This is a genomic window from Bradyrhizobium sp. SZCCHNR1043 (assembly GCF_032489675.1).
Classification (GTDB): Bacteria; Pseudomonadota; Alphaproteobacteria; order Rhizobiales; family Xanthobacteraceae; genus Bradyrhizobium.
In genome coordinates, this window is sequence record NZ_JAUEYN010000015.1 from 230,687 (window position 1) to 275,800 (window position 45,114).

41 protein-coding genes and 1 pseudogene (1 of these 42 running past the window's edge) are annotated in these 45,114 nt (G+C 65.5%); 16 read left to right on the forward strand and 26 right to left on the reverse strand.

The genetic code is table 11. The annotated features are described in order from the left end of the window. On the reverse strand, nucleotides 1-494 hold the 5' portion of the coding sequence (locus QX039_RS26050; protein ID WP_315772490.1) for a crotonase/enoyl-CoA hydratase family protein. The gene continues 316 nt to the left of window position 1, outside the view; the window shows 494 of its 810 coding nt (coding positions 1-494); it begins with the start codon at nucleotides 492-494; the stop codon falls past the left edge of the window. A 102-nt stretch (nucleotides 495-596) separates the two neighbouring features. Here QX039_RS26050 and QX039_RS26055 point away from each other — a divergent pair, with 102 nt between their 5' ends. Continuing rightward, nucleotides 597-1,472, forward strand: coding sequence for an SDR family oxidoreductase (locus QX039_RS26055; protein WP_006613814.1), 876 nt, complete (start codon nucleotides 597-599; stop codon nucleotides 1,470-1,472). Nucleotides 1,473-1,604: 132 nt separating this feature from the next. Then, nucleotides 1,605-3,185: a fatty acid--CoA ligase gene (locus QX039_RS26060; protein WP_315772488.1), complete on the forward strand. Its 1,581-nt coding sequence runs from the start codon at nucleotides 1,605-1,607 to the stop codon at nucleotides 3,183-3,185. A gap of 181 nt (nucleotides 3,186-3,366) precedes the next feature. On the opposite strand, the gene QX039_RS26065 is transcribed toward QX039_RS26060, so the two are convergent. After that, complete coding sequence (locus QX039_RS26065; protein WP_315737259.1) at nucleotides 3,367-4,641, reverse strand: acyl-CoA dehydrogenase family protein; 1,275 nt, start codon at nucleotides 4,639-4,641, stop codon at nucleotides 3,367-3,369. 166 nt (nucleotides 4,642-4,807) lie between these two features. Between QX039_RS26065 and QX039_RS26070 the strand changes: the two genes are divergently transcribed. After that, nucleotides 4,808-5,587: an enoyl-CoA hydratase-related protein gene (locus QX039_RS26070; RefSeq protein WP_315737258.1), complete on the forward strand. Its 780-nt coding sequence runs from the start codon at nucleotides 4,808-4,810 to the stop codon at nucleotides 5,585-5,587. Nucleotides 5,588-5,735: 148 nt separating this feature from the next. Here QX039_RS26070 and QX039_RS26075 read toward each other — a convergent pair whose 3' ends face one another. The 3 genes from QX039_RS26075 to QX039_RS26085 are packed head-to-tail and all read right to left on the reverse strand — an operon-like array spanning nucleotide 5,736 to nucleotide 7,902. Then, the gene (locus tag QX039_RS26075) at nucleotides 5,736-6,122 is read right to left on the reverse strand and encodes a DUF6285 domain-containing protein (protein ID WP_315772486.1); all 387 of its coding nucleotides are present in this window, start codon (nucleotides 6,120-6,122) and stop codon (nucleotides 5,736-5,738) included. Continuing rightward, the gene (locus QX039_RS26080; protein WP_315772484.1) at nucleotides 6,122-7,111 is read right to left on the reverse strand and encodes a phosphotransferase family protein; all 990 of its coding nucleotides are present in this window, start codon (nucleotides 7,109-7,111) and stop codon (nucleotides 6,122-6,124) included. The genes QX039_RS26075 and QX039_RS26080 overlap by 1 nt, the downstream gene beginning before the upstream one ends. Next, the gene (locus tag QX039_RS26085; protein ID WP_315737255.1) at nucleotides 7,108-7,902 is read right to left on the reverse strand and encodes an enoyl-CoA hydratase/isomerase; all 795 of its coding nucleotides are present in this window, start codon (nucleotides 7,900-7,902) and stop codon (nucleotides 7,108-7,110) included. Before QX039_RS26085 ends, QX039_RS26080 begins: the two co-directional genes overlap by 4 nt. A gap of 178 nt (nucleotides 7,903-8,080) precedes the next feature. On the opposite strand from QX039_RS26085, the gene QX039_RS26090 reads away from it, so the two are divergent. Both QX039_RS26090 and QX039_RS26095 read left to right on the forward strand, forming a co-directional pair. Further along, nucleotides 8,081-8,860: an SDR family oxidoreductase gene (locus QX039_RS26090; RefSeq protein ID WP_315737254.1), complete on the forward strand. Its 780-nt coding sequence runs from the start codon at nucleotides 8,081-8,083 to the stop codon at nucleotides 8,858-8,860. Nucleotides 8,861-9,025: 165 nt separating this feature from the next. Then, entirely contained in the window at nucleotides 9,026-9,859 is an 834-nt protein-coding gene (locus QX039_RS26095) for an alpha/beta hydrolase (protein WP_315737253.1), read from the forward strand. A gap of 77 nt (nucleotides 9,860-9,936) precedes the next feature. Here QX039_RS26095 and QX039_RS26100 read toward each other — a convergent pair whose 3' ends face one another. After that, a complete protein-coding gene (locus QX039_RS26100) occupies nucleotides 9,937-10,227 on the reverse strand; it encodes a hypothetical protein (protein WP_315772483.1) in 291 nt (96 codons plus the stop codon). A gap of 183 nt (nucleotides 10,228-10,410) precedes the next feature. Between QX039_RS26100 and QX039_RS26105 the strand changes: the two genes are divergently transcribed. After that, the gene (locus QX039_RS26105; RefSeq protein WP_315772482.1) at nucleotides 10,411-11,022 is read left to right on the forward strand and encodes a flavin reductase family protein; all 612 of its coding nucleotides are present in this window, start codon (nucleotides 10,411-10,413) and stop codon (nucleotides 11,020-11,022) included. Between the two features lie 26 nt (nucleotides 11,023-11,048). On the opposite strand, the gene QX039_RS26110 is transcribed toward QX039_RS26105, so the two are convergent. The 3 genes from QX039_RS26110 to yghU form a co-directional block, all read right to left on the reverse strand. After that, on the reverse strand, nucleotides 11,049-11,372 hold the full coding sequence (locus QX039_RS26110; RefSeq protein WP_315737250.1) for a cytochrome c: 324 nt from the start codon (nucleotides 11,370-11,372) through the stop codon (nucleotides 11,049-11,051). Between the two features lie 11 nt (nucleotides 11,373-11,383). Further along, on the reverse strand, nucleotides 11,384-12,583 hold the full coding sequence (locus QX039_RS26115) for a molybdopterin-dependent oxidoreductase (RefSeq protein WP_315737249.1): 1,200 nt from the start codon (nucleotides 12,581-12,583) through the stop codon (nucleotides 11,384-11,386). Between the two features lie 344 nt (nucleotides 12,584-12,927). Continuing rightward, complete coding sequence (gene yghU, locus QX039_RS26120; protein ID WP_315737248.1) at nucleotides 12,928-13,803, reverse strand: glutathione-dependent disulfide-bond oxidoreductase; 876 nt, start codon at nucleotides 13,801-13,803, stop codon at nucleotides 12,928-12,930. Nucleotides 13,804-13,982: 179 nt separating this feature from the next. On the opposite strand from yghU, the gene QX039_RS26125 reads away from it, so the two are divergent. Then, nucleotides 13,983-15,494 (forward strand): acetyl-CoA acetyltransferase, encoded by a 1,512-nt coding sequence (locus QX039_RS26125; RefSeq protein ID WP_315737247.1) that lies wholly within the window; start codon nucleotides 13,983-13,985, stop codon nucleotides 15,492-15,494. A gap of 15 nt (nucleotides 15,495-15,509) precedes the next feature. On the opposite strand, the gene QX039_RS26130 is transcribed toward QX039_RS26125, so the two are convergent. The 11 genes and pseudogenes from QX039_RS26130 to ltnD form a co-directional block, all read right to left on the reverse strand. Beyond that, complete coding sequence (locus QX039_RS26130; RefSeq protein WP_315737246.1) at nucleotides 15,510-15,854, reverse strand: antibiotic biosynthesis monooxygenase; 345 nt, start codon at nucleotides 15,852-15,854, stop codon at nucleotides 15,510-15,512. Between the two features lie 113 nt (nucleotides 15,855-15,967). Further along, the gene (locus QX039_RS26135) at nucleotides 15,968-17,074 is read right to left on the reverse strand and encodes a J domain-containing protein (protein WP_315737245.1); all 1,107 of its coding nucleotides are present in this window, start codon (nucleotides 17,072-17,074) and stop codon (nucleotides 15,968-15,970) included. Nucleotides 17,075-17,113: 39 nt separating this feature from the next. After that, nucleotides 17,114-18,079, reverse strand: coding sequence for an MBL fold metallo-hydrolase (locus tag QX039_RS26140; protein WP_315737244.1), 966 nt, complete (start codon nucleotides 18,077-18,079; stop codon nucleotides 17,114-17,116). A 350-nt stretch (nucleotides 18,080-18,429) separates the two neighbouring features. Then, nucleotides 18,430-20,121 carry a methyl-accepting chemotaxis protein gene (locus tag QX039_RS26145; protein WP_315737243.1) on the reverse strand — a complete coding sequence of 564 codons (1,692 nt, stop codon included), beginning with the start codon at nucleotides 20,119-20,121 and terminating at the stop codon, nucleotides 18,430-18,432. 218 nt (nucleotides 20,122-20,339) lie between these two features. Next, nucleotides 20,340-20,996: pseudogene (locus QX039_RS26150) on the reverse strand (methyl-accepting chemotaxis protein); the annotation flags it as partial. 185 nt (nucleotides 20,997-21,181) lie between these two features. After that, the gene (locus tag QX039_RS26155) at nucleotides 21,182-22,786 is read right to left on the reverse strand and encodes an ABC transporter substrate-binding protein (RefSeq protein ID WP_315737242.1); all 1,605 of its coding nucleotides are present in this window, start codon (nucleotides 22,784-22,786) and stop codon (nucleotides 21,182-21,184) included. Between the two features lie 72 nt (nucleotides 22,787-22,858). Then, nucleotides 22,859-24,562, reverse strand: coding sequence for a methyl-accepting chemotaxis protein (locus tag QX039_RS26160; RefSeq protein WP_315737241.1), 1,704 nt, complete (start codon nucleotides 24,560-24,562; stop codon nucleotides 22,859-22,861). 525 nt (nucleotides 24,563-25,087) lie between these two features. Further along, a complete protein-coding gene (locus tag QX039_RS26165; RefSeq protein WP_315772481.1) occupies nucleotides 25,088-27,115 on the reverse strand; it encodes a methyl-accepting chemotaxis protein in 2,028 nt (675 codons plus the stop codon). Nucleotides 27,116-27,393: 278 nt separating this feature from the next. After that, on the reverse strand, nucleotides 27,394-28,671 hold the full coding sequence (gene otnK / locus QX039_RS26170; protein WP_315737239.1) for a 3-oxo-tetronate kinase: 1,278 nt from the start codon (nucleotides 28,669-28,671) through the stop codon (nucleotides 27,394-27,396). Beyond that, nucleotides 28,668-29,450 carry a 2-oxo-tetronate isomerase gene (gene otnI, locus QX039_RS26175; protein ID WP_315737238.1) on the reverse strand — a complete coding sequence of 261 codons (783 nt, stop codon included), beginning with the start codon at nucleotides 29,448-29,450 and terminating at the stop codon, nucleotides 28,668-28,670. Before otnI ends, otnK begins: the two co-directional genes overlap by 4 nt. Before the next feature lie 26 nt (nucleotides 29,451-29,476). After that, a complete protein-coding gene (ltnD, locus tag QX039_RS26180; RefSeq protein WP_409997724.1) occupies nucleotides 29,477-30,400 on the reverse strand; it encodes an L-threonate dehydrogenase in 924 nt (307 codons plus the stop codon). Between the two features lie 120 nt (nucleotides 30,401-30,520). Between ltnD and QX039_RS26185 the strand changes: the two genes are divergently transcribed. From QX039_RS26185 to QX039_RS26215, 7 genes are all read left to right on the forward strand, one after another. After that, nucleotides 30,521-31,183: an aldolase gene (locus QX039_RS26185; RefSeq protein ID WP_315737236.1), complete on the forward strand. Its 663-nt coding sequence runs from the start codon at nucleotides 30,521-30,523 to the stop codon at nucleotides 31,181-31,183. 24 nt (nucleotides 31,184-31,207) lie between these two features. After that, on the forward strand, nucleotides 31,208-31,420 hold the full coding sequence (locus tag QX039_RS26190; RefSeq protein WP_315737235.1) for a hypothetical protein: 213 nt from the start codon (nucleotides 31,208-31,210) through the stop codon (nucleotides 31,418-31,420). Nucleotides 31,421-31,933: 513 nt separating this feature from the next. Continuing rightward, entirely contained in the window at nucleotides 31,934-32,971 is a 1,038-nt protein-coding gene (locus tag QX039_RS26195) for an ABC transporter ATP-binding protein (RefSeq protein WP_315737715.1), read from the forward strand. Nucleotides 32,972-33,003: 32 nt separating this feature from the next. After that, nucleotides 33,004-34,293, forward strand: coding sequence for a PotD/PotF family extracellular solute-binding protein (locus tag QX039_RS26200; protein ID WP_315737234.1), 1,290 nt, complete (start codon nucleotides 33,004-33,006; stop codon nucleotides 34,291-34,293). Between the two features lie 91 nt (nucleotides 34,294-34,384). Next, entirely contained in the window at nucleotides 34,385-35,320 is a 936-nt protein-coding gene (locus QX039_RS26205) for an ABC transporter permease (RefSeq protein ID WP_315737233.1), read from the forward strand. A 3-nt stretch (nucleotides 35,321-35,323) separates the two neighbouring features. Further along, nucleotides 35,324-36,226 carry an ABC transporter permease gene (locus QX039_RS26210; RefSeq protein WP_315737232.1) on the forward strand — a complete coding sequence of 301 codons (903 nt, stop codon included), beginning with the start codon at nucleotides 35,324-35,326 and terminating at the stop codon, nucleotides 36,224-36,226. A gap of 244 nt (nucleotides 36,227-36,470) precedes the next feature. Further along, complete coding sequence (locus QX039_RS26215; protein ID WP_315737231.1) at nucleotides 36,471-36,758, forward strand: GIY-YIG nuclease family protein; 288 nt, start codon at nucleotides 36,471-36,473, stop codon at nucleotides 36,756-36,758. A gap of 222 nt (nucleotides 36,759-36,980) precedes the next feature. On the opposite strand, the gene QX039_RS26220 is transcribed toward QX039_RS26215, so the two are convergent. The 6 genes from QX039_RS26220 to QX039_RS26245 all read right to left on the reverse strand — a co-directional run bounded on the left by QX039_RS26220 (nucleotide 36,981) and on the right by QX039_RS26245 (nucleotide 42,618). Beyond that, nucleotides 36,981-37,685, reverse strand: a complete 705-nt coding sequence (locus tag QX039_RS26220) for an ABC transporter ATP-binding protein (RefSeq protein ID WP_315737230.1) — start codon at nucleotides 37,683-37,685, stop codon at nucleotides 36,981-36,983. Then, nucleotides 37,669-38,400 carry an ABC transporter ATP-binding protein gene (locus QX039_RS26225; RefSeq protein ID WP_315737229.1) on the reverse strand — a complete coding sequence of 244 codons (732 nt, stop codon included), beginning with the start codon at nucleotides 38,398-38,400 and terminating at the stop codon, nucleotides 37,669-37,671. The genes QX039_RS26220 and QX039_RS26225 overlap by 17 nt, the downstream gene beginning before the upstream one ends. Then, on the reverse strand, nucleotides 38,397-39,401 hold the full coding sequence (locus QX039_RS26230) for a branched-chain amino acid ABC transporter permease (RefSeq protein ID WP_315737228.1): 1,005 nt from the start codon (nucleotides 39,399-39,401) through the stop codon (nucleotides 38,397-38,399). Before QX039_RS26230 ends, QX039_RS26225 begins: the two co-directional genes overlap by 4 nt. Then, a complete protein-coding gene (locus QX039_RS26235; protein ID WP_315737227.1) occupies nucleotides 39,401-40,279 on the reverse strand; it encodes a branched-chain amino acid ABC transporter permease in 879 nt (292 codons plus the stop codon). The genes QX039_RS26230 and QX039_RS26235 overlap by 1 nt, the downstream gene beginning before the upstream one ends. 193 nt (nucleotides 40,280-40,472) lie before the next feature. Next, nucleotides 40,473-41,717 carry an ABC transporter substrate-binding protein gene (locus QX039_RS26240; RefSeq protein WP_315737226.1) on the reverse strand — a complete coding sequence of 415 codons (1,245 nt, stop codon included), beginning with the start codon at nucleotides 41,715-41,717 and terminating at the stop codon, nucleotides 40,473-40,475. Between the two features lie 82 nt (nucleotides 41,718-41,799). Next, a complete protein-coding gene (locus QX039_RS26245; RefSeq protein ID WP_315737225.1) occupies nucleotides 41,800-42,618 on the reverse strand; it encodes a putative hydro-lyase in 819 nt (272 codons plus the stop codon). A 113-nt stretch (nucleotides 42,619-42,731) separates the two neighbouring features. Between QX039_RS26245 and QX039_RS26250 the strand changes: the two genes are divergently transcribed. Continuing rightward, nucleotides 42,732-43,694, forward strand: a complete 963-nt coding sequence (locus tag QX039_RS26250; protein WP_315737224.1) for a LysR family transcriptional regulator — start codon at nucleotides 42,732-42,734, stop codon at nucleotides 43,692-43,694. After that, nucleotides 43,691-44,941 carry a Zn-dependent hydrolase gene (locus tag QX039_RS26255; protein ID WP_315737223.1) on the forward strand — a complete coding sequence of 417 codons (1,251 nt, stop codon included), beginning with the start codon at nucleotides 43,691-43,693 and terminating at the stop codon, nucleotides 44,939-44,941. Before QX039_RS26250 ends, QX039_RS26255 begins: the two co-directional genes overlap by 4 nt. Nucleotides 44,942-45,114: the final 173 nt, after the last annotated feature.

Here is a 45,114-nt window from a genome sequence, read left to right on the forward strand (position 1 = left end):
AGGGTGGCCAGGATCGGCGTGCCCGCCATGTCGGGCACGAGACCCCATTTGATCTCCATGATCGACATCTTGGTGTCGGGCGCGACGTAGCGCATGTCCGCGCCGAGCGCGAGCTGGAAGCCGCCGCCATAGGCGACGCCATGCACTGCAGCAATCACCGGCACCGGCAGCTGCCGCCAGCCCCAGACAGCCTGCTGGGCGAAATTCGCCTTGCCGTGGGTGCGAATGGTGAGATCGCGCGTCTCGCCGCCGGGTATGCCATTGCCGCCGGACTCCTTCATCGCGGCGAAGCGGCCCATGTCGAGGCCGGCGCAGAAGGCACGCCCCTCGCCGGACAGCACCACCGCCCGCAGTCCCTTCTCCTTCGACAGCCGGTCGGTCGCCGCGACCAGCGCCTCGAACATCTCCATGTCCAACGCATTCATCTTGTCGGCGCGAACCAGGCGAACGTCGGCGACGCCGTCCTTGATCTCGATCGCGAGGCGGTTGTCCATCGAGCGGTCTCCCTACGGATGTCTTTGTGACTTTACAGAAGGCTGTCGGAGCGATTTAGTCAATCGACCAATTAACTCACAACATGTCAGGCGGAAACTCCCATGTTCAAGGACAATCTCCTCGAAGGTCGACGCATTCTGGTGACCGGCGGCGGCACGGGCCTTGGCAAAGCGATGGCTGCACGCTTCCTGCAACTCGGCGCCGAAGTGCATATTTGCGGCCGGCGGAAAATCGTCTGCGACGAGACCGCGACCGAACTCATGGACCTCTACGGCGGCCGCGTGACCAGCCATGGCGTCGACATCCGCAATGCCATGGCGGTGGAGGAAATGATCGAGGCCATCTTCCAGGAAGGCGGCCTCACCGATCTGATCAACAACGCGGCCGGCAACTTCATCTCCCGCACCGAGGAATTGAGCCCGCGCGGTTTTGACGCGGTCGCCAACATCGTGATGCACGGCACGTTCTACGTGACGCATGCCGTCGGCAAGCGCTGGATCGCCGCGAAGCAGCCGGGCAACGTCGTGTCGATCACGGTAACCTGGGTGCGCAACGGCTCGCCTTACGTGGTGCCATCGGCGATGAGCAAGTCGGCGATCCACGCCATGACGATGTCGCTTGCGACCGAATGGGGCCGCTATGGCATCCGCCTCAACACCATCGCACCCGGCGAAATCCCGACCGAAGGCATGAGCAAGCGCATCAAGCCCGGCGACGAGGCCGGCGCGCGGACCAAGGCGATGAACCCGATGGGTCGCGTCGGCACCATGGAGGAGCTGCAGAACCTCGCGGTGTTCCTGATCTCCGGCGGCTGCAACTGGATCAACGGCGAGACCATCGCGATGGACGGCGCCCAGGCGCTGGCGATGGGCGGCAACTTCTATCAGTTGCGCGACTGGAGCGACGACGATTGGACCAAGGCCAAGGAGTCGATCAAGGCGCAGAATGAGAAGGACCGCGCGACGCGCACGAGCTGATGGTCCAATCACCCGGTTGATCGGCGACGTGCGCCCTGTAGACTGATCGAGAGATGCTTGCTCCGGCGCGATCCGGGGCGAGGACCACGACAAGACATCAAACAAAGAACAAGACGCAATCGGAGGGGAAACATGTCCGTCTCGACGGCATCGTCGACGCTCGTCGACGTCGTGCGCGACAGAGCGCAAACGCTGGGCTCCGCCACCGCCTATGAGTTCGAGGGGCGCATCACCAGCTTCGCCGCGTTCGACCGCAAGACCAACCAGGTCGCCAACGCGCTGAAGGCGCTCGGCATCAAGCCGCACGAGCGGATCGCCTATTTCGGCAAGAACAGCGACATCTATTTCGAGCTGCTCGTCGGCGCCATGAAGGCCAACGTCGTCATGGCGCCGGTGAACTGGCGCCTCGCCGGTCCCGAGGTCGCCTTCATCGTCGAGGATTGCAGGGCTCCTGCCCTCTTCGTCGGGCCGGAATTCATCACGATGATCCGAAACATCCGCGACCAGATTCCAAGCGTGCGGCACATCATCACCACCGAGGGCGGCGCACCGGAATGGCAGGACTACACGGCTTGGCGCGACGCGCAGAGCGCGGATGATCCGGGCGTTCCGATCACGCCGCAGGACATCGCGCTGCAGCTCTACACCTCCGGCACCACCGGCAAGCCGAAGGGCGCGATGCTGTCGCACGCCAACTTCCTCAACCTCGTCAACACCGGCAATCCCGAGGAGAAACCGGACTGGAACAAATGGTCGACCGACGACGTCTCGCTGATCGCGATGCCGATCTTCCACATCGGCGGCTCCGGCTGGGGCCTGATGAGCCTCTATCGCGGCGCCCGCGGCGTGATCGCCCGTGAGTTCGATCCGACCAGGATCCTCGACTTCTTCGAGCAGTCCGGCATCACCAAGCTGTTCATGGTGCCGGCGGCGATGCAGTTCGTGGTGCGGCAGCCGCGCGCGCGGCAGGTCGATTTCTCCCGCCTGAAATACATGCTCTACGGCGCCTCGCCAATCCCGGCCGCGCTGCTCAAGGAATGCATCGACGTGTTCAAATGCGGCTTCGTGCAGATGTATGGCATGACCGAGACCACGGGCACCATCATCGCGCTGCCGCCCGAGGACCATGTCGAGGGACTGGAGCGCATGCGCTCCGCCGGCAAGCCGCTGCCCGGCGTCGAGGTCGCGATCATCGATATCAACGGCAACCCGCTGCCGCCGCGCCAGGTCGGCGAGATCGCCACCCGCTCCGGCACCAACATGACCGGCTACTGGAACCTGCCGGAGGCGACCGCACGCACGCTCGGCAAGGACGGCTGGCTGCGCACGGGTGATGCCGGCTACATGGACGAGGACGGCTACGTCTACATTCACGACCGCATCAAGGACATGATCATCTCCGGCGGCGAGAACATCTATCCGGCCGAGGTCGAGAGCGCGATCTGCGATCATCCCGATGTCGCCGAGGCCGCGGTGATCGGGATTCCCGACGACAAATGGGGCGAGGCCGTCAAGGCGATCGTCGTGATGAAGCCTGGCACGCGCGCCACCGAGACCGACATCATCAATTTCACCCGCACGCGCATCGCCGGTTTCAAGACGCCGAAGAGCGTCGACTTCCTCGACGCCCTGCCGCGCAACCCCTCCGGCAAGATCCTGCGGCGTAATCTGCGCGACCCGTATTGGGCGGGCAAGGACCGGCAGGTCAATTGAGTGCACGCACCGCCATCCTGGATCGCTTCGCTTGCGCTCGCGATGACGCCGTGGAGAGAGTGCGCGCTCCCTCTCCGCCGTCATTGCGAGGCGCCTTGCGCCGAAGCAATCCAGGGCTCCGGAGACGACGCTCGATTGCATCAATTGCGCTTGCGACAGGGCCCTGCCGCTCAACAGCGTGTCACCGCTTGTTCACCCCCATGTAGCCGAACAGGAAGCCGGCGACCTTGCGCATCTGGATCTCCTCGCTGCCCTCGGTGATGCGGTAGCGGCGGTGGTGGCGGTAGATGTGCTCGAACGGCTTGTGGCGCGAATAGCCCATGCCGCCATGGACCTGGATGGCGCGGTCGGCCGCCTCGCAGCACAGACGGTTAGCCCAGTAGTTGCACATCGAGACCTTGTCCGAGAGTGTGTGCTCGACCTGGGCCTGGGTGAGCTGGTCCATCTCCCAGGCCGTCTTGCGGATCAGCAGCCGCAGCATCTCGGCCTGGGTCGCCAGCTCGACCAGCGGCCACTGAATCGCCTGGTTCTCGGCCAGCGCCTTGCCGAACGGTTTGCGCTCACGCGCGTAATTCACACTCTCATTGATGCAGTAGACGGCCGCGCCGAGCGAGCTCGCCGCCTGGCGGATGCGGTTCTCATGGACGAAGCATTGCGCCAGCGACAGCCCGCGCCCGACCTCGCCGAACTGCGCATCCTCCGGCACGAACACGTCGGTGAAGCTGACGCGCGGATGGTCGGTCGGCATGTTGAAGGTCCAGAGATACTCCTCGACCTTCACACCCTCGGTCTTGGCCGGCACCAGAAAGCAGGTGATGCCGCGCGCGTCACCATCATTGCCCGAGGTGCGCGCGAACAGTGCACAGTGGGTGGCGACGTGCATGCCCGTCGTCCACATCTTCTCGCCGTTGATCAGCCAGCCCTTGATGTTGTCGCGGGTGGCCGGAACGGCCTTGGTTTCCATGTGGGTCGCGTCCGAGCCGTGATGCGGCTCGGTGAGACCGAACGTGATGCGGTACTTGCCGGTGATCGAGCCGTCGATCATCGCCTTCTGGTCGTCGCGGCCGTAGCGGTCGAGCATGGTGACGATCGGCAGATTGCCGACGATCGAGTGCTCGTTCTGCAGGTCGTTGTGCAGGCCGAGGCCCTTGGAGGCGAAATGCTCGCGGATCACGGCCATCCAGAGGTTGGACCCGTCCTTGCCGCCATAGCGCTTCGGAATTGCAAAGCGCAGATGGCCGGCCGCATCGGCACGATCCTTGGCCTTGCGCAGCAGTTGCTCCCATTCATGCCGCGGCAGGCCGCCATTCTCGAAATCGGTGCGCGCCCATTCGCGGCGATGATCGAAGAAGCGGATGTTGTCGTCGGCCTGCTCCAGCGGCTTGATCTCGGCGGCGATGAAGCGATCGAGCTCGTCGAGATAGGCGACCAATTCCTTCGGCAAGGAAAAATCCACGGCGTGTCTCCCTGTGCGGTTCGTTGTTGTTCTTGGTCCTGGTCGGCGCGACCTGCCGTCGCGCGCTTGTGGCGCGCAGCGCCGTTGCGTATTTGGATGACTGCAACACCTGCGCAGGCGCTAAGCTGATGCGCGACGGCCAATCAGAAAACAGGAGGAACAGCCGATGGAGCTGAAGTTTTCGAGAGTGACGCGCAAGGGGCCGATCACGATCGTCACCCTGGCACGCCCCGAGGTCTACAACGCCCTGCACATCGAGGCCCATCATGAACTCGAGCGCGTGTTCGACGCCTTCGCCGCCGATCCCGAGCAATGGGTGGCAATTGTCACCGGCGAGGGTGACAAGGCGTTCTGCGCCGGCAACGATCTGAAATGGCAGGCGGCCGGCGGCGCGCGCGGCTGGGGTAAGAGCGGCTTCGCGGGGCTCACCTCCCGCTTCGATTGCGACAAGCCGATCATCGCCGCCGTCAACGGCGTCGCAATGGGCGGCGGCTTCGAGATCGCGCTCGCCTGCGACCTGATCATCGCTTCCGAGAATGCGACCTTCGCGTTGCCCGAGCCGCGCGTCGGCCTCGCCGCGCTCGCCGGCGGCCTGCAGCGGCTGCCGCGCCAGATCGGCATGAAGCGCGCGATGGGCATGATCCTCACCGGTCGACATGTCGGCGCCCGCGAAGGCCATGAGCTCGGCTTCGTCAATGAGGTGGTGCCGCAAGGCGAGGCGCTGGCGGCGGCGGAGCGATGGGCCGAGACGATCGCCAAGAACTCGCCGATGTCGATCCGCGCCTCCAAGCAGGCGATCGAGAAGGGCCTTGCGGTCTCGCTGGAGCAGGCCATCACCGAGCAGCGCGACTACCCGGCGGTGCAGGCGATGATCCATTCGCAGGACTACATCGAGGGACCGAAGGCGTTCTCGGAGAAGCGGCCGCCGAGGTGGCTCGGGCGGTGAGTTATCCGATACTTCGCATGCTCTGGGCCTGATCGCGCCGGGTTGTCTCCGCTCCGTCATGGCCGGGCTTGACCCGGCCATCCACGTCTCGCAGCAGACTCGTGAAGAGATGGATGCCCGGGTCAAGCCCGGGCATGACGCCGGTGGGTTAGGAGCCATCGGTGCTCCTCCCAGCTTCGCGCTTGTAGGACGCGTAGTTCGGCTGATCGACGGCGAGCTTGGCGAGAGTGGTCCGCCAGAGGTGCTGCTTCAGGCCCGGTGTCTGGAGACCAACGGCGCCGCTGGCGATCTGAGCCGTGAGCGCTCGATTGAGTTCGAGTAAATCACCATCCTGTCCCAGCAATTCTCTCAACCGCGCATGCTCCGCCTCATCTGCCGCAGCCGCCTGTGTCAGCTGTCGCACCACGAGATCGAGCGCGTTGATGCCCACGCGCAGCTTGAACGCCTGGTGCCCCGAGATCAGCGGCGCGATGTCGTTGCGCAGGAAGTCGGCGACGGATTGCACCAGCTCGGTCGGCGTCGGCTCGTCCTGCATCAGCCCTCTCCCCTCGGCGCAAGCAGTCGCAACAGATCGATCTCGGTCTCCGACGCGCGGCGGCCGATCACGGCGCGCTCCATCGAATGGTCGGGACCGATGCGAAAACGCTGCATCATGCCGCAGCACATCACGCCCCAGCGCAACGTGCCCATCACTTCCCAGAATTTCACCCTGTCAGGATCGACCTTGCGCCCTGCGGACTCATAACCGGCGAACAGCTCCTCGCGGGAGCCGAAGCCACCGACGGGCTTGTCGATTTCGCCGAAGCGCCAGGAGTTGACGCAGATCCAGCCGAGATCCTCCATGGGATCGCCGAGATGGGCGAGCTCCCAGTCGAGCACGGCGCGCACGCCATCGCGGCCGATGATGAGATTGCCGTTGCGGAAATCACCGTGCACCAGCGTGATCTCGGCCGGGGGACCGGGATCGTTCTGCGACAGCCAGCGCAGGGCCAGATCGAACACCGGGCGCGGCCAGTCGAAGCTTTGATATTCCCGTGCGAGCTCCGCGATCTCCTTGGTCGCGGTCATCCCGCGCAACGCGGGCAGCGTCTCGCGTCGAATCCCGTGGATGCCGGCGGCGATGCCGCCCAGCTGGCGCGCGAGGCGCGGCCGCGCCTCGGCGAATTCGGCATCACGCAGGATCTTGCGCGCGATGGTCTCGCCCTCGACGCGGCGCATGATGAAACCGGCGCCGAGATCGTCCTCCGGCCGCAGCACGTGCAGGACCTCGGGCGACGGCACGCCGGCGGCATAAGCGAGCCGCATCAGCGCCGCCTCGTTGTCGAGCCCGGCGGCACGCCCGGGCGCGGCGCCGTAGCCTTTCGGCGAGCGGCGCAGGATGGCGCCGACATCACCACCGGGATGGACGATGTCGAAGCGCCACGTCTCCTGGCTGGCGCCGCCGGAGAGTTTCGCGGCGCCGCTCACACCGGTCGCCCCCGGCATGAACGAGGCGACGCAGCGGGACAGCTCGGTCTCGATCATTGGCCCTTGAACTTGGCCGGGCGCTTTTCGAGGAACGCGGTGACGCCTTCCTTGAAATCCGAAGTGCTGCCTGCGACGCGCTGCGACTGAAATTCCGCGTTGAGCTGCTCCTCGAAAGAGTTCTCCGGGCTGTCCCAGTACAGCTGGCGGATCTGCGCCAGCGCCACCGTCGGCCCGTTGGCGAGCTCGTGCGCGAGCTTCATCGTCTCCTCCTTCAGGACCGCATCGTCATAGACGCGGTTGACGAGGCCCCATTGCAGCGCCGTCTCGGCCGGCAGCTTCTCGCCCAGCAGCGACAGCTCGATCGCGCGGGCCTTGCCGACGAGGCGCGGCAACAGCCAGGTCGAGCCGCAATCAGGCACCAGTCCGATGCGGCGGAAGGCCTGCAGAAAGTAGGCGGACTTCGCGCACAGGATCATGTCGCCCATCAGTGCGAAGCTCATGCCGGCGCCGGCGGCCGGGCCATTCACCGAGGTCACGATCGGGCAATGCAGATTGCGCAAGCGGCGCAGGAACGGATGGAAGGCGGTCTCGAGCGCGGCGCCGGCATTGCTGCGGCCGGGCTTGGCCTGCGCATTGCGGCCCTGCAGGTTGGCGCCGGTGCAGAACGCGCGGCCGGCGCCCGTCACGACGAGGCAGCGCACCGCAGCCTTCTTCTCCTCGATCTCGTCGAGCGCTTCGGCCAACCCGCCGAGCATGTCGATCGAGACCGCGTTCATCACCTCCTGATGATCGAGCGTGAGGATGGCGACGGGCCCGTCGAAATCGAGCGTGACGTGCTTGTACTGCATGGTTTCCTCTCAAGAGCTTTTCGGTCGCTGCATTCTTCGCGGCGGAAATTCGAAGCGCAGCCCGGTTCGTGCGGCATATTTGATTTTTGCGCTTCGCTTGTCCATGGTTGCATCATCCAAATAACCGAAGCGACGCGTAGCGCGCTCACATCATCACGGAAACGCCCGAGAGAACCCCATGACCATGTTCGACCTCACCGGCCGTGTGGCCGTCGTCACCGGCGGCAATGGAGGCATAGGCCTCGGTATTGCCCAGGCACTTGCGTCCAGTGGCTGTAACGTCTCGATCTGGGGCCGCAACGCCGAGAAGAACAAGGCTGCGGCGGCGTCGATGGCCGCCGGGCCCGGCAAGGTCGACACCCGTATCTGCGACGTGACCAGCGCCGCTTCCGTCAACGAGGCGATGAAGGCCACGCTCGACACGTTCGGTCGGGTCGACGGCTGCTTTGCCAATGCCGGCATCGGCGGCGGTGGCCGCAAGCCGTTCATCGAGCGCAGCGAGGAGGAATGGCGCACGATGTTCGCAACCAATCTCGACGGCGTGTTCCATGCGTTCCAGGCTGCCGCGAGGCACATGACCGCGCGCGCCGAAGCCGGTGACGCGTTCGGCCGGCTGGTTGCCACCTCGAGCCTGGCCTCGCTGTTCGGCACCGCGCGCAACGAGCATTATGCAGGGACCAAAGCCGCGCTGAATGCGCTGTGCCGCGCGCTCGCGGTGGAGCTGGCGCGCTATGGCGTCACCGCGAATGCCATCCTGCCCGGCTGGATCAAGAGCGACATGACCGCGGGCATCATGGGCAACGAGAAGTTCGTCGCCAACGTCATGCCGCGTATCCCGGTGCGCCGCTTCGGCGAGCCGTCGGATTTCGGCGGCATCGCCGTCTACCTCATGAGCAAGGCGTCGTCCTATCACACCGCCGACTGCTTCGTGATCGACGGCGGCTATACCGCATTCTGATCCCTCGCAGCGGGTGGTGAGCCGGTGCGCCGGCTCACCAGACGGGGATCGTTCCGTGCTGCGCTCCAAGATTTCCGAAATTTAATCCGCCTCTGGCTGCCACGCCCCCGTGACGCCGGCGTTGTTACCCATCACATAACGGAGAGAATTTCCAGGAAGGATGCCATGAAGCGCGGTGTGACGGTTTTGGCCTGTGTGTCTGCCCTGGCTGTGGCCGGCTACTTTGCGATGGCAAAGTGGGGCATCCAGCACGAGAGCCGCGAGTTCTTCGATGCCGCGCGGCAGCGGTCGATCAATGTCGATGTCGCGGTGCGCAAGGACTACGAGATGAAGGCCAATGCCGGGCTGTGGCGGCTGCCCGTGGCCATCATCAGCAACGGCAACACCGTCAAGAACACCGAGTACTCGTTCCTCGCGAACGTGTTCGCCGCGCGCGGCTACCTCGTCGCCAGCGTCCAGCAGGACCTGCCGACCGATCCGCCGCTCGTCACCAAGGTCGGGATGCCATATGTCGGCCGGCTCGACGTCTACCAGAAGGGCGAGGCCAACATCCTCTGCGTGCTGAACGAGATGAAGAAGCGTCATCCGAATGCCGACTACGATCACCTGACCCTGGTCGGCCACTCCAATGGCGGCGACACCGCGATGTATTTCGCCAAGGAGCATCCGAACATCGTCTCGCAGGTGGTGACGCTCGACAATCTGCGCGTGCCTTTCGTCATCAGGGACAAGCTCAAGATCCTGTCGTTCCGCTCGGATGATCCGCAGTTCAAGACCGACCCCGGCGTGGTGCCGACGCATGTCGACAGGAAGAGCGGCATCGACATCATCAAGACCGAGTTCCAGCACACCTGGATGAGCGACCGTGGCCCCTACACAGCGCGGGAACGGATCCAGGCGACGCTCGACAAATATCTCGGCGGCGATGCGACGAGCGAGCTGGCCCCGGCAGATACCGACAATCTGATCGTGACCAACGGGGCAGCCGCCCTTCCCTGATCTGGCAATCAGCGCGACGGCACGACCGGCGAAATGCGAAGGGCGGCCGCGCAATCGCGCAGCCGCCATCGCAGACGTCAGTCCTGCGGTTTCTTGGCCGGCGGGCCGCTCTTGTTCCCCGGCATGCCCTTGATGTTCGACGGGTCCTGCGCGCTGACGTCCGGATTATGGCGGTTGATCGTGGACGAGCCCACCGTGCCGCTTCCCGTCTCAGTGCCCGGTCCGTTCTTGTTGCCTGGCGCGCCCTGGATGCCCGCTCCGGAATTCTGCGCACTCGGCGGCGGCGTGGTCTGTGGGCTGCCCTGCGCCAGCGCGGACGTGGCCGAGACGACGAATGCGCAAGCAATCAGACTGATCATTGGTTTCATGGCGCGACCTCCATTTGTCGTTGCCGTGTGCTGTCCGAACGTAGCGCTGGCGGAGCCGTTCCCGGGAACATCGAATTTCCGCGAAGACAGCGCTGATGTGCGCAACCCCTGCCCGCTTTATTGGCTTCCGCATCGCGTCACAGCCCACTACGGTCGGGGAACCGACGCACCAGAGGCCTCTAGATGGAATACCTCTCCACCGATCTCAGCCCGCGCGAGCGCTACAAGATTCTGACCTCCTTCGTGCTGCCGCGGCCGATCGCCTGGGTGACGACGAGAAGCGAGACCGGGATCGTCAACGCCGCGCCATTCTCGTTCTTCAACGTGCTCGGCGAGGACCCGCCGCTGTGCGTGTTCGCGATCAACCTGCGGCCCGATGGGCGGGTCAAGGACACCCTCGTCAACATCCGCCGCGGCGGCGAGTTCGTCGTCCACATCACCGACGAGCCGCTGGCGCAGGCGATGCACGAGACCGGCGGCGACTTTCCACCTGAGATCGGCGAGCCGGATCACCTCGGGCTCAAGCTTACACCGTCGCGGATGATCGGCGTTCCGCGGTTGGCGGAGGCACCGTTCGCGATGGAGTGCAAGACCTGGCAGCTCATCGACGTCAATGGCGATCGCGTGCTGGTGCTCGGCGAAGGCCTCGCTTTCCACATCCGCGACGAATTGTGGGACACCGAGAAGATGCGGGTCGAGATGGAGCTGTTCCATCCTGTCGGGCGCATGTTCGCCGACCGCTATTGCCGCACCAATGACCGGATGGATTTCCCGCCGGCGAAGGGCGCCGCCTGAGCGCTCCCGGCCGCCGGCACGGGCAGTCAGTAGGTCGCGGCGAGATAGTCGACGATCTTGCCGACATCGGCCGCGTCGATCGGGGCGCCATAGACCTTGATCATCTTGGTGACTTCGGCCTGCCAGAACTCCTTCCTGTTCTGCATCGGCGGCTGGGTCCTGATGTAGTCGGAGGAGTGACAGGCCGTGCAATTGCCCTGCACGACGGCGAGATCGGGCCCCGGCTTGAAGGCCGCCGTCTCCTGCGGAACCTGATAGTTGACCGGGGCTGCCGTGAGCGAGATGGGGCGGCCCGCCAGGCAGCCAAGTCCGACGGCCAGCGTGGCGATGAGGAAAGGCGTCCGACGCATGGTGATGCTCCTCAGGCCGCCGTGACGCGGACGGTTTCAACGACGTTGCGCAGATAGCCGGCCGGATTCCAGCGCGGCGTCTCCGGCTGGGTCTCGCCGGAATTGCTCGTGGCACGCACCTTGAGATCGTGGGCCCCCGCGGCCAGCTTCACCGGCAGCTTCCACTCGCGGAAGGAATATTTCCCGAGATCCTTGCCGAGCTTGGCGTCGGTCCAGGTCTTGCCGCCGTCGGTCGAGACCGCGACCTGCTTGATTCCCGTTCCGCCGTCGAATGCGAGGCCGCGCAGCATTGCCCTGCCCGCCTTGAGCTTTGCGCCATCGGCCAGGCTGGTGATGAACGAGCGGACCGTGAAGCGGTTGATCGGGATCGTCGCTTTCGGCGTGGTTCCGGGCTCGACGGCATTGTTCGGCGTGTCCGGAATTCGATAGGCCGATTTCATCCAGAAGCCGTCAAAGACGTTGTCGATGACAGTGATCTCGTTGAGGTGCTTGACCCAGTAGGTGCCGTAGTAGCCGGGCACGATCAGGCGCAGCGGAAAGCCGTTCAGGAACGGCAGATCCTCGCCGTTCATGCCGTAGGCCAGCATCACCTCGCCATCCATGGCGTGATCGAGGTCGAGCGCCTTGACGAAATCCGGCGTCTTGTCGATCACCGGTCCGTCCATGCCGCCGAAGGTGACCTGCCTGGCGCCGGCCTGAACACCCGCCATGTCGAGCACGGTCTTGAGCGGCACGCCACGCCAGCGCGCATTGCCCATCGCGCCGTTGCCAAGCTGGCCGCCTGCGACGCGCGGCTCGAAGAAGCCGCGGCTGTTGCCGGAGCATTGGTTGACGGCGACGATCTCGGTCGCCTTCATCTTGCGGATGTCCTTGAGCGACAGCTTGAGCGGCTTGTCGACCTTTCCCTTGATCGCGAGCGTGAACTTGTCCGGATCGAGATCGTAAGGCAGGCCCGCCAGATGATAGCGGACGAAGAAGGCATTGTTCGGCGTGATCACGCCGTCATTGAACACCCCGAATGGCGTTTCGAGTTGCGGCGGCCGGCTGGTCAGACCGATCATCGGTCGCTTCTGCGGATATTTCACCAGCGGGCGCTCGCCATTGGCGAAGGGCAACGTCACCGTCTCCTCGGCCAGCGCACGGGTCGTGTCGAAGCTGCCCAGCAAAGCAGCCATCCCCGCTCCCTTGAGCAGATCACGTCTGTCGATCATGCAACTCCCTCCGGAGTGGTCGTTTTGAACCCGCGGTCATCACCGCCGACTCTCATCAATCTGGCGGCATGCACGGCCGCTGCGAATTGATCGTTGCACATTCTCTCACTGCGAGAAAAGCCGTGAACGTCCGCAATCATGGCATCGCAGCGCGGCAACGGACGAGACTTCGCACGTGCAACAAGAGCAATCGTGCATCGAACCGCAGGGTGGGCGAGCGGGGCCGTCAGTCGGCGCGTGCCCACCGACGGCGCCGGCGAGGGACGACGTTGGGCACGGCGCACTCCACAGTCGTTGCACGCCGCGATGAGCTCGCCGCGCCTTTGTGCACCCTACACGCGCAACTACGTGCCCTGCCCGATCTTGTCCTGTGTCTTGGTGTCGAAGTCGCTGGCGTCGTGGCGCTCGTGGAGCTGGCTCTTTGGATCGCCGGAGACGCGGTTGACCATGCGGCCACGCTTCACAGGGGGGCGCTGCGCGATCTGGTCGGTCCAGCGCTGAACATTCCTGTAGTCCTGCACCGAGAGGAACTCGCCGCCTTCGTAGAGCAGGCCCTTGGCGAGCGCGCCGTACCACGGCCACACCGCGATGTCGGCGATGGTGTAGTCGGGGCCGGCGAGATACTCGCTTTCGGCGAGACGACGGTCGAGTACGTCGAGCTGGCGCTTCACCTCCATCGCGAAGCGGTCGATGGCATACTCGATCTTGGTCGGCGCATAGGCATAGAAGTGGCCGAAGCCGCCGCCGAGATAGGGCGCAGCTCCCATCTGCCAGAACAGCCAGGACAGGCATTCGGCTCGCTTGGCCGGCTCGGTCGGCAGGAAGGCGCCGAACTTCTCGGCCAGATACACCAGGATCGCACCGGACTCGAATACGCGGATCGGTTCGGTCCCGCTGCGATCCAGCAGCGCCGGGATCTTGGAATTGGGATTGATGGCGACGAAGCCCGAACCGAACTGATCGCCCTCGCCGATCCGGATCAGCCAGGCGTCGTATTCGGCGCCGCTGTGGCCGAGCGCCAGCAGCTCCTCGAGCATCACTGTGACCTTCACACCGTTGGGCGTTCCCAGAGAATAAAGCTGCAAGGGATGACGGCCGACAGGCAATTCCTTCTCGTGCGTCGGACCTGCGATCGGCCGGTTGATGTTGGCGAAGCGGCCGCCGCTGGCCTTGTTCCAGGTCCAGACCTTGGGCGGCACATAGCTGTTCTGTTCAGACACGGCAGACTCCGGCGTGAGCGTCAGGAGCGAGCGTTTTAGGCGCATCTGCCGTGAAGCGGAAGCCATGCTGCGCGCGGGCGCCATCAGCATTTTCTGCATTGCGCGGTCGAACCTGCGATGACAGAACGGAGACAAGACAACAATGACGGTCCGTCACGGGCCGGCTCTTGGAAACGCCGATGACTGCAAGTACCCTGCCCCCCGACCGCATTCCCGTGATCGTCGGCGTGGGCGAGATCGTCGATCGTCCCAAGGATATCGGCGACGGTCTCGAGCCGCTGACGCTGCTCGAACAGGCGATCCGCCGTGCGGAAAATGACGCGGGCGCCAAGCTCATCCACGACATCGGCTCGCTCGACGTCGTCAACTTCCTGAGCTGGCGCTACCGCGATCCCGAGCAGCTTCTCGCGCAGCGGCTCGGCGTGACGCCGGCGCACTGCCACTATGGTCCGGTCGGCGGCGAGAGCCCGATCCGCTTTCTGCACGAGGCCGCCTTGCGCATCGCGCGCGGCGAATGCGAGGTCGCGGTGGTCTGCGGCGCCGAGGCGCAATCGACCGCGACCAAGGCCGAACGCGCCGGCGTGCCCCTGCGGTGGACGCCGTTCGCCCACGACGTCGAGGAGCCGAAGCGCGGCGCCGCGTTCCAGAAGCCGCTGGCGGTGAAGCTCGGCGTATTCCGCCCGGTCTCGGTCTATCCGTTCTACGAGGTCGCGAGCGCGCCCAAATGGGGCCAGACGCCGCGGCAGGCGCTCGCGGAATCCGGCGAGCTGTGGTCGCGCTTTTCCGCGGTCGCCGCCTACAATCCCAACGCCTGGCTGAAGCGGCACTTCGCGCCCGAGGAGATCACGACGCCGTCAGCCGACAACCGCCCGATCGCCTGGCCCTACACCAAGCTGATGGTCGCCAATCCCATGGTCAACATGGGCGCGGCGCTGATCCTGACCAGCCTGGCCAAGGCGCGTGCGGCGGGCATTGCCGACAGCCGCATGATCTATCCGCTCGGTGGCGCAGCGGCGGAGGATCCGCGCGACTACCTCACGCGCGATCAGTTCGCCGAGAGTCATCCGCAGAACGCCGTGTTGCGGGCCGCAATGAAACTCGTAGGCGGCAACGGCGCGGCGTTCGACGTCATCGAGCTCTACAGCTGCTTTCCCTGCGTGCCGAAGATGGCACGGCGGATCCTCGGCCTCGGCGCCGACGTGGAGCCGACCGTCACCGGCGGGCTGACCTTCTTCGGCGCGCCGCTCAACACCTACATGACGCACGCCGCCTGCGCGATGGTGCGGCGGCTGCGCGGCGGCGCCAGGCGCGGCCTGCTGTACGGCCAGGGCGGCTTCGTCACCAAGCATCATGCGCTGGTGATCTCGCGCGAGCCGCCGTCGTCCCTGTCGCAGGAGGTGAGCGTGCAGGCCGAGGCCGATCGGCATCGCGCCGCCGCGCCGGCGTTCGTCAGCGAAGCCGGCGGCGGCGGCCGGGTCGAAAGCTTCACCGCGCTGTTTGATCGCAACGGCGAGGTCGAGCATGGCGTTGCGATGCTGCGCACCGAGCAGGACACGCGCACGTTGGCGCGCGTTCCGGCGCAGGACGCAGCCACGCTGGCGCGGCTGATGGATCAGGACAGGACGCCGGTCGGCGCGCTCGGCACGATCACGATGGCCGCCGATGGTGTGCCGGAGTGGCGGACGAATTAGTTCGCTTCCGTCGCCTCACACCTCCCGGGCGTCACGCTGCCAGCGCGCATAGGCCGTGTCCCAATCAGGATCAGGATCGCTGTCCGCCACGAAGCCGAGCGTCCTGCCGCCGCCGAGGTCGCGGAAGCCGATCATGGCGCGGCGGTGCGCGCCGCTTCTGACATAGGCGCGCATGCTGGCTTCGTCGGTCCAGACCGTCAGCGTATGATAGATGCCATTCACCGGACGAAGCTCGACGCGCAGATTCCCGGGAGCCGCACGCGCCTGGCGGACGGCGCGCAACGTGTGCCACCAGAATCGCGCCAGCCGATTGAGGCCGCGATGCGGGCGGAAGCCGGTGACGGAAACGTAAACGCTCATGGCGCGCTCCTGGATCGCAGACCGCCGCGCAATGGAACGGTCGCGCCGACGGGTGTGAGCACAACGCTGCTCGCCGTCTCCCGGATGTCGGAGCGCAGATCACGGTCCGGCGCTCAGCGCCCGCTACGCCTGGGCTTCGCGTCGGCAGGCACCGTGCCCGTGGTCTCCGCCGCCGCCGGAGGCGCGCTGTCGTCGCCGGCCAATTGCCGGTCGCGCCTGCGCGCGAGGGCCTCATCCCGCCGTGCGGCCGCGATCGCCAATTCCGGATCCAGCTTGAGGGCCTGGTTGAAGTCGGCGAGCGCGCGGTCGTAGCGCCCCTTCGCCAGCCACACCGCGCCACGGTCGCTGTACATTCCGGCATCGCTGAAGCCCATGCGCACGGCGTGGTCGAGATCGACGAGGGCCTCGTCGAGATCGCCCTTGCGCTGAAGCGCGAGGCCACGATCGTGAAACAGCACCGGGTCGTTCGGATCCAGCCGGATCGCCCGCTCAAAATCGCCAAGCGCGCGGTCGATGCGGCCCATGCGGACCAGATCCCTGGCGCGATAGTGATAGAGATCGGCATTGCGGGGCGCGAGCCGGATCGCTTCGTCGAAATCAGCGACAGCGCGCTCGAGATCGCCCTGCCGGCTGCGGTCCATCCCCCGCTTCAGGAAGGATGCGGCGGTCGTCGGTGCAGCCGGGACGACCTGCTCTGCGGCTCTAGGCTCTGCCGGCGGAGACAGCGCGGGGGCCTCCGCCTCCGGAGGCGGCACCGGCAGCACGGCTCCGGTCGCGTCCTGGACGGCAGGCGCCGGGACGGTCTCACCTGCGACCTTGCGCTGCGGCCCCGATCGGGCCTGCGGCGACGGTGTCACGATCGAGCGCGTCGCCGGCCTGCTCATCCAATCACCGGAGGAGGGCAAGAGCAGAATCTCGAGGCCGATCAGGATCGCGCTGAGCACGGCGGTCGCCGCTGTGAACTGCAGGATGGCGTCCCAGCGTTCGCGGCGGACGCGGTCGCGCTCAGAAGCAAGATGGGCGTCGTATTCGGCGCGCAGGTCAGGGTCGCGCAGCACGTTGTAGGCGACGATGATCAACTTGAGCTGGTGCTCCGACGCCGGATCGGCGCCGCCCCGGAGGTCGGGATGGTGCGCCTTGGCGGCCTGGCGGAACGCCCGCTTGATCGTGTCGAGATCGGCCCGCGGCGATACGCCGAGCACCTCATAATGCGTCGTCATGGCGCGATCCCGAGCCTCTCTTCCGAGGCCGGTTCGGGATCACGCGGGGAGCAGGTCGAGCGCATAATGGGCGCCATCGCGGGTGAGCCGACCGAACGCGGCCCACGGAAAATGAGATCCACAAACCAACATCTTTTCTGCAACGATACGATCGAGCAATCTGCGCCGGCTGACCTCGGCAGCCGCGCCGTCCTGGTCATAGGCGCCGTGCCATTCGGGATGGCGCAGGCACAACGCCGGCACATAGGCGGTGTCGCCCGAGATCATCAGTTGCTCCGCTCCGGAGCTGAGATGAAACGCGGTGTGCCCCGGCGTATGACCGGGGACGCTGACGAAGCGGATGCCGGGCACCACCTCGTCCTCGCCCTCGACCGGCAGCACGTTCTTCCAGCCCGGGATCACGCTCTGGATGCGGCGCGCCAGCGACTGCCGCCACGGCGGCAGCCGGCTGGTCAGAGATGCATCGGTCCAGAATTTGTATTCGGCCGCAGCCACGATGATCTCGGCGGAGGGAAACACCGGCGCGTTGGTGTCCTCGCCGAGCAGTCCGAAAATATGATCGGGATGGAAGTGCGAGATCAGGATGGTGTCGATGTCCTCCGGGCGAATGCCGGCTGCTTTCAGATTGTCCAGCAGGCGGCCCGAAATGAAGATCGAGTCGGAATTGTAGCCCTGGACCTGACCGCCGCCGCCGGCATCGCACAGCACGGTCTTGCCCTTCAGCCGCACCACGAAGGTGGAGATCGGGACCGGGACGAAGGCGGGGCTCAGACCCGCAGCGCGCAGTGCTTCCTTCACGTCGCTGATGCTGGCATTGTCGATGAAGCCGGCCTCGTGCGGCTTTTCCCATACACCGTCGTAGAGGGCGATCACCTCCGCCTCGCCGATCGTGATCCGGCGATAGCCGTGCGCGGGATCCTCAGTGCGGCGGCGCGGCTTGGCGGCAACCACGGCAAGCCCCGCATCGAGACCCAAGGCGACCGCGGCCGTCGCGGCCGTTAGCACCAGGGTCCTGCGCGAAGGTCTGCTCGCAATCACATTGCCTGCCACTAAATGTACCGCTGGTTGAATAAATATCTAACACAAGTTAATCTCTGCACCTTAGCGGGATTATGGCGCCACAACGGCCTTTCTGGCCGGGGCGTCAGGTGTGGGGAGTCTGCAACGGTGGGGGATGATCCGGTCGAGCGGGGCGCCGCCTGACGAACGGCGCACGCATGAGCGTCCACGTCGACGTGGTTCGCCGCGGCGTCATCGGCTGTGCCCGCGGCTATCGGTCGGGGCTGTGTCGTTCGACTATCGGACGCGACAGCGGGCAATCTCGGCCGCTGTCGCCGGCTTCGTCATGTCGCGGATCAGGCGGCGCGAACCGATTGCAGGAAGCGGCCGACCTCCTGCTTGAGACGCTCGCTATCACCGGAGAGCTGGCGCGCGGCGCTGAGCACCTGCCCCGAGGTGTCGCCGGTCTCGCTGGCGCCGCGCTGGACGTTGGTGATGTTGGCGGACACCTGCTGTGTACCCGCGGCGGCGTGCTGGATGTTGCGCGAGATCTCGGCGGTCGCTGCGCCCTGCTCCTCGACCGCGGCCGCCACCGTCGCGGCGATCTCCGACAGCCGCTCGATCGTCGTCGAGATCTCCCTGATGGCGCCGACCGACTCCTGCGTGGCCCCCTGGATGCCGGAAATCTGTTGGCCGATCTCGCCGGTCGCCTTTGCAGTCTGCTCGGCCAGCGCCTTGACCTCGGAGGCGACGACGGCAAAGCCGCGGCCAGCCTCGCCCGCCCGCGCGGCCTCGATGGTGGCATTGAGCGCCAGCAGATTGGTCTGCCCGGCGATCGTGTTGATCAGCTCGACGACGTCGCCAATGCGGGTCGCCGCCTTCGACAGCTCGCCGACACGATCATTGGTGCGGCGCGCCTGCTCGACCGCATCGGAAGCGATGCGCGCGGACTCCTGCACCTGGCGGCTGATCTCACGGACCGACGAGGTGAGCTCCTCGGTCGCCGACGCCACGGCCTGAACATTGGCCGACGCCTCTTCGGAGGCCGCGGCAACAGTGGTGGAAAGCTCCTGCCCCCGCACGGCGGTGCTCGACAGCGAGTTGGCCGAGCTCTCGAGCTCGCTGGAGGCCGAGGACACCGTATTGACGATGTTACCGATGGCGCCTTCGAAACCGTTGGCGAGCTCCGACATCTCCCGCTTGCGCGCGGCGGCTGCGCGCCGCTCCTGCTCTCCGAGCTCCCTGTCGTTGAACCGCACCATCGTCTGAACGGTCTGCAGGTTACGCAAGGCGCGGCCGATCTCGTCGTCGCGCTCGATGCGCATGCGGGTGTCGAGCGTGCCCTGGGTGATGCTCTCCATCGTCTCGTTCAGATGATCGAGCGGCGCCACGATCACGTTCATCGTACGCAGCCCGACCAGACCACACAGCACGACACCAGCGGCAGCAATCGCCACGGCGGTCATTCCGGCGAGCCCGCCCTCCCCGAACGAGATGACGCCAAGCACGAGCAGGAACAGCGTCTGCAATCCGACCAGCGTTCGCAGCCTTGCCGCGATCGAGCCGGTGAACATCGAGAGATGGTCGAACACCGAGCGGCGGCGGACGATGCCGTCGTCGATCTTGTAACCATGCGGCCGCTTTTCGCGGATCGCCGCATAGACCTGCTCGGCCTCCGCGCGCTGGTCGGCGGGCAGCTTGGTGCGCACCGAGGTGTAGCCGACGACTTGGCCGTCTTTGCAGATCGGCGACGCCGTCGCCAGCACCCAGTAATAGTCGCCGTTCTTGCGGCGGTTCTTGACCGCGCCGACCCAGGGTCGGCCGGCCTTGAGCGTGGTCCAGAGATTGTCGAAGGCTTCAGGCGGCATGTCGGGATGACGCACGATGTTGTGCGGCTGCCCCATCAGCTCGGCTTCGGCGAAGCCGGCCGCGTCGACAAAATCCTGGTTGAAGAAGGTCAGCTTGCCCTTCGTGTCGGTCTTGGACACGATCAGCGTGTCATCCGTGATCGGATACTCGACGTTGGTGACCGGCAAATTCTTACGCATGGCGAGTCTTTCGAGCCATGCCGGCATCGGCATGGCTAATTTTGCTGCAAACGATGCGTCCATTGTCGCAGTCGCCGATTAACCTAAGATAAAGTGCCGCAACCGTTGAAATACGGATCGCTGGACCCCATTCACGGGCGATTGCCGTTGTCCGGCGGGCAAAGCAAAGGGCGCGGTTTGCGCAGCCGCGCCCTCCTATCATCGGCGGCCGTGCGCACTCAGGCGGCGCGGACAGTCTCCAGGAATCGGCTGACTCCGGCCTTCGACCGGTTGCTGTCGGACGACAGCGCCTGCGCGGCGGACAACACCTCGGACGAGGCGGAGCCGGTTTCATTGGCGCCGCCCTGCACCTCGATGATGTTGGACCAGACGTCCTTGGTGCCCTGCGAGGCGTGCTGGACGTTGCGGGAAATCTCCTGCGTCGCGGCCCCCTGCTCCTCGACCGCAGCAGCGATGGTCGAGGCGATCTCCGAGAGCCGCTCGATGGTGCCGGAAATCTCCTTGATGGCGCCGACCGATTCCTGGGTCGCGCTCTGGATGCCGGAAATCTGCTGACCGATCTCGCCGGTCGCCTTCGAGGTCTGCCCGGCCAGCGCCTTGACCTCGGTGGCAACCACCGCGACGCCGCGGCCGGCTTCGCCGGCGCGCGCCGCTTCGATGGTGGCCTTGAGCACCAGCACGTTGGCCTAGCCGGCGATGGTGTTGATCAGTTCGACGACGTCGCCGATCCGCGCGGCGGCCCTGGACAGCTCGCTCACCTGGTCGTTTGTCCGCCGCGCCTGGTTGACGGCCTCGCTCGCCATACGGGCCGATTCCTGCACCTGGCGGCTGATCTCGGTCACCGAGGAGGACAGCTCCTCGGTGGCCGACGCGACCAGGAAACGTCCGACCTCGCGCCTGAGGGGGGTGCTGTCGCCCGACAGCATCTGCGGCCGACGGCCGAAGAAATCGCCGACAGCATCTCGATGATTGCGAGCTGCTGCATCTCGCGCTTGCGATGCGGCCGCCATGGGCCGCACATGCTGGCGCTCGCTCCCCCCTTTTTATCCCGCGCCGCGGGTCACTCCAGCTCGATCGCCTGATAGGCGCCGGTCTCGTCGAGCGCCGTGCCCCAGATCTTGTGCGAGGCCTGATGTTCGGCGGGGCCGAAGTTGAGCAAGGCTCCAAGACCGAGATCGATGTTACGCATCGACTCGAGGGTATCGATCAACCGCTCGGTATCGAGCTGCGGACCGGCCTTTTTAAGGGCTTGAATCAGGATGCTCGCCTCGATGTAGCCCTCGAGCGAGGTGTAGTCCGGCGGCTCGCCGGGGAAATGCTTCGCCAGCGCGGCCTTGTAGTCGAGCACCACGCTCGAATAGCCGGAGACGGCGGGAACGGTCTGGGTCACGATGACCCCGGAGGCGTATCGCGAACCAAGCAGCATGAGCTCGTTGGCAAGCGCCGATGCACCGACCGCCGACACATTGACGAAGACGACGCCGGGAAGCGCGTCGCGCGCCTTTTCGATGAACTTCGCTGCCGCGCGCGAAGTCGCGACCATGATGACCGCACGGACGGGCACCTTCTGCGCCTTGAGCTGGTTGATCGCGGGCTCCACATCCACGGTGTTGCGGGTGTAGTTGACGCGCAGGATCGCAGCGTCGCTGAGGCCCAGGACGCGAAATGCCTTCGCCACGCCGGCAAAGCCTGCATCCCCGAACGAATCGTCCTGCGCGAACAGCGCGATCTGGCGCGGCGGCACTCGGCGCAGCTTCACCAGGTAACGGACCAGCGCATCGGCTTCTTCCGAATAGCTCGGGCGATAGTTGAAGACGTAGCGGTCCGGCGGATCGTGGCGCGAGACGTTCGCACCGGTGTAGGGGCTGAAGAACAGCATCCGGCGCTCGAGCGAATATGGAATTGCAACGGCCGCGGTCACGGTCCCGAAACTGCCGACGAAGCCGAACACGCGCTCCTTCTCGTAGAGCTGCTTCATGGCATCGAGCGTGCGGTTCGGATCATAGCCGTCATCGGCGACGGCGAGCTTGAGCATCCGGCCATTGACCCCGCCGGCGTCGTTGGCATGGTTGAAGGCGGCTTCGATACCGACCTTGAGCAGACGTCCTGATTCCTTGTTCGCGCCCGACAGCGGCAAGACGCTGCCGAACGTGACGTCACGCTCCGTGACGCCGCGAACCGATGGAGCAGGCACAGCACTCGTCGCACCAGCCGCAGCGACCGGGAGCGTCGCATCCGGCGGCGCGCCGGCCGCCGTTGCCGGTGCGCCGATCGATCGCTCGATGTCTCCAAGCTGGAGCTCGGCCCGTCGGCAGTCCTGGCGGCCACTCGCCACGGCCGCGCGACCGTCGGCGATGAAGCGGTCGAACTGGCGCGTCAGCTCGTTTCGATCGCCGTCGTTGTTCGAGGCCTCCCGGATGACGGCCTGGAACTTGCCGATGATGGCTTGGATACGCGGCCGAGGGATATCGCTGCAGGCAAGGGCCCCCCCGATGACGGGACCGATCCTGCCACTGAGGTCGCGCACGACGGCGAGGTTGTCGCCGGGCGCTGCATGGATCGATGTAGTGAACATGAGGGCGAGGATGATCGCCGAGGAATTCGCGAACGATCGCATCCGGCTTACCACCTCGTGGCGGGGCCGGAAGTCAAGAAAGGTGATCATGGCGGAGCTTCAAACTCGTTGAGACACGTTGGTTGGATCGCTGATTTAGCTGATGAGATTGCTGCCGGCCTCTCAGGCCGCGCGGACCGTCTGCAGGAAGCGGCTGACCTCGCGCTTGAGGCGGTTGCTGTCTGTCGACAGACCCTGGGCCGCCTCCAGCACCTGGGTCGACGCCGAGCCGGTCTCGGTCGCGCCGCGCTGCACGTCGGTGATGTTGACGGAAACCTGCTGCGTGCCGTGCGCCGCCTGCTGCACGTTGCGCGAGATTTCCTTGGTCGCGGCGTTCTGCTCTTCGACGGCGGCAGCAATCGTCGAGGAAACCTCCGACAGCCGCTCGATGCTGCCGGAGATCAGCCTGATCGCCGCGACCGATTCCTGTGTCGCCGCCTGGATGCCGGCCACCTGCTGGCCGATCTCGTCGGTCGCCTTGGCGGTCTGCTCCGCCAGCGCCTTGACCTCGGCGGCGACCACGGCAAAGCCCCGCCCCGCCTCGCCGGCACGCGCCGCCTCGATGGTGGCGTTCAGCGCCAGCAGATTGGTCTGCCCGGCAATGCTGTTGATCAGCTCGACCACGTCGCCGATGCGGCTCGCCGCGCGCGACAGTTCGCTCACCCGCTCGTTGGTCTTCTTCGCCTGCTCGACCGCTTCATTGGCCATGCGCGCCGATTCATGCACCTGGCGGCCGATCTCGGTGACCGAGGACGTCATCTCCTCGGTGGCCGAGGCGACGGATTGCACGTTGGTGGACGCTTCCTCCGACGCGGCCGCCACCGTGGTTGCGAGCTCGCCGGCGCGGACCGCCGTCTTGCTCAACGTGTCCGCCGACACTTCCAGTCTGGACGAAGCCGACGAGACCGTCTCGACGATCTCGCCAACGGCGCTTTCGAAGTCGTCGGCCATCTTGTGCATGTCGGCCTTGCGGCGGGCCAGCGCCCGCTGCTCGGCTTCCTTCTGCTCCGCTTCCAGCGCGTGACGTGCGACCGCATTGCTCTTGAACACCTCGACGGCGCCGGCCATCTCGCCGATCTCGTCGCCGCGTCCCACGCCGGGGACCTCGACGTCGAGACGGCCGCCGGCGAGGCTCTTCATCGCGCTGGTCATGCGATGCAGCGGGTTGGTGATGCCGCGCCCGACGAGCGTCGACACGACGAGCAGGATCAGCAGCACGATTCCGGCCGCCGTCAACGACTGCCGCGTCGAGGCCCAGGCCTGCGCCGAGAGGTCATCGATATAGACGCCGGTTCCGACCAGCCAATTCCAGGGTGCGAACCCCGCGACATGGGTCAGCTTGGGCTGCGGCGTCTCGGAGCCGGGCTTCGGCCAATCGTAGTCGACGAAGCCGCGGCCATGCTGGCGAACCACATCGATCATCTCGATGAACAGCTTCTTGCCGTTCGGATCCTTCATGTCCGCGACGTCCTGCCCGACCAGCTTGGTCGAGATCGGATGCATCAGCATCTTCGCGGTCATGTCCGTGACGAAGAAATACTCGTTGCCGCCATAGCGCAGCTGGGAGGCGCGCTCGAGAGCGCGCTTCTGCGCCTCGGCGACCGAGATCGTCCCCTTCTGCGCGGCCGCATGCTCCTCGGCGAAGATGCCGAGCGCGAGCTCGGTCAGATGCCGGAGCTCGAGCTGCTTCTGCTGCTTGAGGCCTGCGGCGAGCTCGCGGGAATTGAAGGCAGTCAGGCCGATCAGGCCGAGGAAGCTCAGACCGATCAGGGCATAGATCTTGATCCCGATGGTGAGCTTGAGGCGATGGGGCATTGCAAAGGACATGTCGGTCTCCACGGCGCGACTCATGCTGGGGGCGCTCGGGGACAGATCACGTCGACGGGCGCGGGCTCGCCTCGTCGTCACGCAAACGGGCCCGCAGCCCACGCGTGGAAGCTACGGGAGCCAAAATTAAGTCTGGTTAAGACCGTGTCCGTGCAAATACGGAGCAGCGATCGAAAAGTGATCGTTGCCCGTCCAGATCGGTAACGCGCTCCGGCTTGGCCGTGCGGCGCGTCATCTCGTGCCGTGCGACCGAACGAGAGAAGCGCCGTTTGCCCGTGGGGCTCGACTGCGCGTTGGCCGCGAATGACCAGACCCTACACGCCTATTCTTAACGTAAGTTAAAAACGCAGATTGACTACGCAGGTTAGTTTTCCGGCGTCGATGTAGCGCGAACAGAAAAGCCGCGGGCGACGGGGCCGCGGACTGTCCTTGTTGGGCCAGAAAACGCAGAAGGCCGGAGCGTTCGATGCTCCGGCCTTCCAATCCCCCGCGCGACCAGCAGTTCGTCGCTTCCGCTGCTCAGCGTTACGCCGCCCGCACCGAGCCGAGGAAGCTCGCGACCTCCTGCTTGAGGCGATTGCTGTCGCCGGACAGCGCCTGTGCCGCTGAGAGCACCTGGGCCGAGGCCGACCCGGTCTCGGCCGCGCCGCGCTCGACATCGGCGATGTTGGACGAGACCTGCTGCGTGCCATGCGTGGCCTGCTGAACATTGCGTGAGATCTCCTGCGTCGCCGCACCCTGCTCTTCGACAGCCGCTGCGATGGTCGAGGAGATTTCCGACAGCTTCTCGATCGTGGAGGAGATCTCCTTGATGGCGCTGACCGACTCCTGCGTCGCCACCTGGATGCTCGAGATCTGCTGGCCGATCTCGCCGGTTGCCTTCGCGGTCTGCTCCGCCAGCGCCTTGACCTCGGAGGCGACGACCGCGAAGCCGCGGCCGGCGTCGCCGGCGCGCGCCGCCTCGATGGTGGCGTTGAGCGCCAGCAGGTTGGTCTGGCCGGCAATCGTGTTGATCAGTTCGACGACATCGCCGATGCGGGTGGCCGCCTTGGACAGCTCGCTGACACGCCCGGTCGTGGTGCGGGCCTGGCCGACGGCGTCGTTGGCGATGCGCGCCGATTCCTGCACCTGACGGCTGATCTCGGTGACCGACGAGGCCATCTGCTCGGTCGCAGACGCCACCGACTGGACGTTGGTCGTGGCTTCCTCCGAGGCAGACGCAACCGCCGTCGTCAAGCCTTGCGAGCGCGTCGCGGCCTGGGTCAGCGTGGAGGCGGACTGCTCGAGCTGGCTCGAGGCCGACGAGACGGTGTTCACGATTTCGCCGACCGCGGCTTCGAACTGCTCGGCCAGCCGCTGCATGTCGGCCTTGCGCTGGCGCGCCGCGATCGCGTCCTGTGCATTCTTCGTTTCGGCCTCGGCACGCGCCTTCTCCTCCGCGTTGCCCCGGATCACCGTCACGGTCTTGGCAAGATCGCCGATCTCGTCGCCGCGCGATGCACCGGGGATGACGATGTCGAGCCGGCCACGCGCCATCTCGCCGAGCGCCGCGTTCAGCCGCGTCAACGGCCGCGCGATCCCGAGGAACGAGAACACGACCGAACCGATCACCGACAACAGAACCGCCAATCCGACAAACAGCGTGATATAGCTCGCCTGCGCGGCGACCTGGTCTGCCTCGAACCGCGCGCTCGCGTTGCGCGCGCGCGCATCCTGGATCGCAGAGGACATCAGCTCGCCGGCCTCGCCGAGATAAATGAGCGTGCGGTCGCGCAGCACGGCCTCCTTGATCCCCTCGGTCTTCACCACCTCGTCGTTCGCGGCGACGAAGTCCGAGGCGAGGCCATTGAGCTTGGTGATCGTGGCCTGGATCTCGCGGTCGTCGGCCAGCATGCGGGCGTCGGTCAGCGAGCTCTTCAGCCCCGGCACCGTCTGCTTCACCGTCAGGATCGTCGCGGCATCGCCAGTCATACCGAACCGCCAGGCCTGCGACCGCATGTAGTTCAACTTGGCATCGGCGGCGTGAAGCTGGCGCTCGACCCGCTCGCGGAAGGCGAGCTTCGGCAGCGACGGTGAGGCGAGCAGAGCCTTCAGGCTGGTGTTCCAGTCGTTGGAGACGGCACTGCGCTTCTCGATCTGCGTCAGCAACTTCTTCTGCGCCTCGGCGAGATCGACCGCTCCCGCGGCATAGCTCGTCATCAGCTCCTTGATCCGGGTCAGCCGGGCACGATTGTCGGCGGTCGACACGTTGGCGAGCGCGGCGTCGATGTCCGTCACCATCCCGGTCGAGAACTGCTGAATGTCGGCGGCTGCCTTCTCTGCCTCGGCCGGCGCACGCGCCAGCCGCGCCGAACGGCCACCGAGCTGGGTCTGCTGCATGTTGATGCTGGCCGACAGCACGCTCTCGACGACGCGCCGCGCGCGCTCGGCCTGCTGATTGGCGTGGTTGACCGCTCTTTCCGCCATCAACTGGTTAGCGATCATGCCGACGGCGAGAGATGCGCCGATGGCGCCAGCGAGCCCGAGTTTGTAGCCGATCCGATTCAGTTTCATTGCCCTACCCACAGATGGACGCGTCACGCGACGGTCCGTACCGGAGGTATAGCGGTGAGGTCCCTAGAGACCGTTAATTTACGGGAGTTATCGGGCATTACACGCAAAAAACTTCTGCTTTTTCAGTGTGCGTCCCGATGCTTATGGCGGCACGGCGGCGCTGCCGTGCCGAGCGACGGCTCACAAACTAAGCAGATGATGAGATCGGGACCGAGGCCCAACACGTCGTTCCAAAATCCGGCACAGGCCGACGCAGCCGGCAGTCGGCTGACGCGCAGTTAGCGCATCAGCCCGAGCGCGTCGGCGAAGAACTGCGGCCCGCCGAAATTGCCGGACTTCAGCGCCAGCAGCATATCGCCGCCCTGCGCGCCGATTGCGCGAAGCACCGGCACACCGGCCGCGATCTCTGGACCAACGAGGAAGCCGGGAATCCCCAGCCGGTCAACGACGGCGCCCGAGGTCTCGCCGCCGGCGACGATCAACCGCCGCACGCCGGCCTCAATCAGCCCCTCGGCGAGATCGGCCATCGCCTGCTCGATGGCGTGCCCCGCCGCTTCGCGGCCGTGCCTGGATTGCAGCGCGCTGACCTGATCCGGCGTCGCGCTGGAGGCAATCAGCACAGGCCCCTTGGCAATGCGCTCACGCGCCCAGGCCAGCGCGCGCTGCGCCTCGTCCGGACCGGCGACCAGGCCCGCCGCATCGAGATGCAGCACCGGCATGATGGTCTCGGCCTGCGCAATCTGCTGCAGCGTCGCCTGCGAGCAGCTTCCGGCGAGGCAGGCGGCCATGCCGCCGACGGGTGCATCCGCGTGATGCGCCAAGCCGTGGGTATGCACGTGCCTGGCCTCGACCAAAGCGCGCGCCAGCCCGAGCCCGATGCCGGACGCGCCGACAGAGACCCGGTTCTTCAAGGCGGCCGCGCCGATCGCAATCAGGTCGGCGTCGAACACGGCATCGACGATCGCCGCACCAATGCCCTGCGCGGCCAATTCCTGCAGCCTGTGGCCGATCGCCTCCGGCCCGTGCACGACGGCGGCGAGGTCGACCAAGCCGATTTTCCTGCGGCTCTGGCGCGCCAGCACGCGCACCAGATTGGCGTCGTGCATCGGGTTGAGCGGATGATCCTTGAGCGGGCTCTCGTTGAGCGGCACGCTGCCGACGAAGAGGTTGCCTTGATAGACGGTCCGCCTGGTTTCCGGGAAGGCCGGGGTCACCAGCACGATGCCGTCGCCCGCATCACCGGCGAGCGCATCCATGACAGGGCCGATATTGCCGGCATCGGTGGAATCGAACGTCGAGCAGATCTTGAACAGCACGTGGTCGGCACCCCGTGCGCGCAGCCATTTGTCGGCCTCGCGTGAGCGGGCCACGGCGAGCGAAGCCTCGATCGACCGGCTCTTCAGCGACACCACGACGGCATCGACCTCCGGCAGCGTGAGGTCATCAGCCGGCACGCCGATCGTCTGCACCGTGCGCAGGCCGGCGCGAGTCAAGGTGTTGGCGAGGTCGGAGGCGCCGGTGTAGTCATCGGCGATGCAGCCGAGCTTCAAGGTCACGGCTTCACTCCCTTGTAGGGCGCAAACCAGCCGAGCCCGTCCTCGGTGCGACCGCGCGGATTGTACTCGCAGCCGACGAAGCCGGCATAGCCCAGCCGGTCGAGCTCGGCGAACAGGAACGGATAGTTCAGCTCCTCGCCGTCGGGCTCGTTGCGCGAGGGAATGCTGGCGATCTGGATGTGGCCGATGATGTCCATCATCTCGCGCAGCCGCATGGTGACGTCGCCATGGATGATCTGGCAGTGATAGATGTCGAACTGCAGCTTGAGATTGGGAATCTTCAGCTCGCGGATGAGATCGCGGGCGAAGCCGAAATCGTTGAGGAAGTAGCCGGGCACGTTGCGCGCATTGATCGGCTCGATCATGACGTCGAGGCCGTGGGGCGCGAAGAACTCCGCCGCCCAGGCCACCGACTTGGTGTAGGCTTCCACGGCCTTCGCATCACTACGTTCGGCGATGCCCGCCATCATGTGCAGCCGCTTCACGCCGGTGGCCTTGGCATAGGGCAGCGCCGTCTCGAGGCTCGCCTTGAGATCATCGAAGCGCTGGGGCAGCGCGGCAAAGCCCTTCTCGCCGGCATCCCAGTTGCCGGGCGGCAGGTTGAACAGCGCTTGCGTCAGGCCGTTGCCGTGCAGCCGCTTGCCGACCTCCTCGGCCGGATAATCATAGGGAAACAGGAATTCGACCGCGGTGAAGCCGGCCTTGGCGGCGGCGGCGAAGCGGTCGAGGAACGGATGCTCGGTGAACATCATCGAGAGATTGGCGGCGAAACGGGGCATGGCGTGAAAACTCGTCGTACTGCTTGCTACTTGGAGGAGCCCGGCAGCGTCGTGCCGGTGACCTGCGCGTACATCCGCGCCACCGAGGCGTCGTCGTCGCGGCCCATGCCGGCGGCCGACGTCATCAGGAACATCTGCAGCGCGGCGGCCGAGACGGGCACCGGAAAACGATGGCTGCGCGCCATGTCCTGGATGATGCCGAGATCCTTGACGAAGATCTCGACCGCACTGCGCGGCGTGTAGTCGCCGTCGAGGACGTGCGGCATGCGGTTCTCGAACATCCAGGAATTGCCGGCCGAGGCTGTGATGACCTCATAGACCTTGCGGATGTCGAGGCCCTGCTTGGCGGCAAAGGCGATGGCCTCGCTGGCGGCTGCGATGTGCACGCCGGCGAGCAGCTGGTTGATCATCTTGAACGCGGCGCCCTGCCCGGCCGCATCGCCGAGCTCATAGAGCTTGGCCGCCATCGCATCGAGCGCCGGCCGCGCCTTGGCAAACGCAGCCGCGCTGCCCGAGGCCAGGATCGTCAGCTCGCCCTGCGCGGCGCGCTGCGCGCCGCCGGAGATCGGCGCGTCGAGGTAGTGCCGGCCGGTGGCTTCGAGCTGCTTCGCGAGCCGCCGCGCGACGTCAGGGTCCATGGTCGCGGAGGAGACGAACACGGAGTCCTTCGGCATGGTTTCGGCAGCACCGCCGGGGCCGAACAGGATGGCTTCCGTCTGCGCCGCGTTGACGACGACACTGACCACGATGTCGGCACCTCGCGCCGCCTCGGCCGGGCTCGCCGCGCCTTTGCCGCCGTCGGCGACGAGGCGCGCTACGGCATCCGCCGAGACATCGCATCCGGTCACCTCGAAGCCTGCGCGTTTCAGCGAGGTCGCCATGCCGAATCCCATCGAGCCAAGCCCGATCACGGCGACTTTCAATTGCGATGGCGACGGCATGCGGCAGATCCCTGAAGCGTTTCCTGGTGACGTCCGGTTGCCCCGGACTGCACTCTGGGTATCACGGCTTGGCCGCGTTGCCAAAGCGTGAGACAAAGCGGCCCAAGAGCGAAATGCGAGGAAAATCCCGTGGCGGAAACTGCGATTCGCGAGGCCATCTGCCGGTTCGGCCGCTCGCTGTTCGAGCGCGGGCTGACGCCGGGCTCTTCCGGCAACATCAGCGTGCGGCTCGATGATGGCGGCTGGCTGGTGACGCCGACCAATGCCTCGCTCGGCTTCCTCGATCCGGCCCGTTTGTCGCGGCTCGATGCCGCGGGAAAGCTGGTCTCGGGCGACGCGCCGACCAAGGAGGTGCCGCTGCACACCGCGCTGTACCAGACGCGCAATGCTGCCCGCGCCGTGGTGCATCTGCACTCGACCCATTCGGTCGCGATCTCGATGCTGCCGGACATCGATCCGCGCGCCGCGCTGCCGCCGCTGACACCTTATTATTTAATGCGCTGCGGTCAGACCGCGCTGGTGCCCTATCATCGTCCCGGCGATCCCGCGGTAGCCGATGCCATCAAGGGTCTCGCCGGTAAATACGCCTCGGTGCTGCTCGCCAATCACGGGCCGGTGGTGTCCGGCGATACGTTGGAAGCCGCCGTGTTCGCGATGGAGGAGCTCGAGGAGACCGCAAAGCTGCATCTGCTGCTGCGCGGACTCAACCCGCGTCACCTCTCGCCGCAACAGGTGGACGATCTGGTGAAAGTGTTCGGCCTCGGCCTGCCCGATCACAGCGATCATCACTGATCCCACCGGTCCGGATGGATGGGCATGCAATATCCCGCAACAACGCCAGCCGAGATCGATGCCGCTGTCCGGGTGCTCTATGAGGAGGCCCGCTTCTATCGCTGGTTTCCGATCGCAACCGACTCCTATGACGCGTTCGCCGCCTCCGATCCAATCGCGGTCAGCGAGCTGCGCGACATCGCCGAGCGCATGCTGGTGGCCGCCGCGCAGGCCAGATCGCGGGCACGGCGGGTCTAGCATCCCGCCCGGCCTGCCTGCATGCATGCCGCGGCGCCTGCGCCGCCTTGTCACTGATCAAGCTGCCTTGCCTCCAGACGGCAACGATGCCTAATATTGAGGCAAGATAAGGCTGCGGCAGCAATCACGGGCGGATCGATCGAACAAGGACGGCACCGGCAGCACACCACTGCCGCGGCGCGAGGATGCGCCCCGCTCTTCCACCATCGATTGTAGTCCATCGCTCAGCACGCCCAGAGCACGAAAGGACAAGGGCAAAATGCCTCCACATCGGCGTGGGCGCGGCTGTTTGGCCGGATCGGCGCCCGATCTGAGCGGGCTGCCGCCGGGACCGGGGAATGCCCTTTCGAGCGTTGCATACGCATCTCACCCAACGCGCAATCTTCACGCACTGCCCCGCCCCCACGGCGACCCTTGGCATATCCGTTGCAGACATCAGACGGATCGGATCGCAGCCGCCCGATGGAGCGAGCCGCGATCATGACCGACACGCAACAGGACGACGGAGGGCGGATGGCGGCGGGCGCGAGCTTGGAACTGGTGAGGGTGACGAAGATGTACGGTCACGTCACCGCCGTCGACGCGATCGATCTGCGGATTCCCGCCGGCTCCTATTGCTGCCTGCTCGGTCCGTCCGGCTGCGGCAAGACCTCCACCCTGCGCATGGTCGCCGGCCATGAATCGGCAACATCGGGCGACATCATCGTCGGCGCCAAGAACGTCACCGAGCTGCCGCCCGCCGGGCGCGGCACCGCGATGATGTTCCAGTCCTACGCACTGTTTCCGCATCTCTCGGTGATCGACAACGTGGCGTTTGCGCTGAAGATGAAGGGCGTCGCCAAGCCCGAGCGCCACGCAAAGGCACGCGAGCTGCTCGAGCTGGTGGACATGCAGGGCTATGCCGGCCGCCTGCCGGCGCAGCTCTCCGGCGGACAACAACAGCGCGTGGCGCTGGCGCGCGCATTGATCACCTCGCCGCAGATCCTGCTGCTCGACGAGCCGCTGTCGGCGCTCGACCCGTTCCTGCGCCTGCGCATGCGCGCCGAGCTGAAGCGGCTGCAGCGCGAGCTCGGCCTCACCTTCGTCCATGTCACCCATGGCCAGGACGAGGCCATGGCGCTGTCCGACCTCGTGGTGCTGATGAATGGCGGCCGCATCGAGCAGCAGGGCAGCCCGCGCGAGATCTTCAATCATCCACGCACAGAATTCGCCGCCCGCTTCATCGGTGGCCACAACGTGATCCCGCTGAATGGCGAGACCTTCGCGGTGCGCGTCGACCGCATCCAGCTCAAGGCGCCGAATGCTGCGATCGACGGTCCGGCGGTGTCGGGCACGATCAGCAAGATCGAATATCAGGGCACCTACGTGCTGGTCGCTGTCGCGACCGATAGCGGCCCCGAGATCTCGGCGCAGCTCAGCGACGATCAGTTCGATGCACAGACCCACAGCATCGGCGAGCGCGTCGTCGTCACCTGGAATCCGGCGCTCGCCGATGCGCTGACGACCCGTCCCGCAGCAGCAGCCGCACCGGCCGCTGAGCTGGTCGCCTGATTTCGTTTGCTCGTTTTCCCAAGGAGATGATCATGACCGACCGATCGAAGACAACATCCATCAGCCGCCGCACGCTGCTCAAGGGCGCGGCGGGCGTCGCCGGTCTCGCCGGCTCGGGCACGCTGCTCAGCGCGCCCTATGTCCACGCCGCCGACGCCAAGGTGCTGCGCTATCTCGGCACCGCCGTGAACGAGGGCGACGAGATCTCGAAGAAGTGCCTCGCCGACACCGGCATCAAGATCGAGTACATCACAGCGACGACCGACGACGTGACCAAGCGCGTCATCACCCAGCCGAACTCCTTCGACGTGCTCGACACCGAATACTTCTCGCTGAAGAAGCTGGTGCCGTCCGGCAACATCTTTCCGCTCGATGCGCGCAAGATCAAGGAGTTCGACAACATCACGCCCGTCTTCACCAAGGGCGAGCTGCCGAACGGCAAGAAGATCGGCGGCCAGGGCACCGCGCCGTGGAAGGTGCTCTATCTCGACGGCCCGAACTCCAAGACGTTCTCGGCGACGCCGACCGAGTTCGTCACCTTGATCCCGACCGTGTACAATGCCGATACGCTCGGCATCCGTCCCGACCTGATCAAGCGCCCGATCAACTCCTGGGCCGAGCTGCTCAACCCCGAATTCAAGGGCAAGGCCTCGATCCTCAACATCCCCTCGATCGGCATCATGGACGCCGCCCTCGTCGTCGAGGCGACCGGCCAGTACAAATATGCCGACAAGGGCAACATGACCAAGGCCGAGATCGACCTGACGATGAAGGTCCTGACCGAGGCCAAGAAGGCCGGCCAGTTCCGCGCGTTCTGGAAGGACTTCAACGAGTCCGTCAACCTGATGGCCTCGGGCGAGACCGTGATCCAGTCGATGTGGTCGCCGGCGGTCACCAAGGTGCGGTCGATGGGCATCCCCTGCACCTTCCAGCCGCTCAAGGAAGGCTACCGCTCATGGGCCTCGGGCTTCTGCGTCTCCAAGGCGGTGGCCGGCGGCCCGAAGCTCGACTGGGCCTATGAGTTCGTCAACTGGTACTTGTCCGGCTGGGCCGGCGCCTATCTCAACCGCCAGGGTTACTACTCGGCCGTGCTCTCCACCGCCAAGGCCAACATGACCGAGGACGAGTGGGGCTATTGGATGGAAGGCAAGCCGGCGAAGGCCGACATCAAGGCGCCGGACGGCACCCTGATGGAGAAGGCCGGCGCCGTGCGCGATGGCGGCTCCTACGAGGACCGCATGGGCAACGTCGTGTGCTGGAACGCGGTCATGGACGAGAACGACTACATGGTCCGCAAGTGGAACGAGTTCATCGCCGCCTGATGTGACGATCCCGGCCTGCCGTGCCGTGCTTTCCCGCGCGGCAGGCCTCCTTCTCTCTCTCCCCGCACACACAGGACGACAGGTTGCATCCGTGGCCGTGACGATCGACAATTCGCCTGACAGCGTGGCGCCGGCGGAGAGCGCTTTGCGCAAGATCACCATGCGCTCGATCGCCTGGCTGCAGGCCGGCCCGATGATGCTGGTGTTCGCGCTGTTCTTCCTGTTGCCGCTCGTGCTCGTCGTCGTCGTCAGCGCCTGGGACTACAACGAATATGAGATGATCCCGGCGTTCAGCTTCCGCGGCTACACCGACACGTTCGAGGGCTGCGTCGCCAACCTGCCCGAGCTGTGCACCATCCTGAAGACCTATCTCAAGACGCTGAAGCTGTGCCTCCTGACCTGGGGCCTGACGCTGATGATCGGCTTCTGGGTCGCCTATTTCCTCGCCTTCCACGTTCGCAGCAAGACCTGGCAGATCGTGCTGTCGCTGTTGTGCACGATCCCGTTCTGGACCTCCAACGTCATCAGAATGATCGCCTGGATCCCCCTGCTCGGCCGCAACGGCCTCGTCAACCAGGGCCTGGTCGGCGCAGGATTCGTCAACAAGCCGATCGAATGGCTGCTGTTCTCCGAATTTTCGGTGGTGCTGGCGCTGGTGCACCTGTTCACGTTCTTCATGGTGGTGCCGATCTTCAATTCGATGATCCGCATCGACAAGCGGCTGATCGAGGCCGCCTATGATGCCGGCGCAAGCGGCTGGCAGACGCTGGTCAACATCATCATTCCGCTGTCGAAGCCCGGCATCGTGATCGGCTCGATCTTCGTCATCACCATCGTGATGGGCGACTTCGTCACGATCGGCGTGATGGGCGGCCAGCAGATCGCCTCCGCCGGCAAGATCATCGAAGCGCGGCTGTCAGCGCTGCAATTCCCGGCCGCCGCCGCCAATGCCGTGATCCTGCTCGGTATCACCATCATCATCATCTCCGCGCTGACGCGGATCGTCGACGTGCGCAAGGAGCTCTGAGCCATGGGCGACAAGCGGCCGCGCTCGTTCTACATCCTCGCCTTGTTCTTTTCGGCCTATGTGCTGTTCCTGTACGGGCCGATGATCGCGATCTACATCCTGTCATTCCAGGGGCCTGACGGCGGCCTCACCTTTCCGATGAATGGGGTGTCGCTGACCTGGTTCGGAAAAGTGTTTTCCGGCGGCGGCATCGTCGATATCGGCGCGGCGTTCAAGCGGTCGCTGGCGCTCGGGCTCGTCGTGATGGTGATCACAGTGGTGCTGTCGGTCGCCGCAGGCATGGCCTTCCGCAAGCCGTTCCGCGGCGCCTCGGTGCTGTTCTACACGGCCATCGCCAGCCTGATCATGCCGTCGATCATCACCTCGCTCGGCATAGCGCTCGAATTCCGCCTGATCGACGACTTCGTCAACAAGCATGGCGCCAATGTCGGGCTCGGCTGGCTCGCTGACGGCTATACCACGGCCATGGGCCTGTTCACGTCGGGCCTGGGTGCGCATCTCACCTGGACCTTGCCGTTCGGCCTCCTGATCATGTTCGCGATCTTCAACCGCTTCGACGGCCGGCTGGAGGAAGCCGCACGCGACCTCGGCGCCACGCCCTGGCAGACCTTCCGCCACGTCGTGCTGCCGATCATCCTGCCCAGCGTGGTCGGCATCGGCCTGTTCGGCTTTACGCTGTCCTGGGACGAGCTCGCCCGCTCCAGCCAGGCGATCGGCTCGGTGAATACGCTGCCGCTGGAATTGCAGGGCCTGACAACGACGGTGACCAAGCCCGACATCTACGCGCTGGGCACGCTGACCTCGGCGGTGTCGTTCGTGGTGATCTTCGCCGCGCTGTCGGTGATCCTGGTGCTGCAGGCCCGCCAGCGCCGCCAGGGCTCGGACGCCGGCAAGGGCATGGTGTAAGCTACGACGGATCATAACGCGGCCTCGGTCATTCCGAGGCGGTCTTGCGCTGAAACAATCCATACCTTCTAATCGGCTGGAATCCCCGGATTGCTTCGCTGCGCTCGCAATGACGGCTGTGGTGGGCGCCGTCTCCTCCTCATACTCCGTCATCGCGAGCGCAGCGAAGCGATCCAGGGGCAGCGGAAAAGACTCTGGATAACCTCGCTCCACTCCGGTCGCCCCGGACCTCGTAGCCGATCCGATGAGACAACCCTGCGTCTACATCATGGCGAACAGGCGCAATGGAGCGCTCTATATTGGTGTGACCAGCGACCTGCCTAAACGCGCGTACCAACATCGTGAAGGTCTCGTTCCGGGATTCACCAAGACATACGGGTGCAAGCTGCTCGTCTGGTACGAAGTCCATGAAACGATGGTAGCCGCGATCGAACGCGAGAAACAGATCAAGGCAGGCAGCCGAAAGAAGAAATTGGCACTGATCGAGGCGATCAATCCGCAATGGAATGACTTGTACGATGCTCTGACCTGATTCTTCCGATCGTGATTTCGAAATACCGAGAGAACAAATGCCAGACCTCCTACTGGTCTGGCATTCTGGATTGCTTCGCTCCGCTCGCAATGACGGTCGTGGTGGGCACGGGAGCCCCCACATACTCCGTCATACCGAGCAAAGCGATCCAGGGGGCCGCAGCAAGAACCCTGTATTACCCTTGCTTTGCAGCGGCTCGGCGGCTGCGAAGCACACAGTCGATCACAGCCCCAGATACGCCTTCCGCACATCCTTGTTGCCGCTGATCTCAGCCGCCGTGCCCTGCATCAGGACGCGGCCGGTCTGGAGGATGTAGGCGCGGTCGGCGATCTCCAGGCATTCGGCCATGCGCTGCTCGACGATCAGCACGGTCATGCCGGCATCGCGGATGCGCTTGACGGCCTGGAAGATCTCGTCGACCAGCTTCGGCATGATGCCCTGCGACGGCTCGTCGAGCATCAGGAGCCGCGGCCGCGTCATCAGCGCGCGGCCGATCGCCAGCATCTGCTGCTCGCCGCCGGACAGCGTTTCCGCGCGCTGCTCGAGCCGCTCCGACAGCCGCGGAAACAGCTTGAACACGAAGTCGAGCGGCTCCTCGCGATTGGCCTCGCCGCGATACAGATAGCTGCCGAGCCTCAAATTGTCGCGCACCGAGAGCCGCGGAAACAGCCGGCGGTTCTCCGGCACATAGGCGATGCCCTTGGCGGTGATCAGATGCTGCGCCATGCCGTCGATGCGATTGCCGTCGAAGGTGACAGTGCCCGCACGCGGCCGCTCGGCGCCGGCGATCGACTTCAGCAGCGTCGACTTGCCGGCGCCATTGGCACCGGCGACGCAGACGATCTCGCCCTTGTTGACGTCGATCGAGACGTTCGAGATCGCGACCAGGCCCTGATAGGCGGTGGTGACGTCACGCACCGACAGCATGGCGGTCTCCAAGATAGGCGGAAATGACTTTGGGATCGCGGACGACGTCCGTGGGCTTGCCTTCGATCAGTACCTTGCCGAGATCGAGCACGATGGCGCGGTCGACCAGCGGCATCACGATCTCCATGACGTGCTCGACCATCAGCACCGTGATGCCGGTGTCGCGCACGCGACGCACGAGCTCGACGCCCTTTTGTGACTCGACCGGCGTCAGGCCGGTCAGCACCTCGTCGAGCAGCAGCAGCTTCGGCTCGGTCGCGAGCGCGCGGGCCACTTCCAGCCGCCGCTTCTCCGACGGCACGAGGTCGCTCGCCAGCACGTCGGCACGCGTATCGAGCCCGCAGAAGGCCAGCACGTCATGCGCCTTCCGCCGCGCCTCGCGCATGACAGTGGTGCGCACCAGCGCGCCGACGATGACGTTCTCGATCACCGTCATGCTCTCAAAGCTCTTCACGACCTGGAAGGTGCGGCCGATGCCACGCTGGCAGCGCTCGGCTGCCGGCAGCGCCGTGACGTCCTCGCCGTCGAAGATGATCGCGCCTTCGGTAGGCTTGAACGCGCCGGCAATCAGGTTGAACAAGGTCGACTTGCCGGCGCCGTTCGGCCCGATCAGGCCGACGATCTCGCCGCGCCCGACCGAGATCGAGACGTCGGAGTTCGCCGTCAGGCCCGAGAAGCGCTGGGTGATGTTGCGGGTTTCCAGCAGCGCGGTCATGACGCCACCGCCTCTCGCGCCGGCTGAGCGGCCGGCTTCGGCTTGCGCGAGAACAGGCTGACCAGACCCTGCGGCCGCGCCAACGAGATCGCAACGATTAGGCCGCCATACACGATCAGGTCGACGCCGCGGCCGGAGCCGCCGATGAAGGAGCGGGTCAGCTCGGTCAGCGGGATCAGGATGACCGCGCCCAGCATCGGTCCCCACAAGGTGCCGATGCCGCCGAGCACGGCCGGGAGCGCCATCAAGAGCGAGAACTGGAATCCCATCACGCTTTCAGGATCGATGTAGGACACGAACTGCGCATAGAAGCTGCCGCCGATCGCGACCAGGAAGGCCGAGACGGCCGCTGCGCCCATCTTGGAGTTGAACACGTCGACGCCGAGGCTCTCGGCGGCGACCGGGTTGTCCTTCACCGCGCGCCACCAATAGCCCCACTTCGAATCCTCCAGCCACCAGGTCACGAACCAGGCGACGCAGGCGAGCACGAGCGCAAAGTAGAAGTATGGCAGCTTGGAGCGTGTGAACTGGAACGTCAGCCAGGAGTCGCGCCGCACCGGAATGTCGATGCCGAGCGCCGCACCCGCCCAGTCCCAGTTCTGAAACAGCAGCAGCGTGATCTCGGCGATGACGATGGTCGCGATCACGAAGTAATGGCCGCCGAGCCGGAAGCAGGGATAGCCGAGCGCCATCGCAATGACGGCTGAGATGAGACCGCCGGCGAGCATGCCGAACCACGGCAGCACGCCGAACTTGGTGAACAGGATCGCGGTGGTGTAGGCGCCAAGCCCGAAATACAGCGCGTGTCCCAGCGAGATCTGGCCGCAATAGCCGGACAGGATGTTCCAGCTCTGCGACAGCGCCGCATACATCAGGGTCAGCACCATGATGTTCTGGACGTAGACGTCCTTGACGAACAGCGGCACCGCGGCCGCGACCGCGGCGAGGAAGGCGGCGAGGACGAGGTCGCGCCGGCGGCGTTGGATGAATGCCTTGTCCATCAGATCGATCCGAACAGGCCGCGCGGGCGGATGAAGACGACGAGGAGATAGACGCCGTAGATGCCGACGGTCTTGAGTGACGGCGGCAGGATCAGCGTGGTGATCGCCTCGACCAGGCCGACGACGATGCCGCCGGCAAAGGCGCCAAACACGCTGCCGAAGCCGCCGAGCGCGACCGTCACATAGGCGATGGTCGCGAACGACGCGCCGACATCGGGGAAGACGTAGAAGAAGATCGCCATGACCGCGCCGGCAAGACCGACCAGCGCAGCTCCAAGGCCCCAGCCGAGCGCGAACACCTTGTTCTTGTCGATGCCGACCAGCGCCACCGCGCCGGCATCCTCTCGCGTCGCCTCCAGCGCCCGGCCGAAATCGGTGCGGTGGATGAAGAAATAGAGCCCGGCGAAGGCCGCGATCGCGATCAGCGCACCGACCAGTTGCGGCTGCGGCAGGTAGATCCCCGCGATCGAGATCGTCTTGCCGCCGAGCCAGGAGTGCGGAATGCTGCGATAGTCCGGCGTGAAGAAATACTGCGCGACCCCGCGCATCAGCACCGCGAGCCCGAAGGTGGAGAAGATCTGCACCATGCCGGTATTGGCCTTGGCACGGACCGCGAATCTGACGATCAGCAGATAGACCACGGCCCCGAACACGAACAGAGCGGCGGCGACCAGCGGCGCCGCAAGCAACGGGTCGAGCGCAAAGAACGCGAACAGGAAGAAGGTCGCGTACATCGCGATCATCAGGAACTCGCCATGGGCGAAGTTCACGACGTCCATCAGCCCGAAGATGAGCGCCAGCCCCACGGCGATCAGGCCGTAGAGCAGGCCCATCAAGAGGCCGCTGGCGAGACTTTGGATGATTGTTTCTGCTGTCACAGATCTTGCCCCACTCTCGATGTGACACTTGGTGTCGTCCTGGCGAAAGCCAGGACCCATAACCACGACTGTTTTTGTGGGGCACGACGACGACCAATCATCGTCCAACCACGGCCTCGGAGTATGGGTCCCGGGTCGGCGCCGCCACGCGCTGACGCGCGTCGCGGCTTGCCCGGGACGACACTCGAGGTTGCTACTTCATCGGCCAGGTGGCTTGGGCCACCGCGGCCTGGGTCGGGAAGATGGTGACGAACTTGCCGCCGACATATTGCAGCAGCACCGGATCCGCGTCGTTGTTCTGGCCGCTCTCGTCGAACTTCACGCGCTTCCACGGCATGATGGTCTGCTCGCCCGGCATGTCGGTCGCGGCCAGCGCGTCGCGGATCTTCTCGCCGTCAACAGACTTGGCGCGGTTGATGGCATCGGCCATCACGATCAGGCCCATGAACTGCCGCGAGGAGTAGTCGTTGAAATCCTTGCCCGACTTGGCCTTGAACATGTCGTTGATCTTGCCGACCATCGGCCGCTTGGCGGCGAGATCGAGCGAGAACGAGCCGCGCGAGATCACGCCTTCGAGCTTGTCGCCGACCGCGTCATACAGCGCCTTCTCCGAGAAGCCGGCGTCCTGCGCCACGATCGCATTCGGCTTGTAGCCGAGCTCGGCCATGGTCTTGACCAAGAGGATGCCGTCGGTGGTGTAGCTCGACGGCATCAGCACGTCGGCATTGGCCGCCTTGAGCTGCTGCACCTCGGCCGACAGCGACGGCGAGTTGGCGCGGTACTTGATGTCGGCGACGATCTTGTAGCCGCGCTCATTGGCGAGCTTGAGCTGGGCGTTGCTCGAATCCGTGCCGAAGATCGTGTCCTCGTGGAACAGCGCGAGCGTCTCGATCTTGGTGCCCTTCTTCTTCATCGCATCGAAGAAGTCGAACATCGCCTGCGAGAACATCTCGTCATGCGGCGCGGCGCGGAAATAGTATTTCAAGCCGCGGCGATGCAGGCTCGGCGAGGAGTTGTCGGCGGAGAGATACGGGATCTGGTAGCGCTCGCAGATCTGGCTCGCGGTAACCGCGACGGCACTCTGGTAGGAGCCGATGACGGCTGCGACCTTCTCCTGCGTGATCAGGCGCTCGGCCTCGGCGCGGCCCTTCTGCGGATCCGCCTGATGATCGGCGAACACCAGCTTGATCTTGGCGCCGCCGAGACCCGGCAGACCCTCGGTGCGGGCCAGCGGCAGGTCGTAGTCGTATTTGCCGTTGATGATCTCGGCCGCCGTCTCGAACGCGCGCTGCGCGTCGACGCCGATCTGGGCGCTGGCGCCCGAGAACGGATAGATCACGCCGATCTTCACTTCCGATGTCTGGGCGCGGGCGGCGATCGGACCGAGAGCAGCGGCAGCGGTGGCTCCAAGCAGGACGTTACGGCGCGTAATGGTCATGGCAAGATCCTCTGATGAAAGCGCATCGATGAAGCGGTTGACGTCGGTGGTAAAGGCTCAAAAAGCAGCACAAGCTGGCTGATTAGAGGACGGCGAGATCCTTGTTCCTGAGATCAGTGATCAGCATCAGGCCCGGCGCGTGGGTAATGGCGAAGGGCAGCTTGGCCGCGGCGATGACCGCCTGCGGTGTGACGCCGCAGGCCCAGAAAACAGGGATTTCGTCCGCGGCGACGGGCACCGGATCGCCGTAGTCCGGCGTGTTGAGATCAGCGATGCCGATCTGCTCAGGATGACCGAGATGCACCGGCGCGCCGTGCACCGCGGGAAAGCGCGTCGTGATCTGCACGGCGCGGATCGCCTGCGCCGGCTTGAACGGGCGCATCGACACCACCATCGGCCCCGCGAACGGCCCCGACGGCGTGCAGGCGATGTTGGTGCGGTACATCGGCACGCGACAGCCCTGCTCGATGTGGCGGATCGGCAGACCGTCCGCCATCAGCGCCTCCTCGAACGAGAACGAGCAGCCGAGCACGAAGGTGACGAGGTCGTCGCGCCAGTGCGCAAGCAGATCGGTCGGCTCCTCGACCATCTCGCCATCGCGCCAGACGCGATAGCGCGGCACATCGGTGCGGATGTCGAGGTCGGCGCCGAGCGCCGGAATGAAAGGATTGCCCGGTTCGGACATGCCGATGATCGGACACGGTTTTGGATTGAGCTGGCAGAAGCGGTGGAAGGCGCCAGCGTACGTCTCGGGGATAATCGCCAGATTGCCCTGGACGAAGCCGTTTGCGACCCCCGCCGTGCTCCAGCCCCTGCCGGTGCGATAATCCAGGCGGGCTTGATGGCTCGGGAGAAGTTCACTCCCACCCGCTGATTGCTGCAATGCCGCAGAAACAGTCATTTGTGCCACTTGCCTAATATCTCGACAAACTCACTGAACATCAGCCATGCTATAAAGTCTAATCTTCGTTTTTAATCGGGATCGATAAGACAAATTGATCCGAGCGGGGCGCGATGTTGGATTTCCGTTCCATCGAGACCTTCCTCTGGGTGGTGAAGCTTGGCAGCTTTCGCGGCGCGGCGCAGCGCCTGAACACCACTCAGCCGGCCATTTCCCAGCGGATCGCCCAGCTCGAGCGCGAGCTCGGCGTCAAGCTGCTCAACCGCGACCACCGCGTGGCGTCGCCGACTGCGAGCGGACGGCAGATGCTGGTGTATGCCGAGAAGCTGATCGGCCTGCGCGCGGAGATGCTGGCCGAGGTCGGCGACCGCTCCGCGATGCGCGGCGTGCTTCGGCTCGGCGTCGCCGAGACCATCGTGCACGACTGGCTGCCGCGGCTGATCAAGAGCGTCAACGAGAGCTATCCGAACCTCTCGCTGGAGATCGAGGTCGACGTCACGCCGAACCTGCATGCGCGGCTGCTGGCGCAGGAGATCGAGCTCGCCTTCGCGCTCGGCTCGCCGTCCGCGTCGGGCATCCGCAGCCGCGTGCTGTGCGACTATCCGATCAGCTTCCTGGCCAGCCCCTCTTTGGGTTTCGGCAAAGGCCTGATCACGGCGGAGCAGATGGCACGGTTTCCAATCATCACCTTCCCGCGCAACACCCAGCCCTACGACAATGTGCGCTCGCTCTTCAATCGCCCGCATCTGCCGCCGATGCGTCTGCACGCCAGCGCCTCGCTGGCGACCGTGATCCACATGGCCGTCGAGGGCCTCGGCGTCGCCGTCATTCCCGCGGCGATCGTCGCCAACGAGATCGAGCGCGGACGCCTGCAGGAGTTGAAAACGGACTTGCGGATTCCGCCGCTGACCTTCACGGCGAGCTGGCTGTCATCGCCCGAGATGGTCGCGATCGAGCGCGTCGCCGAGCTCGCAGCCAGGACGGCGCAGACGGCCAGCCATCCGGCGGCATCGGTTGACGCCATCGTCGCGGCGCGCGATGGACAGGATGCCGGAGTACAGGGATTTCAAGCATGAGCCGCGCCGTCACCAATCTGCAGATCGATTCCGCCCGCCTCTGGGACAGCATTCACGAGACCGCCAGGTTTGGCGCGACGCCGAAGGGCGGCGTGCGGCGGCTGACCTTGAGCCAGGAGGACAAGCAGGTCCGCGACTGGTTCCGCAAAGCCTGCGAGGATGCCGGGCTCGACGTGCACGTCGACACGCTCGGCTCGATGTTCGCACTTCGCAAGGGCCGCGACATGTCGAAGCCGCCGGTCGGGCTCGGCTCGCATCTCGACACCCAGCCGACGGGCGGCAAGTTCGACGGCATTCTCGGCACGCTCGGCGCGCTGGAGGTGATCCGCACGCTCAACGACGCCGGCATCGAGACCGACGCGCCGCTCTGCATCGTCAACTGGACCAACGAGGAAGGCTCGCGCTTCGCGCCGGCGATGATGGCGTCGGCCGCCTATGTCGGCGACTTCACGGTCGAGGACATTTTGTCGCGGACAGATGCCGCAGGCATGACCGTGGGCGCGGCGCTGGACGAGATCGGCTATCGCGGCGAGACCAAGGTCGGCACGCAGACATTCTCGGGTTTCGTCGAGCTGCACATCGAGCAGGGTCCGATCCTGGAGGCCGAGAACAAGACCATCGGCGTGGTCGATCACGGCCAGGGCGTGTTCTGGTACGACGGCAAGGTCACCGGCTTCGAGAGCCATGCCGGCTCGACGCCGATGCCGCTGCGCCGCGACGCGCTGCTGGCGCTGTCGGAGTTTGCGCTGACCCTGGAGCAGATCGCGCTCAAGCTCGGGCCGAACGCGGTCGCGACCATCGGCGAGGCCGTGATCGCCAATCCCTCGCGCAACGTCATCCCCGGCGAGATCGCCTTCACCATCGACTGCCGCAGCGCCAACGCCGATACGCTGGACGCACTCGATGCCAGCCTGCGTGCGGCGGCGAGCGAGATTTCCAAGAAGCGCAAAGTCGAGATCGCGATCGACCAGGTCTGGCGCAAGCCGCCGACGCACTTCGATCCCAAGCTGGTCGATGCCGTCGAGCGCGCTGCCGGCACGCTCGGCTATTCGCACCGGCGCATCACGTCGGGAGCGGGCCATGACGCCTGCAATCTCAACACGATCATGCCGGCCGCGATGGTGTTCGTGCCCTGCAAGGATGGCATCAGCCACAACGAGCTCGAGGATGCCACGCAATCCGACTGCGCCGCCGGCGCCAACGTGCTGCTGCACACCGTGCTGTCGCTGGCGGGCGTGGCGTCGTGACGGGCTGATTGCTCTCACTCGCTCCTACTTTAAGTTATCATTCTCCGATCTAAGTCGCGCAGGCACACTGAGCTCCCCTCCCCCTTGCGGGGAGGGGTCGGGGGTGGGGGTCCACAACGGCGGTGTCGCCCGGGGCTACCCCCTCCCCAACCCTCCCCCACAAGGGGGGAGGG

Bases quoted from the DNA above. Each gene is read 5' to 3' on its own strand.
- otnI (WP_315737238.1), bottom strand. From the start codon at position 29,450: ATGCCCCGTTTCGCCGCCAATCTCTCGATGATGTTCACCGAGCATCCG.
- QX039_RS26090 (WP_315737254.1), top strand. From the start codon at position 8,081: ATGACCATGTTCGACCTCACCGGCCGTGTGGCCGTCGTCACCGGCGGC.
- QX039_RS26115 (WP_315737249.1), bottom strand. From the start codon at position 12,583: ATGATCGACAGACGTGATCTGCTCAAGGGAGCGGGGATGGCTGCTTTG.
- QX039_RS26125 (WP_315737247.1), top strand. From the start codon at position 13,983: ATGACTGCAAGTACCCTGCCCCCCGACCGCATTCCCGTGATCGTCGGC.
- QX039_RS26155 (WP_315737242.1), bottom strand. From the start codon at position 22,786: ATGATCACCTTTCTTGACTTCCGGCCCCGCCACGAGGTGGTAAGCCGG.
- QX039_RS26070 (WP_315737258.1), top strand. From the start codon at position 4,808: ATGGAGCTGAAGTTTTCGAGAGTGACGCGCAAGGGGCCGATCACGATC.
- QX039_RS26075 (WP_315772486.1), bottom strand. From the start codon at position 6,122: ATGCAGGACGAGCCGACGCCGACCGAGCTGGTGCAATCCGTCGCCGAC.
- QX039_RS26100 (WP_315772483.1), bottom strand. From the start codon at position 10,227: ATGAAACCAATGATCAGTCTGATTGCTTGCGCATTCGTCGTCTCGGCC.
- QX039_RS26220 (WP_315737230.1), bottom strand. From the start codon at position 37,685: ATGCTGTCGGTGCGTGACGTCACCACCGCCTATCAGGGCCTGGTCGCG.
- QX039_RS26200 (WP_315737234.1), top strand. From the start codon at position 33,004: ATGACCGACCGATCGAAGACAACATCCATCAGCCGCCGCACGCTGCTC.
- QX039_RS26240 (WP_315737226.1), bottom strand. From the start codon at position 41,717: ATGACCATTACGCGCCGTAACGTCCTGCTTGGAGCCACCGCTGCCGCT.
- QX039_RS26105 (WP_315772482.1), top strand. From the start codon at position 10,411: ATGGAATACCTCTCCACCGATCTCAGCCCGCGCGAGCGCTACAAGATT.
- QX039_RS26165 (WP_315772481.1), bottom strand. From the start codon at position 27,115: ATGAAACTGAATCGGATCGGCTACAAACTCGGGCTCGCTGGCGCCATC.
- QX039_RS26135 (WP_315737245.1), bottom strand. From the start codon at position 17,074: ATGACGACGCATTATGAGGTGCTCGGCGTATCGCCGCGGGCCGATCTC.
- QX039_RS26215 (WP_315737231.1), top strand. From the start codon at position 36,471: ATGAGACAACCCTGCGTCTACATCATGGCGAACAGGCGCAATGGAGCG.
- QX039_RS26225 (WP_315737229.1), bottom strand. From the start codon at position 38,400: ATGACCGCGCTGCTGGAAACCCGCAACATCACCCAGCGCTTCTCGGGC.
- QX039_RS26080 (WP_315772484.1), bottom strand. From the start codon at position 7,111: ATGATCGAGACCGAGCTGTCCCGCTGCGTCGCCTCGTTCATGCCGGGG.
- QX039_RS26110 (WP_315737250.1), bottom strand. From the start codon at position 11,372: ATGCGTCGGACGCCTTTCCTCATCGCCACGCTGGCCGTCGGACTTGGC.
- QX039_RS26195 (WP_315737715.1), top strand. From the start codon at position 31,934: ATGGCGGCGGGCGCGAGCTTGGAACTGGTGAGGGTGACGAAGATGTAC.
- QX039_RS26245 (WP_315737225.1), bottom strand. From the start codon at position 42,618: ATGACTGTTTCTGCGGCATTGCAGCAATCAGCGGGTGGGAGTGAACTT.
- QX039_RS26230 (WP_315737228.1), bottom strand. From the start codon at position 39,401: ATGGACAAGGCATTCATCCAACGCCGCCGGCGCGACCTCGTCCTCGCC.
- QX039_RS26055 (WP_006613814.1), top strand. From the start codon at position 597: ATGTTCAAGGACAATCTCCTCGAAGGTCGACGCATTCTGGTGACCGGC.
- QX039_RS26250 (WP_315737224.1), top strand. From the start codon at position 42,732: ATGTTGGATTTCCGTTCCATCGAGACCTTCCTCTGGGTGGTGAAGCTT.
- QX039_RS26085 (WP_315737255.1), bottom strand. From the start codon at position 7,902: ATGCAGTACAAGCACGTCACGCTCGATTTCGACGGGCCCGTCGCCATC.
- QX039_RS26130 (WP_315737246.1), bottom strand. From the start codon at position 15,854: ATGAGCGTTTACGTTTCCGTCACCGGCTTCCGCCCGCATCGCGGCCTC.
- QX039_RS26060 (WP_315772488.1), top strand. From the start codon at position 1,605: ATGTCCGTCTCGACGGCATCGTCGACGCTCGTCGACGTCGTGCGCGAC.
- QX039_RS26210 (WP_315737232.1), top strand. From the start codon at position 35,324: ATGGGCGACAAGCGGCCGCGCTCGTTCTACATCCTCGCCTTGTTCTTT.
- QX039_RS26095 (WP_315737253.1), top strand. From the start codon at position 9,026: ATGAAGCGCGGTGTGACGGTTTTGGCCTGTGTGTCTGCCCTGGCTGTG.
- QX039_RS26255 (WP_315737223.1), top strand. From the start codon at position 43,691: ATGAGCCGCGCCGTCACCAATCTGCAGATCGATTCCGCCCGCCTCTGG.
- QX039_RS26190 (WP_315737235.1), top strand. From the start codon at position 31,208: ATGCAATATCCCGCAACAACGCCAGCCGAGATCGATGCCGCTGTCCGG.
- QX039_RS26160 (WP_315737241.1), bottom strand. From the start codon at position 24,562: ATGTCCTTTGCAATGCCCCATCGCCTCAAGCTCACCATCGGGATCAAG.
- QX039_RS26145 (WP_315737243.1), bottom strand. From the start codon at position 20,121: ATGCGTAAGAATTTGCCGGTCACCAACGTCGAGTATCCGATCACGGAT.